Annotated in this window: 50 protein-coding genes and 1 pseudogene (2 of these 51 only partly in view); 35 read left to right on the top strand and 16 right to left on the bottom strand. The window is 68.5% G+C overall.

Features of this window, described 5'->3' with window-relative positions:
- Positions 1-518, top strand: partial view of an NAD(P)H-binding protein gene (locus NA3_RS11095; RefSeq protein WP_062963429.1) — the 3' portion only. Its footprint begins 328 nt before the window's first position; 518 of the gene's 846 nt are visible here — the last part of the coding sequence; the start codon falls outside the window, past its left edge; it ends in the stop codon at positions 516-518.
- 35 nt (positions 519-553) lie between these two features.
- On the opposite strand, the gene NA3_RS11090 is transcribed toward NA3_RS11095, so the two are convergent.
- Entirely contained in the window at positions 554-1,582 is a 1,029-nt protein-coding gene (locus NA3_RS11090) for a LysR family transcriptional regulator (RefSeq protein WP_062963428.1), read from the bottom strand.
- 77 nt (positions 1,583-1,659) lie between these two features.
- Here NA3_RS11090 and NA3_RS11085 point away from each other — a divergent pair, with 77 nt between their 5' ends.
- The gene (locus tag NA3_RS11085) at positions 1,660-2,055 is read left to right on the top strand and encodes a nuclear transport factor 2 family protein (RefSeq protein WP_167354979.1); all 396 of its coding nucleotides are present in this window, start codon (positions 1,660-1,662) and stop codon (positions 2,053-2,055) included.
- A 54-nt stretch (positions 2,056-2,109) separates the two neighbouring features.
- Here the strand turns inward: NA3_RS11085 and NA3_RS11080 are convergent, their stop codons facing one another.
- The 3 genes from NA3_RS11080 to NA3_RS11070 all read right to left on the bottom strand — a co-directional run bounded on the left by NA3_RS11080 (position 2,110) and on the right by NA3_RS11070 (position 5,342).
- The gene (locus NA3_RS11080) at positions 2,110-2,817 is read right to left on the bottom strand and encodes a cyclase family protein (RefSeq protein WP_062963426.1); all 708 of its coding nucleotides are present in this window, start codon (positions 2,815-2,817) and stop codon (positions 2,110-2,112) included.
- An 88-nt stretch (positions 2,818-2,905) separates the two neighbouring features.
- Entirely contained in the window at positions 2,906-4,123 is a 1,218-nt protein-coding gene (locus NA3_RS11075; protein WP_062963425.1) for a cytochrome P450 family protein, read from the bottom strand.
- 10 nt (positions 4,124-4,133) lie between these two features.
- Positions 4,134-5,342 carry a cytochrome P450 family protein gene (locus NA3_RS11070; protein WP_062963424.1) on the bottom strand — a complete coding sequence of 403 codons (1,209 nt, stop codon included), beginning with the start codon at positions 5,340-5,342 and terminating at the stop codon, positions 4,134-4,136.
- Between the two features lie 369 nt (positions 5,343-5,711).
- On the opposite strand from NA3_RS11070, the gene NA3_RS11065 reads away from it, so the two are divergent.
- The gene (locus NA3_RS11065) at positions 5,712-6,224 is read left to right on the top strand and encodes a mycothiol transferase (protein ID WP_062963423.1); all 513 of its coding nucleotides are present in this window, start codon (positions 5,712-5,714) and stop codon (positions 6,222-6,224) included.
- Here NA3_RS11065 and NA3_RS11060 read toward each other — a convergent pair.
- Positions 6,221-8,833, bottom strand: coding sequence for a cytochrome P450 (locus NA3_RS11060; RefSeq protein WP_062963422.1), 2,613 nt, complete (start codon positions 8,831-8,833; stop codon positions 6,221-6,223). The genes NA3_RS11065 and NA3_RS11060 overlap by 4 nt on opposite strands.
- Positions 8,834-8,898: 65 nt before the next feature.
- Here NA3_RS11060 and NA3_RS11055 point away from each other — a divergent pair, with 65 nt between their 5' ends.
- The gene (locus tag NA3_RS11055; RefSeq protein WP_062963421.1) at positions 8,899-10,176 is read left to right on the top strand and encodes a glycosyltransferase; all 1,278 of its coding nucleotides are present in this window, start codon (positions 8,899-8,901) and stop codon (positions 10,174-10,176) included.
- Positions 10,177-10,178: 2 nt separating this feature from the next.
- Positions 10,179-10,931, top strand: a complete 753-nt coding sequence (locus NA3_RS11050) for an ABC transporter permease (protein ID WP_062963420.1) — start codon at positions 10,179-10,181, stop codon at positions 10,929-10,931.
- Positions 10,932-11,005: 74 nt separating this feature from the next.
- Here the strand turns inward: NA3_RS11050 and NA3_RS11045 are convergent, their stop codons facing one another.
- A complete protein-coding gene (locus NA3_RS11045; protein WP_062963419.1) occupies positions 11,006-11,608 on the bottom strand; it encodes a TetR/AcrR family transcriptional regulator in 603 nt (200 codons plus the stop codon).
- 90 nt (positions 11,609-11,698) lie between these two features.
- On the opposite strand from NA3_RS11045, the gene NA3_RS11040 reads away from it, so the two are divergent.
- Positions 11,699-12,145 carry a DUF4345 domain-containing protein gene (locus tag NA3_RS11040; RefSeq protein ID WP_062963418.1) on the top strand — a complete coding sequence of 149 codons (447 nt, stop codon included), beginning with the start codon at positions 11,699-11,701 and terminating at the stop codon, positions 12,143-12,145.
- Positions 12,146-12,162: 17 nt separating this feature from the next.
- Here the strand turns inward: NA3_RS11040 and NA3_RS11035 are convergent, their stop codons facing one another.
- Positions 12,163-12,717, bottom strand: coding sequence for a GNAT family N-acetyltransferase (locus NA3_RS11035; RefSeq protein ID WP_062963417.1), 555 nt, complete (start codon positions 12,715-12,717; stop codon positions 12,163-12,165).
- A gap of 75 nt (positions 12,718-12,792) precedes the next feature.
- The gene (locus tag NA3_RS11030; protein WP_062963416.1) at positions 12,793-13,398 is read right to left on the bottom strand and encodes a hypothetical protein; all 606 of its coding nucleotides are present in this window, start codon (positions 13,396-13,398) and stop codon (positions 12,793-12,795) included.
- A 239-nt stretch (positions 13,399-13,637) separates the two neighbouring features.
- Between NA3_RS11030 and NA3_RS11025 the strand changes: the two genes are divergently transcribed.
- From NA3_RS11025 to NA3_RS35495, 3 genes and pseudogenes are all read left to right on the top strand, one after another.
- Positions 13,638-14,342: a response regulator transcription factor gene (locus NA3_RS11025; RefSeq protein ID WP_062963626.1), complete on the top strand. Its 705-nt coding sequence runs from the start codon at positions 13,638-13,640 to the stop codon at positions 14,340-14,342.
- Positions 14,320-15,918, top strand: coding sequence for a sensor histidine kinase (locus tag NA3_RS11020; RefSeq protein WP_062963415.1), 1,599 nt, complete (start codon positions 14,320-14,322; stop codon positions 15,916-15,918). The genes NA3_RS11025 and NA3_RS11020 overlap by 23 nt, the downstream gene beginning before the upstream one ends.
- Positions 15,915-17,361 (top strand): annotated as a pseudogene (locus NA3_RS35495) (ArnT family glycosyltransferase). The gene NA3_RS11020 and the pseudogene NA3_RS35495 overlap by 4 nt, the downstream one beginning before the upstream one ends.
- Positions 17,362-17,479: 118 nt before the next feature.
- Here NA3_RS35495 and NA3_RS11000 read toward each other — a convergent pair.
- Complete coding sequence (locus tag NA3_RS11000) at positions 17,480-18,184, bottom strand: DUF8020 domain-containing protein (protein WP_062963411.1); 705 nt, start codon at positions 18,182-18,184, stop codon at positions 17,480-17,482.
- A 131-nt stretch (positions 18,185-18,315) separates the two neighbouring features.
- A complete protein-coding gene (locus tag NA3_RS10995; protein ID WP_062963410.1) occupies positions 18,316-18,945 on the bottom strand; it encodes a TetR/AcrR family transcriptional regulator in 630 nt (209 codons plus the stop codon).
- Positions 18,946-19,101: 156 nt separating this feature from the next.
- On the opposite strand from NA3_RS10995, the gene NA3_RS10990 reads away from it, so the two are divergent.
- Genes NA3_RS10990 through NA3_RS10980 form a run of 3 tightly spaced genes read left to right on the top strand, consistent with a single transcriptional unit; the run spans position 19,102 to position 22,216 of the window.
- Positions 19,102-20,478: a flavin-containing monooxygenase gene (locus tag NA3_RS10990; RefSeq protein WP_062963625.1), complete on the top strand. Its 1,377-nt coding sequence runs from the start codon at positions 19,102-19,104 to the stop codon at positions 20,476-20,478.
- Positions 20,475-21,416, top strand: a complete 942-nt coding sequence (locus NA3_RS10985; protein ID WP_062963409.1) for an alpha/beta hydrolase — start codon at positions 20,475-20,477, stop codon at positions 21,414-21,416. The genes NA3_RS10990 and NA3_RS10985 overlap by 4 nt, the downstream gene beginning before the upstream one ends.
- Complete coding sequence (locus NA3_RS10980) at positions 21,413-22,216, top strand: SDR family NAD(P)-dependent oxidoreductase (protein WP_372464243.1); 804 nt, start codon at positions 21,413-21,415, stop codon at positions 22,214-22,216. Before NA3_RS10985 ends, NA3_RS10980 begins: the two co-directional genes overlap by 4 nt.
- Here NA3_RS10980 and NA3_RS10975 read toward each other — a convergent pair.
- The 3 genes from NA3_RS10975 to NA3_RS10965 form a co-directional block, all read right to left on the bottom strand.
- Entirely contained in the window at positions 22,213-22,638 is a 426-nt protein-coding gene (locus NA3_RS10975) for a DUF6508 domain-containing protein (protein WP_128145112.1), read from the bottom strand. The two genes, NA3_RS10980 and NA3_RS10975, sit on opposite strands and share 4 nt — an antisense overlap.
- 83 nt (positions 22,639-22,721) lie before the next feature.
- Entirely contained in the window at positions 22,722-24,227 is a 1,506-nt protein-coding gene (locus NA3_RS10970) for a bifunctional phosphatase PAP2/diacylglycerol kinase family protein (RefSeq protein ID WP_062963406.1), read from the bottom strand.
- Positions 24,228-24,276: 49 nt separating this feature from the next.
- The gene (locus NA3_RS10965; RefSeq protein WP_062963405.1) at positions 24,277-24,984 is read right to left on the bottom strand and encodes a MerR family transcriptional regulator; all 708 of its coding nucleotides are present in this window, start codon (positions 24,982-24,984) and stop codon (positions 24,277-24,279) included.
- Between the two features lie 281 nt (positions 24,985-25,265).
- On the opposite strand from NA3_RS10965, the gene NA3_RS10960 reads away from it, so the two are divergent.
- From NA3_RS10960 to NA3_RS10915, 10 genes are all read left to right on the top strand, one after another.
- Entirely contained in the window at positions 25,266-25,730 is a 465-nt protein-coding gene (locus NA3_RS10960) for a hypothetical protein (RefSeq protein ID WP_128145114.1), read from the top strand.
- Between the two features lie 45 nt (positions 25,731-25,775).
- Positions 25,776-26,666 (top strand): ROK family protein, encoded by an 891-nt coding sequence (locus NA3_RS10955; RefSeq protein WP_062963403.1) that lies wholly within the window; start codon positions 25,776-25,778, stop codon positions 26,664-26,666.
- 223 nt (positions 26,667-26,889) lie between these two features.
- A complete protein-coding gene (locus tag NA3_RS10950; protein WP_227995350.1) occupies positions 26,890-28,041 on the top strand; it encodes a GAF domain-containing protein in 1,152 nt (383 codons plus the stop codon).
- 85 nt (positions 28,042-28,126) lie between these two features.
- Positions 28,127-29,137, top strand: coding sequence for a conjugal transfer protein (locus NA3_RS10945; RefSeq protein WP_227995349.1), 1,011 nt, complete (start codon positions 28,127-28,129; stop codon positions 29,135-29,137).
- Positions 29,138-29,155: 18 nt separating this feature from the next.
- Positions 29,156-29,425 (top strand): hypothetical protein, encoded by a 270-nt coding sequence (locus NA3_RS10940; RefSeq protein WP_062963401.1) that lies wholly within the window; start codon positions 29,156-29,158, stop codon positions 29,423-29,425.
- Positions 29,415-29,942 carry a hypothetical protein gene (locus NA3_RS10935; protein WP_063917412.1) on the top strand — a complete coding sequence of 176 codons (528 nt, stop codon included), beginning with the start codon at positions 29,415-29,417 and terminating at the stop codon, positions 29,940-29,942. Before NA3_RS10940 ends, NA3_RS10935 begins: the two co-directional genes overlap by 11 nt.
- Positions 29,942-32,467, top strand: a complete 2,526-nt coding sequence (locus tag NA3_RS10930) for an ATP-binding protein (RefSeq protein ID WP_062963400.1) — start codon at positions 29,942-29,944, stop codon at positions 32,465-32,467. Before NA3_RS10935 ends, NA3_RS10930 begins: the two co-directional genes overlap by 1 nt.
- A gap of 15 nt (positions 32,468-32,482) precedes the next feature.
- The gene (locus NA3_RS10925) at positions 32,483-35,005 is read left to right on the top strand and encodes a hypothetical protein (RefSeq protein WP_062963399.1); all 2,523 of its coding nucleotides are present in this window, start codon (positions 32,483-32,485) and stop codon (positions 35,003-35,005) included.
- Between the two features lie 114 nt (positions 35,006-35,119).
- On the top strand, positions 35,120-35,956 hold the full coding sequence (locus NA3_RS10920; protein ID WP_128145117.1) for an NlpC/P60 family protein: 837 nt from the start codon (positions 35,120-35,122) through the stop codon (positions 35,954-35,956).
- 335 nt (positions 35,957-36,291) lie between these two features.
- Positions 36,292-37,443 carry a C40 family peptidase gene (locus NA3_RS10915; RefSeq protein WP_062963397.1) on the top strand — a complete coding sequence of 384 codons (1,152 nt, stop codon included), beginning with the start codon at positions 36,292-36,294 and terminating at the stop codon, positions 37,441-37,443.
- Positions 37,444-37,455: 12 nt separating this feature from the next.
- Here NA3_RS10915 and NA3_RS10910 read toward each other — a convergent pair whose 3' ends face one another.
- A complete protein-coding gene (locus NA3_RS10910; RefSeq protein ID WP_227995348.1) occupies positions 37,456-38,646 on the bottom strand; it encodes a transglycosylase SLT domain-containing protein in 1,191 nt (396 codons plus the stop codon).
- A complete protein-coding gene (locus NA3_RS10905; protein WP_128145118.1) occupies positions 38,646-40,130 on the bottom strand; it encodes a DUF4226 domain-containing protein in 1,485 nt (494 codons plus the stop codon). The genes NA3_RS10910 and NA3_RS10905 overlap by 1 nt, the downstream gene beginning before the upstream one ends.
- Positions 40,131-40,512: 382 nt before the next feature.
- On the opposite strand from NA3_RS10905, the gene NA3_RS10895 reads away from it, so the two are divergent.
- The 9 genes from NA3_RS10895 (at position 40,513) to NA3_RS10855 (ending at position 50,766) form a co-directional block, all read left to right on the top strand.
- Entirely contained in the window at positions 40,513-41,037 is a 525-nt protein-coding gene (locus tag NA3_RS10895) for a hypothetical protein (protein WP_128145119.1), read from the top strand.
- Complete coding sequence (locus tag NA3_RS10890) at positions 41,034-42,725, top strand: hypothetical protein (protein ID WP_062963393.1); 1,692 nt, start codon at positions 41,034-41,036, stop codon at positions 42,723-42,725. The genes NA3_RS10895 and NA3_RS10890 overlap by 4 nt, the downstream gene beginning before the upstream one ends.
- 23 nt (positions 42,726-42,748) lie before the next feature.
- Complete coding sequence (locus tag NA3_RS10885) at positions 42,749-44,275, top strand: PE domain-containing protein (protein WP_062963392.1); 1,527 nt, start codon at positions 42,749-42,751, stop codon at positions 44,273-44,275.
- Positions 44,272-44,619 (top strand): YbaB/EbfC family nucleoid-associated protein, encoded by a 348-nt coding sequence (locus tag NA3_RS10880; RefSeq protein ID WP_062963391.1) that lies wholly within the window; start codon positions 44,272-44,274, stop codon positions 44,617-44,619. Before NA3_RS10885 ends, NA3_RS10880 begins: the two co-directional genes overlap by 4 nt.
- Positions 44,616-45,368 (top strand): hypothetical protein, encoded by a 753-nt coding sequence (locus NA3_RS10875; protein ID WP_063917410.1) that lies wholly within the window; start codon positions 44,616-44,618, stop codon positions 45,366-45,368. The genes NA3_RS10880 and NA3_RS10875 overlap by 4 nt, the downstream gene beginning before the upstream one ends.
- 27 nt (positions 45,369-45,395) lie before the next feature.
- Complete coding sequence (locus NA3_RS10870) at positions 45,396-45,746, top strand: hypothetical protein (protein ID WP_036509607.1); 351 nt, start codon at positions 45,396-45,398, stop codon at positions 45,744-45,746.
- A 33-nt stretch (positions 45,747-45,779) separates the two neighbouring features.
- Positions 45,780-46,085: a hypothetical protein gene (locus tag NA3_RS10865; RefSeq protein ID WP_062963390.1), complete on the top strand. Its 306-nt coding sequence runs from the start codon at positions 45,780-45,782 to the stop codon at positions 46,083-46,085.
- 5 nt (positions 46,086-46,090) lie between these two features.
- Entirely contained in the window at positions 46,091-48,718 is a 2,628-nt protein-coding gene (locus NA3_RS10860; protein ID WP_062963389.1) for a hypothetical protein, read from the top strand.
- 65 nt (positions 48,719-48,783) lie between these two features.
- Positions 48,784-50,766, top strand: coding sequence for a type VII secretion target (locus tag NA3_RS10855; protein WP_062963388.1), 1,983 nt, complete (start codon positions 48,784-48,786; stop codon positions 50,764-50,766).
- Positions 50,767-50,827: 61 nt separating this feature from the next.
- Here NA3_RS10855 and NA3_RS10850 read toward each other — a convergent pair whose 3' ends face one another.
- The gene (locus NA3_RS10850; RefSeq protein ID WP_062963387.1) at positions 50,828-52,306 is read right to left on the bottom strand and encodes a hypothetical protein; all 1,479 of its coding nucleotides are present in this window, start codon (positions 52,304-52,306) and stop codon (positions 50,828-50,830) included.
- A gap of 203 nt (positions 52,307-52,509) precedes the next feature.
- Here NA3_RS10850 and NA3_RS10845 point away from each other — a divergent pair, with 203 nt between their 5' ends.
- The 4 genes from NA3_RS10845 to eccCa form a co-directional block, all read left to right on the top strand.
- Complete coding sequence (locus NA3_RS10845) at positions 52,510-53,481, top strand: C40 family peptidase (protein ID WP_062963386.1); 972 nt, start codon at positions 52,510-52,512, stop codon at positions 53,479-53,481.
- Positions 53,482-53,783: 302 nt separating this feature from the next.
- Positions 53,784-55,544, top strand: coding sequence for a type VII secretion AAA-ATPase EccA (eccA, locus tag NA3_RS10840; RefSeq protein ID WP_062963385.1), 1,761 nt, complete (start codon positions 53,784-53,786; stop codon positions 55,542-55,544).
- Between the two features lie 4 nt (positions 55,545-55,548).
- Entirely contained in the window at positions 55,549-57,114 is a 1,566-nt protein-coding gene (gene eccB, locus NA3_RS10835; RefSeq protein WP_062963384.1) for a type VII secretion protein EccB, read from the top strand.
- Positions 57,111-57,397: the 5' portion of a type VII secretion protein EccCa gene (eccCa, locus tag NA3_RS10830; protein WP_062963383.1), read on the top strand. 3,730 nt of this gene lie beyond the right edge of the window; the window shows 287 of its 4,017 coding nt (coding positions 1-287); it begins with the start codon at positions 57,111-57,113; the stop codon falls past the right edge of the window. The genes eccB and eccCa overlap by 4 nt, the downstream gene beginning before the upstream one ends.

Raw genomic sequence — 57,397 nt, 5'->3', positions numbered from 1 at the left:
GGCGCTGGCATCACGAACGAGAGCAGATCGTCGGTGGCTCGGGCATTTCCGCGACGATCCTGCGTCCCGGCGGATTCATGACCAACGCGCTGGAGTGGGCGCCGGATATCCGCGCCGGCCGGCCCGTGTTCGATCCCACCGGCCCCGGCCGCTACGCGCCGATCGACCCCGCAGATATCGCGGCGGTGGCGGCGATCGCGCTCACCGAGCCGGGGCACGACACCACCTACTGCCTCACCGGCGAGCAGACTTTCACCATCGCAGAGCAGGTCGCGGTGCTGGCCCGCGCGATCGGCCGTCCGATCCCGGTCCGAACCGCCGCCACCGCCGAGGAGGCCGTCCGCTCCCGCTACCCCGACGGTGCGCCGCCCGCTCTCGCGGCCGCGATTCTGGAGGGATTCACGCTGATGCGCGCCGACACCGCCGGCCTGCGGACCGATACCGTGCGGCGCCTGCTCGGCCGGGCGCCGCGCACCTTCGCCGACTGGTGCGAACGGCACACCGACCGGTTCCGCTGACGCACAAGGACTTCGGCGGCGAGTACGGGCACACGCTATGGCTGCGAGCTCGTTCGCGAACCCGCGGCGTTCGGGCGCAGCCGCGCCCGCATCTCGTTGGTGAGAACCGCCGCGGTATCGCGCAACGCCTCGATGAATGCCGACGTCGCCGCAGAGGGCGCTGCGCTGATTCCCACTCGAGTCGCTGCGCTGGGTTCCACTCGAGTCGCTGCGCTGGGTTCCACTCGAGTCGCTACGCTGGGTTCCACTCGAGTCGCTGCGCTCCGCACCACTCGGGTGGGGCGTACCGCCGCTGGGTGATCGATCCGGATCAACGCGATATTCGCGGGCACCACCGGCACCGCGATACCGGGTACGACGGTGATGCCCGAACCTGCCGCGACCAGGCCCAATTTCGCGACCCAATCGCGCGCGACGAAGGCGATATCGGGCTCGTACCGGGAATCGCGCCACGCGCCGAGCAGGGTGCTGCCGTGCTCGGTGCTGCCCGCGATCCAGCGTTCGCCGCGAAATTCCGCGGGCTCCGCGCTGATCCGCCCGGCCAGCCGGTGGCTCGGCGCGACCGCGACCAACAGCGGATCGTCGAGCAGCGATTCCACCTCCAGATCGTCGGCGGGAGTGCCGATTTCGGTGACGACGGCCAGGTCCAGCCGGCCGCGCGCCACCGCCGCGAGCAGACGAGGACTGGTGCCCTCTCGCAACGGCACCCGCGCCGACGTCGCCGCCACCGCTCGCGGCACCAACGCCGCCATCGCGGTCGAGAACGCGCCGACGCGCACGGTCGCGGGCGGGCCCGCGGTCAGGCGATCCAGTTGTTCGCGGGTGCTGTCGAGTTCGGCCAGTACCGCTTCCGCGTGCCGGACCACGATCTGCCCGGCTGCGGTCGGCGCGGCGCCGCGCGCATGCCGGTCGAACAGGGGATGCCCCGCCACCTGTTCCATCAGCGAAATCTGGCGGGAGACCGCGGATTGGGTGTAGCCCAGCCGGTCCGCCGCGGCCGAGAACGAGCCGCAGCGGGCCGCCTCGCGGACGACTCGCAACCCGAGGACGGTGAACTCACCCATGCGAAATACTGATACCAGAGATGCGAGATCATCGCTTGTCGCATAGGTGGGACCTGTTTAGCGTCGGCGGAGTGAGTGTGAACGAGAACAGAGCGCTGCTGCGTGACATCTTCGACCGGATGGCCGCCGGCGAGACCCGGGCGCTCAGCGATGCGATGGCCCCGGACTTTCGCTGGACCTTCCCCGGGCAGTGGTCGTGGTCGGGGAGTTGGGAACCGAAAACGTCTGCCGTGCAGGGTCTGCTGCGTCCGCTGATGGCCCAGTTCACCGACTATCGAATCAGCGCGGACGCGATTCACGCCGACGGTGACCGGGTGATCGTGCAGGCCCACAGTGCGGCCACGACGATCCGCGGCGAGGCCTACGACCAGTACTACTGCTTCGTCTTCCGGGTCGAAGCCGGGCAGTTGCTCGAGGTGACCGAATATTGCGACACCGCATTGGTGGAGCGAGTTCTCGAACCGCTGCGGTGAGTGAATCCGCCGAGCAGCCGTGCGACCCGGGACCGTGACGCCACCACCGGCGATTCAGGATTCGATCAACGCGTATATCGATGCCGGTGACCCCGAGCCGCCCTCGGTGACGAATCCGCCCACGACGACGGTGAAGTCGCGATCCGGCAGGTCCGCCAGGTGGGCGAGGATTTCGAGGCTGAGGCGGTGTTCGCGGTACACCAGCTTCGATACCCGGAAGGTGTCGTCGGCGCCGATATCGGGGCTGAAGGCGTCGGTGCCGAGGGCGCCGCGCCGGCCGAGCACGCCGTGGTCGAGCAGCCAGTGCACCGCCGCCACCGAGAAACCGGGGTGATGTATGCGGCCCTGCGCATCGACCGACGCGAAATGATCGGTGCCCCAATATCTTTCCCAGCCGGTGTGCAGGAGGACGGCGGCCTCGGCGGGGAAGGGGCCGTGCCGTTCCTGCCATTCGAGCAGATCGTCGACCGTGACCGCGTAGTCGCGATCGTGTTCCGCCCGCGCGCTGATATCGATTCGGACGCCGGGCAGGACGAAATCCTCGGGGGCGAGCCGATCGGCCGTCGCCGCACCGGCGGTGAAGTGGGCCGGTGCGCCCCAATGGGTTCCGGTGTGTTCGCCGACGGTGATCGCCTGCAGATGAAAGCCGTGGTCGTCGAGAGTGGCGATGGTGTCGATCCGCGGCGCGGGATCGCCGGGGAACACCGACACGACCTCGGCGGACAGGGGATGCGACAGGTTGAGCACGGCCGAATACGCCATCGGTTCGCCTCCCGTGTGGGCACTACCCGGACGAGTTCTCGCGATTCCGCGCCGGCGCCGACGTGCCGGCGCGGAACTCACCCCGAAACTATCGCAGGTACACCGGAACCGAGATGTGCCCGTTGGAGATGAAGCTGCCCAGCGGTTTCAGCTCGGACGGATCGACCGCGAGCCGCAGATCCGGGAAGCGCTCGAAGAGCGCCGGCAACGCGATCGAGGCCTCCATCCGTGCCAGGGGAGCGCCCAGGCAGTGGTGCGCGCCGTGGCCGAAGGCCAAATGGTCCTTGTTCGCCCGATGCACGTCGAACTCGGCGGCGGTCTCGCCGTGCACCTTCGGATCGCGGCAGGCCGCACCGTAGGAAGCGAGAATCGCCTCGCCCTTCGGAATCCGGATCTCGCCGACCTCGATGTCCTCGACGGCATACCGCAGCGGCAGATGTACGACCGGCGCCTGATAGCGCAGCGTCTCCTCCACCAGCTCCGCCCACGGCACCCGCCCCTCGACCACATCGGCGCGCTGCTCCGGATGGCTGAGCAACGCCACGATGGCCTGGTCGATCAGGTTGAGGGTGGTCTCGTGACCCGCGTTGATCACCAGCATCAGGGTGTCGACGAGTTCGGTCTCCGAGAGCTGGGCGCCGTCCTCGTTCCGGGTCGCGATCAGCACACTGGTGATGTCGTCGCCCGGGTTCTCCCGGCGGAACGCCACCAATTCGCCGATCAGGCGGCCCATTTCGATGAAGTTCGCCTGCGCCTGCTCGGGTGTGAACGAGGTGTCGAAGAAGCCGTCGACACAGGCGTGGATGGCCGAGTCCAGATGGTCGGGCACCCCCAGCAGTTCGCTGATCACCCGGATCGGCACCGGATAGGCGTAGTTCGGGCGCAGGTCCACGACCTCGCCGGGCGCGGTCGCGCTCAGCCGCTCGAGCAGATCCGCCACGATCGCCTCGATCCGCGGGCGCATCGCGGTGGTGCGGCGGTGCGTGAACGCGGGCGCGACCAGTTTGCGCAGTCGCCGATGCTCGGTTCCGTAGGCGGTGAACATGTTCTGCGCCGCCACCCATGGTTGCAGCGGCCACGATTCGTTGATGTCACCGTTGATATAGGCCGACCAGTGCTGACGCGGATCCTTCGAGACTCGCGGATCCGAGAGCAGATTCTTCAGCACGACCGCATCGGTCACCGACCAGGCCGGCACCCCGCCCGGCAACTCCACCAGCGCCACGGGACCACGTTCCCGGATGCGCTCGTTCTCGGCGTGGACGTCGGCGCCGGTCAGATCGAGCACCAGTGGTTCCTGCTTCATCGGGAGCTCCTTACACCAGATTCAACGGAGGAGATGCGGGGAAGGTGACTGGCAGCGCTGCCATCGCACGATGGAACGGGCCGGGACGCCAGGTGATCTCGCTCGGCTCGATGGCCAGGCGCATCTCCGGCAGCGCGTCGAGCAGCTGGTCGATCGCGTCCTGCACCACCAGGTAGGCCACCGAACGGGCCGGGCAGGCGTGCGGTCCGGCGCTCCAGGCCAGATGCGAGCGGTTGCCGGTGCGGTCGCCGCCGGCGATGACCGGATCGTTGTTGCACGCGGCCAGGCTGATGACGACCGGCTGATGCGCGGGCAACCAGGCGTTGTCGATCAGGATGGGCTGGCGCGGATAGCTGATCGAGAAGTTCGCCATCGGCGGATCCTTGAACAACACCTCGTCCAGCGCGTCGCGGGTGGAGAGGCTGCCGCCGAGCATGCCGCCGCCGAACCGATCGTCGGTGATCATCAGCAGCAGGGTGTTGGCGATCAGGTTCTGCTGGGGCTCGATGCCCGCACCGTAGAAGCTGATCAGGTTGTAGAGCATCTCCTCGTCGCTGAGATTGGCCGGGTGGTGGGCCAGTCGCGAGGTGACGTCGTCGCCGGGTTCGGCGCGGCGCAGGTGGATCAGCTCCATCAGCGCCTGGCTCAGATGTTCCATACCCCAGGCCGCGTTGACGGTGTCGAACAGCGCCGCCATACCGGTGGCCACTCGCTGGCCCAGCTCGGCCGAACAACCCACCATGCGATTCAGCGATTCGAAGACCAGCGGGAAGGCGTACTGCGACACCAGATCCGCCGATCCGGTCTCACAGAAGCTGTTGATCAGCGGGATCGCGATCTTCTCCACCGTGCTGTGCAGCGCGTGCAGGTCGATGCCGTCGACGGCGGCCGTGTACGCCTGCCGGTAGCGCAGGTGGACATTGCCCGCATTGCGCAGTGCGTTCGGATACCACTGCATCATCGGCCGCACCGGGCAGTCCTCGGGAATCGTGTCCTGCCACGCCCGCGGGTCGGCGGGGAAGTGCTCGGGGTCGTTGAGGATTCGCAATGCGGTGTGGTAGCCGATCACCAGCGTGGCCGGGACCCCGGGGGACAACTCGATCGGGACCAGCGAACCGTAGCGACGGCGCATCTCCCGATACGTGCCGTGCGGATCGGCGGCGAATTCCGGTGTGTCCAGCAGGATCCGAGGTCCGTCGGTGTCGACCGGGGAGCCCATGTGCTGGATCGGGCAGGTGGCGGGACCGCCCGCGCCGGGTAGTGCGGACAGTGCAGAACGTGGTGTGGTCAAAAGATGTGACTCCAGAGAATGAACTGTCGAGCGCGACGAAGAATTCCGCTGTCGGTATGGTCCTACAGCGTCACCCCACATCTGTTGTAGGACAAGAGGCTTGGTTAGCCGCCCGGCCGGACATCCGTAACCGGACTGTTGACCAGGGTAGCAGGAACGTGCCGATCTCTCTGTCGGTCTTCCACTCTCGGCACGCCGGTGCGGGACGGGCCGGTGAATCACGGTGAAACACCTTGTGAGCGGGCATATTCACACCGGTTCCGCCGAACTGTCGGTGGGGTGTGCTTGCATACCAGCATGACGAGCACCGATCTGCTGGTAGACGCCTTCGGGCGGATCAAGGAGAACGTGCACGGCGCGATCGCCGGGCTCACCCAGGAGGAATTGGCCGCGCGGCTGGATCCGGGGGCCAATTCCATCGCCTGGCTGATCTGGCATCTGACCCGCGTGCAGGACGATCACATCGCCGATGTGGCCGGCACCGAACAGGTGTGGACGACGGCCGGTTGGGCGGGCCGCTTCGATCTGCCCTTCGACGAATCCGCCACCGGGTACGGCGACGGTCCGGACGCGGTGGCGGCCCTCGACGGTGTCCCGGCCGAGTTGCTGCTGGGTTATCACGACGCCGTCCACGACCGCACCGTCGAGTACGTCCGCACTCTCACCGACGCCGACCTGCCGCGGATCGTCGACACCCGCTGGGATCCGCCGGTGACCCTCGGCGTGCGGTTGATCAGCGTGGTCGACGACGACATCCAGCATTCCGGACAGGCGGCGTTCATCCGCGGCGTGCTGCTGCGTCGTCGCTAGCGCCGGTACAGGGTCACCGGAATCGCGGAGGGCGAGAGAACGAAATCTCGGTTCGAGGCGCGCACGACGTAGGCCGGGTCCGGCTCGGGTCGCCACCGCGCCAGCAGCGCCGCCGAGGCGAGCGTGATCTCCAGCAGCGCGAAGTGATCGCCCAGGCAGCGCCGTCGGCCGACTCCGAAGGACAGATTCGCCTGCTTGTCGATCTCCGCGACGCGGCCGGGTGACCAGCGGTCGGGATCGAAGGCCTCGGGATTCGGGAAGTGGCGCGGGTCGTGCTGGACCAGATACGGGCTGAACATGATCGCGGTGCCGTCGGGAATGGTGAGTCCGCCGACGGTCACCGGCCCGGACGCGTTACCGGCGCTGATCCACGGGCCCCAGAACCGAAGAGTCTCCGAGACAACTTGTTTCAGGTAGGTGAGCTCGGCGATATGCTCCGCGTGCACCGGTCCGGCGCCCACCACCTCGTCGAGCTCGGCTCGTATCCGCTCGGCGACATCGGGGCGCCGCATCACCTCGTGCCACAGCCAGCCGGTGAGCGAGGCCATCGAGCCCACCCCACCGGCCAGCATCAGGATGGCCTCGTCGATGATGTGGTCGTCCGACAGCCGCGCGCCGGTCTCGGGATCGGTATGGCGGATCAACGCCGACACCACATCGTTGAAATCCTCGTCGCGGCGGCGGTACTCGGTGATCGCGGCGCCGATCGCGGCGCGCAGATGGCGCGCCTTGCGCTCCCAGCGTCGATTCGCGATCACCCGCAGGCGGCGGATCTGCGGCGGCAGCGCGGTGCGCAGAATGACCTGGCTCAGCAGCCACGGCACGTTGTCGCGAATCCGGCGGCGGGCCGTCTCGCTGAATTCGGCGGTGAACAGCGTCGAGGACACCGTGTCGAGGACCAGTCCGTGCGCCTCGTCCATCAGGTCGACTCGGCCACCGGCGGGCAGCGCGGCCGACCAGGTATCGGCCAATCCGGCCGCGGTGACCGTATATTCGGCGAGCCGGCTCTGTCGCAGGGCGGGCGCGATCATGCGCCGGCGCAGTTTGTGTTCGGCGCCGCGCAGCACGTTCACCGAACCGCCGGCCACATCGGCGATCGCTTCCCGCAGGTCGTCGCGATTCAATTCCGCGTCGCCGAGGCCGACCTCGCGTACCAGCTCCGGAGTGGTGAGCACGTAGCCGGTCTTGCGGCCGAACCGGATGCGCACGATCGGGCCGAGTTCGGCGAGCGAGGTCACGAACCCCGACGCGTCGCGCAGCGCGCGCAGGCTGTGGCCGATCAAGGGTAGGGCGCCGGGCGCGGTGGGGACCTCGGAGAGCCGTTGCGGCACCGGCGGTTGCGCCGCGGGCTCGGTATCGGCCCGTGCTTGGTGGTAGATCTCGACGATGGCGTCGATGCGACCGGACTGTCGCACCGAATCCCGATGCCGGGCCATCTCGGCACGCATCGCGAGCAGCTTCGTACGATCTTTCACCAGCAGGCCGATCGCTTCCGCCATGGCCGCGGGAGAGGCGTCGCCGGCGCGCAGACCGCCCCCCGCCGGGACGGATTCGCTCAGGTCCGGATCGCAGTACAGCACGGGCAGCCCGGTGGCGATCGCCTCGAGCAGCACCATGCCCTGGGTGTCGAAACCCCACGACGGAAACAGCAACGCGTCCGCGGCGGACATGGCATCGAGGCACTGTTCCTGGGAAACCCTGCCGTGCAGAGTGATTCGGTCCGCCAGGCCGTGCTCGGCGACCACCGCGGCGGCGCGTTCGAACAATTCACCCTCGCCGTACACGTCGAGGGTGCAGTCCGGGACGCGACGCACCGCGTCGATCGATTCGAGCAGTCGCTTCTCCGCGGAGAGCCGGCCGCACCAGATCAACCGCAGCGGGCCTCCGTCGTCGCGCTCGACCGGGTGCCGATTGTCGAGGAGTGTGTCGTCGACGCCGTTGGACACGACCCGGATCGGCCGGGTGAGGCCGTGGTCGAGCAGCAGGTCCGCGAAATGGCGGGTGGGGGCGATGACCCGGTCGGCGGCCTGCCCCTGGCCCACGATGGTGTGCCACGCGTGGCGAGCCGCCCGGCTCTGCGCGCCACGCGGCATCTGCACGGGATGAGTGACGAAGCGGCCGTGCAGGATTCGCAGTGCCAGCGCCGAGAGATAGGGCGCCGGCGCGGTGTGTTCGATGAAGGCGTCGTCGCGGCTCTGCGCGGTGTGCACGAGCGGGATCCGATGCCGCCGTGCGGCTTTCATCCCCGCGATCGCCACACCGTAGGTGGTGTGGGTGTGGACCAGATCGACCGGTCCGCGGGCGGCGAAGGCGGCATCGATCAGTGCGGCGTTGCGGGCGGTGGGCAGCACCATCGGAAAGCCGTTCACCACCGCGCCGGCCAGCGGAGCCAGTTCGATGACCCCGTCGTCGGCTTCCGTCGCCGGCGGGGCGGTTCCCGACAGTGGCGCCACGAACACTGTCACCCGGTGCCCGGCGCGTTCGAGGCCGCGGCGCAATGCCGCCACTGCGGTCTGCACCCCGCCCAATGTCGCCGGGTGATAGTCCATGAACATGGCGATGTGCACGCCCGGCACGTTACCCACGCGCCCGGTGGTTCGATATCCCATAGTGTCCCCATCGGGTTTCTCGGCCGGAAGTGTTGCGCTCTCGGGAAAAGGGGAGATAACTCGACATGAGAATCGCCATTCCGCTGACCGGCACGCGCGGTGATGTGCAACCGGTGCTGGCCCTGGGACTGGAATTGCGGCGCCGCGGCCACGATGTGGTGCTGGGCGCGCCACCGAATCTGGTCGACTTCGCCACCTCGGCCGGACTCGCCGCGCGCGCCTGCGGGCCCGATGTGCAGCAGCTCTACAGCTCGGAGGCGGGGCAGCGCGCCCTCGCCGCGGGCAATACGCTGCGGCTGATGCAGCTGGTCGCCCGGCAGATGGCCGACTACGCCGATCGGATGAACCGCGAGGTGGTCGAGGTGTGCGCGGGCGCCGACCTGATCGTGGCCAGCACCGTCACCGAGGACCGGGCCTGCTCGGTCGCCGAGGCGATGGATGTGCCGCTGGTGAGCCTGCACTACTACCCGGCCCGGGCGAACGGGGCCTATCCCTTTCCGGGTGCGCTGCCGGCGAGCTGGGCGCCGCCCGCACCGGTGAATCGTGCGACCTGGGCGCTGGCGGAGAATCTGCGGCGCATCGTGTTCATGCGCTATCTGAACGATCTGCGCGGCATGCTCGGACTGCCGAAATCGCGGGCGAGTATCGCGGCTGTGCTGGCGCGCCGGCGGGTCCCCGAGGTGCAGATCTACGATCCGGCACTGGTGCCCGGGCTGCCGGCGCAGTGGGACGGTCGGCGCCCGTTCACCGGATTCCTGACCCTGGATCAGGACACCCGCCACGCGGTCGGCGAACTCGGCGACGACCACACCGACATCCTGACCTGGGTGCGGGCCGGGGAGGCACCGGTGTTCTTCGGATTCGGCAGTATGCCGATCAGCGATCCCGCCGCCGTCCTGGCCATGGTCGGTGAGGTGTCGCGGCGGCTCGGGGTGCGAGCCTTGGTGAGCGCGGGCTGGAGCGGTATGGAAACCGATCGTACCCAGGATGATTCGAGGGTCAAGGTGGTCGGACCGTTCGCCCACGACCTCGTGTTCCCGCATTGCGCGGCCGCGGTGCATCACGGCGGGATAGGCACGTTGTTCGAAAGTCTGCGTGCCGGTCTGCCGACGCTGGTGTGTTCGGTGTCGTTCGAACAGCCGATGTGGGGCGGGCAGGTGGATCGGCTCGGGCTCGGCGCCCATCTGCGTTTCACCGATCTCACCACCGAACGACTCGTTCGCGGCGTGACCACGCTGCTCGAACCCGAACGGCGCACCCGCGCAAGGGAATTCGCGCCCACCCTGCGCACCGAGGGTGCCGCCGCCCATGCCGCCGATATCGCCGAGGCGGCGGCCCGGTGAGCATGATCGCCGCGGATTCGGCGGTGATGTTCCGCCGCTGCGTCCGGCACACCGTGCGCAGTCCGGACACGCTGATCATCTCGCTGCTGATGCCGATCCTGGTGATGCTGCTGTTCACCTACGTCTTCGGCGGCGCGATCGACGTCAGTGGTTCCTACCTCGACTACGTGGTGCCCGGAATCATGTTGTTGTGCACCGGATTCGGTGCGTCGATCACCGCGACCGCGGTCTCGGCGGATATGACCAGGGGCAGTATCGACCGATTTCGGACGCTGCCGATGTTCCGGCAGGCGATCCTCGCCGGACACGTCGGCGAAGGGGTGGCGCGCAATCTCGCCGCCATCGCGATCGCGGTGGCCGTGGCCGTGCTCCTCGGCTATCGCCCGCATGCGGACGTGCTCGGCTGGCTCGGTGCGGTGGCCATGATCGCGCTGTTCGTCGTGGCGATCTGCTGGATCGCGGTCGCGCTCGGGCTGGTGGCGAAGAATCCCGAGGCGGCCGGCGGAATGACCTACGCGATCATGTTCATCCCCTACATCAGCAGCGCGTTCGTGCAGACCTCCACCATGCCCGGCTGGTTGCGTGGCTTCGCCGACTACCAACCCGCCACACCCGTGGTGGACACCGTGCGCGGCTTGCTGAATGCGACCGGAACCGGTGCGAGCGCCGCACTGGCGCTGGTCTGGTGTGCGGGCCTGGCGGTGCTCGGTTTCGGCGCCGCGAGCACGGTATTCGATCGGCTCTCCCGGCGATAGGCGACGTCGGTTCGGTCGGCGCCCTGCCTCAGCGCCGCGGCGCCCAGCGTCTCAGCGCCGCGGCGCCCAGCGTCTCAGCGCCGCGGCGGGGCGGTCAGATCGAGTTGGGCACCCGCGGTGGCGTCCAGGGTCGCCATGCACATCCGCAGTACTTCGTCACGCGAAATGCGCTGATGGGCAAGCCATTCGACGGCCACCTCGCGAATGAAGGCGATCCACCCGGTCAGCGCCGCGGCCGCGACCTCCCTGGTGTGGCCCGTGGCGTCACACGCGTCGAGGACGCGCTCGCACAGGGCGTTCAGGTCCTCGACCACCGGTCCGCGCACCGCCGGATCGGTGGCCAGGGCGGTGCGGTTGGCGATGAGAACCAGTGGAACGTGGGCGCGGTAGAAATCCAGATGCGCCACCAGGCTCCGGTAGACGGCGGTGCGAACGGGCTCCTCGGGGTCGATGCGCAATTCGGCGAGCAGTCGATCGTGCGCTCGTTTCCAGATGGCCGCGAAGAACTCTCCCTTGGTGGGGAAGTAGTGGTACATCAAGGCGCGGGAGGCGCCGGCCTGGGCGGCGATGTCCTCCATCGCGACCTCGTCGTACGGGCGTTCGCCGAACAATCGCGCGCCTACGTCCATCAATTCGTCGCGGCGCTGCTCGGGGGTGAGGCGGCGTCGGCTCGGCATCTGCTCATCGTAGGCGTGTGGTGGTTGACGCGAGCCGTGGTGGCGGCCTACCGTAAAACCTTATTCAACAACCGTCTAATAGGGGGCGGCATGCGACGAGTGCTGCAGATCTGGCTACTGGTGTTCGGGCTGGTGTGTGCGGGAATCGCGGTGGTGCACCTGGTTTTCGGGACTGCCAGCATCATCGGCGGGGGATCGGTGAACGCCACCATCGATTCCGATATGCGCTTCTATGCGGTCGTGTTCGGTGCTTACGGGCTGGCCGTGGCGTGGTGTGCGCGCGATGTGGAGCGCCGAGGGGCGGCGATCAACGCGCTCGGCGCCGTCTTCTTCGCCGGCGGGCTCGCCCGGTTGCTGGCGTGGGCAGTGAGCGGGGAGCCCAACTGGTTCTATGTGCTCATGACGTCGGTGGAACTGCTGATTCCGATCCTGAACTACGTCCTGGTGCGGGCGGTGTGCGCCGATCGTGGGTCCTCAGAGGGCCACGCATCCCGTCTCGGCGCGGCGCCTTCGCTGCGGCAGGGGCGGACTGGATAACGTCCGGCGGGGGCGGCTCAGTGCGGGCCGCGATTGTCGCCCGCGAGGCGGCCCCGCCTGATCAACGCCCGTTTGGCGCCCGGCGCGATCGGCGGCAGCGGCGCTTCCGAATCCGGTTCCGGCTCAGCGGGATTGGGCCGGACGAACAGGGTTACCGAGGCAGCCGGGCTGAATCCGCTGCGGGTCATCAGGGTCGCCGAGGCGGTATTGCTCTGCTCCACGTCGGTCACGATGCGCCGCGCTCCCCGCGCGAACAACGCCTCCGAGCAGATATCCACCAGTCGCCGCGCCAGCCCGCGGCCCTGCATATCCGGCGCCACCGCGACCCACTCCAGGTATCCCCAGTCGTCCCGCAATTCGAATTCCATGGAGCCGAGCACGAAGCCCACCACCCGATCCGAATCCAATGCCACCCAGCAGGCGTCGTCCGCCGAATCCAAATGTTCGGCCACCGACGTCAACGACCACGATGTGTAGGGCTTGACGCTGGTGTCGAACACTTCGTGACCCAGATCCAGCACCTGTCGCAGATGCCCCAGCCCCATCGGCACGATCACCACATCGCCATCCATCCGCCCAGTTTGCCAGAGGTGTGCCGGACGGTCGGACGCAGTGGATTCCGGCGGTGGGGCGCGGTGCCCCGGGGATCAGTCGTTGGGTTGATTCGCAGCGCCGTCCATCGGCGGCGCCATCCCGCCGAAGCGGCTCGACCGTCCCGTGCGGCCACCCATCTGCCCGGATTCGGTGCCGGTCGTGATGGCGGTCGCGGTCGCGGTTCCGTTCGCTTCCGTGCCCTGAATGCGCACGGTGTCACCGACTTTCACCTCCGAATGCCGGGTGGCGGCGGAAATCGTGTAGGTCTGGGTGAAGTTGTCGGCGCTCCTGGCGGTGATCGAGGTGTCCGACACCGCGGTCACGGTGCCCGTCTGCGTGATCTCGGTGGTGTAGCCGCCGTTGCCGTCGGAGATCACGAACTGGCCGTGCAGACTCGAGCCGGGCATGCCCATACCTCCGGGGCCCGCGGTGTTGTGCCCGCCACCCCAGCTGGTCCCGGGCCCGCCCGGGCCGCCGTGCTCACTTCCGCCGGAATGTGTGGCCGCGTAGACGACGCCGCCTCCGGCCGCCGCGATCACCGCGGCGATGCCGACCGCGGCCAGCGACTTCTTCGCCGACCAGGTGGCGGCCGGTTGGGTCTGCGGTGCGCCCCAGGTATGTTCCGGCTCGGCCGGAGGGTGTGGGGTGGGCTCGGTCATCGCATACTCCTTGTCGTCGACTGCGATCGCGGGCCGTCGATGCCGCGATCGCGTTGCTCGGTCAACCCTGCGGTGCGAAGCTGGGTCTGCGCTGTGGACTCGTTCGGTACCCGCTGTGGTGAGCGCGCAGCGACCACCGCCCTCACAGCCGACCCCCAGGTCCGGCACAGCGGGCGCAGAGCAGCCGTTCCCAGACTGGGGTCATGACCACCACGAACACCCCGGCCGAGCGCGTCGTGATGCGCCGCGCGGACGGCAGTCCCGTGACCGTCCTCGTCGTGGACGACGAACCGGTGCTCGCGGAGATGGTGTCGATGGCGTTGCGCTACGAAGGCTGGCAGGTCGTCACCGCCGCCGACGGCCGCACCGCGGTGACCGCCGCCCGCGAGAACCGCCCCGACGTGGTGGTCCTCGACGTGATGCTGCCGGATATGACCGGGCTCGAGGTGCTCGCGAAGCTGCGCCGCGATCTGCCGTATCTGCCGGTGCTTCTGCTGACCGCGAAGGATTCGGTCGAGGATCGCATCGCCGGGCTCACCGCCGGCGGCGACGACTATGTCACCAAGCCGTTCAGCATCGAGGAGGTCGTCCTGCGCCTGCGCGCACTGCTGCGCCGCACCGGCATCACCACCGTCGACAACGACGCCCAGATCGTCGTGGGTGATCTGATGCTCGACGAGGACAGCCACGAGGTGACGCGTGCGGGCGAACCAATCACGCTGACCTCCACGGAGTTCGAACTGCTGCGCTATTTCATGCGCAATCCCCGCCGCGTGCTGAGCAAGGCGCAGATTCTGGATCGGGTCTGGAGCTACGACTTCGGCGGACGCTCCAATATCGTCGAGCTCTACGTCTCCTATCTGCGCAAGAAGATCGACAGCGGGCGCGAACCGATGATCCACACCCTGCGCGGCGCCGGATATGTCCTCAAACCCGCCGGCTGAGGTCCCGGCGACCGAGCGGCGGTCCCGCCGCTGGTGGTCGGCACGGGGCTGGTCGCTGCGCGCGCGACTGCTCGTCGGACAACTGCTGTTGCTGGTGATCGTGGTCGTAGGTATCGGTGCCGCAACGGAATTCGCGCTGCAGCAATTTCTCGTGCATCAACTCGACACCGAGTTGATCGATGTGCAGAAGCGTTCGCTCGGCGAGGCCGGGGGCGGGCCGAGTCTGGGGCCGCCACCGGGCGATCCGGACCACGGTAATCGGCCGCCGCCGAACCACGGCGGGCCGGGACCGGATTTCCTGGACCGGCGCGGTATTCAGGCCGATACCGTCGGCGCCAGTATCGTCGGCACCGAGATCATCGCCGCCAAGATCGACGCCGACGGGACCCAGACCAGCCTGTCCGCGGCCGCCCGGCAGCAGTTGGCGCGGGTGGCGTCCGACGGCACCCCGGTGACCGTCGACCTCGACGGGCAGGGCTCCTATCGGGTGGTCGCGAATTCGACCTGGTCGGGGGCCACGGTGATGACCGGTATGCCGCTGACCGGGGTCCACGCCACGTTGATGCGGGTCCTGCTGATCCTGGTGGTGGTCACCGCGGTGGTGCTCGTGATCGCGATCACCGTGGGAATCTGGGTGATCCGCCGCGCGCTGGCACCACTGGACAGGGTGGCCGCCACGGCCTCCCGGGTGGCCGATCTGCAGCTCGATCGCGGCGAAGTGGCGTTGCCGGTGCGGGTTCCGGCCGACGACGCCGACCCGCGCACCGAGGTCGGACAACTCGGGTCCGCGGTCAACCGCATGCTCGATCACATCGACAGCGCTTTGTCGGCCCGCCATGCCAGCGAAACGCGGGTGCGGCAGTTCCTCGCCGACGCCAGTCACGAACTGCGCACCCCGCTGGCCGCGATCCGCGGCTATGCCGAACTGGCGCAACGGAAACGGGCCGAGGTGCCGGGCGACGTCGCCAACGCGATGAACCGAGTGGACTCGGAATCGCGGCGGATGACGGCGCTGGTCGAGGACATGCTGCTGCTGGCCCGGCTGGATTCGGGGCGCGGCCTCGAACACGAGCCGGTGGATGTGACTCGGTTGACCGTCGACGCCGTCAGCGACGCCCATATCGCGGGCCCGGACCATCGATGGGATCTGGATCTGCCCGACGAACCGATCGTCGTCACCGGTGATGCGGCGCGGCTGCATCAGGTGCTGGCCAACCTGCTCGCCAACGCACGGGTGCATACGGGGCCGGGCACCACGGTCACCGTCTCGCTGGAGCGCGACGGTACCGGTGCCGCGGTCTGGCGGGTCGCCGACAACGGCCCCGGCATCCCCGCCGCATGGCAACCGGAGGTGTTCGAACGGTTCGCGCGCGGCGATTCCTCCCGCTCCCGGCGGGCCGGAAGCAGCGGTCTGGGGCTGGCGATCGTCGCGGCGGTGGTGAAATCGCACGGTGGCACGATCAGCCTCGACAGTGTGCCCGGCCGTACCGTTTTCACCGTCCGGCTGCCGTTCACAGCCGGCACCCAGCGAAGCCCAAGGTGTCCACCACCTCGGTCGATGACGATCGACGTATGACGACGACTGTGCTGGAAACGCCCCCGGCCGCGGTGACCGAACCGCCACCGACGCGGGCGGCGAGCCCGCGGTGGCGGCAGCGGTCGCTGGTGGCGCTGCTGGCGGCCACCGCGCTGCTGTACGTGTGGGATCTCGGTGCCGCCGGCTGGGCCAACGAGTTCTACGCCGCGGCCGTGCAGGCCGGATCGCAGAGTTGGAAGGCGATGCTGTTCGGATCCAGCGACGCCGCCAATGCGATCACCGTGGACAAGACGCCGGGCGCGCTGTGGGTCATGGACATCTCCGCGCGCATCTTCGGCTTCGACTCGTGGAGTCTGCTGGTGCCGCAGGCGCTCGAGGGTGTCGCCGCCGTCGCCGTGTTGTACGCCGGGGTGCGGCGAGTCGCCGGGCACTGGCCCGGCATCCTGGCCGGCGCGGTGCTGGCGCTCACTCCGGTCGCGGTGCTGATGTTCCGGTTCGACAATCCCGATGCGCAGCTCGTGCTGTTGCTCACCACCGCCGCCTACTGCGTGGTGCGGTCCATCGAAAAGGACAGCGCCGCTTGGTGGTTGCCCGTGGCCGGGGTGGCCATCGGATTCGGATTCCTGGCGAAGATGATGCAGGCGTTCATCGTGCTGCCGGTGTTCGCCGGCGCACACCCCGCACCGGACGCATCCGCGCGAGCCTGATCCTGTGGGGCGGCTGGCTGCTGGTCACCGGCGTGGTCTTCAGCTTCATGCAGGGCACCATTCACCCCTACTACACCGTGGCCTCGGCGCCGGCTATCGCCGCGCTGGTCGGCATCGCGGTGGTGGAACTGTGGCGGGGACGTGAATTCCGTTCGGCGCGTGCGGCCTTGGGCCTCATGCCGGCGGCCGCCGGGATGTGGACCTTCGTCCTGCTGGATCGCACGCCCGACTGGTATCCGGCGCTGCGGTGGATCGTCGCGATCGGCTCGATCGTGATCGCGGCGATCCTCATCGCCGGCGCGCACGCTCTCGGCACGATGACCGTGGTGATCGCCGCGGCCGGACTGCTGTCGGTTTCGCCGGCACCGCCGCCTACGCCCTGGAACCCGCGCCGCCCCCGCACAGCGGGTCGATTCCGACCTCCGGGCCCGACAGTGGCCACGGCATGGGCGGGTTCGGTGGCGGCGCGCTGCAGGAACTGCTGAAGAGTGCGAACAACCGCTGGGCGGCCGCCACGGTCGGCGCACAGTCGGCGGGCAGCCTCGAATTGTCCACCGGCACATCGAGCATGGCGATCGGCGGCTTCACCGGCAGCGACAACTCGCCCACCCTGGCCCAGTTCCAGCAGTACGTGAAGAACGGTGACATCCACTACTTCTTCGCGGGCGGCGGCTCCGGCAGCGCGAGCGAGATCACCAGCTGGATCGAATTCCGTTACACCGCAATAACAGTGGGCGGAACGACGGTCTACGACCTGACTCGACCCACCGACTGACCACCGAATCGGGACCCCGCATTTCGTGGCGGGGTCCCGATTCGCGTTCGGCGGACTGCGAGTTCGTGCTCAGCGGCTCCGCGCCGGGGCCGGTGGACGGTAATCGCGCCGTCCGTCCTCAGTTGCTCTCGTCGTGGGTGGGCTGTTCGTAGGGCTGGTTCATGGTGTGCTGGAACTTGATCGCGGAGGCGATGCCGACGGGGATGCCGAGGAGCGCGGCGCCGAGGATGGCGCCCATAGCGCCCAGGACGCCCGCTCCGGCCAGGCAGCCGGCGATGAGGGTGAGTCCGGCGGCGTCGAGGACGGGCGCGCCGAACACCGCGCCCGCTACGGCGCCTACTCCGCAGCCGACCGCGAGGCCGATGAGACCACCGGTCATCGTTCCGACGCTGGTGGCCAGACCGAATTCGTTGACGGCGGCCTGGATTGCCGCATCGAAGCGCGCGGTCTGCGGATCGCCGTCGATGTTCTCCAGGTGCAGTTCCGGCGTCGCCGCGCGTACCGCTGCCCGCACCTCGGGGGCGGCGTGGACGGCGGTCAGGGCCTTCGGCTCGGTCGGGAAGGCGGCGACACCGGCGACCGTGGCGCCGGAGGCGTCGCGGACCTGGAATTGCCCGCCCGCCGCGACGAGCGTGGCCGTGGCGGTCTCGATCACCACGGACTGATCCGCGGTGGAGCTGGTGTACTGCACGCCCGGCATGATCTCGGTGCTCAGGACGTGATCTGCCGCCGCGGTGGGAGCGGCGGATCCGATAGCCGAACCGGCGCCCAACGCGCCCACCACCGTCATCGCCGTGACGGTCATGCGGGTGATCTTGTTCATCTGATCTCTGTTCCGTTCTGTGTTCTGCGCAGCGCTCGAGGGAGCGGCATCAGACATTAACGGAAACGATTTCCATTTTCCATTCGGTGTACCAGCCGCGTGCCGTGAAGGGGGCGCGGCGTGATCCGTGATCAGGTGGAACGGCGGCTCCGCTCGGACGTGCCGGCGGGCGCGTGACGCAGGGCCGGCAGCAGGTAGGTGCGCAGGTGATGGGAGACCGCGGTGGGATCGTCGGGGTCGATGGTGTCGCCGGGAACGGTGCCGAGGCTGATGAGGATCCGGGCCACCCACTCGGCGACCTCGGCCAGGTCGTGGCCGGGGTGCACTTCGCCGCGTTCGGCGGCGCGGTCGACGTACGGGCGCCAGAACGCCGCGAGAGCGGGAACGAGGGCGGTGACGCCGGCGCCGGCGCAGGCCGCGAACTCCTCGGGTTCGGAGGAGCGCAGGCGCATCAGCAGCGCACCCGGATCGTCATAGGCGCCGCGGCCGATGCGCACGCCGATGGTGAGTTGTTCGGCGAAGGTGTCGATGCGGTCGAGTTCGGCGCGGGCATCGTTCCACCAGGTGTCGGTGAGTCGCACGATCGCGGCGCCGATCAGTGCGGGCTTGTCCGGGAAATGCCGGTACAGCCAGGCGCGCGAGACCCCCGCCTCCTCGGCCACCTCCATCATGGTGGTGGCGCGAATCCCCTTGGTCGCCAACAATTTCTGTGTCGCTTCCAAGAGCCGGTCGACCACCGTCGTGGTCGTCGTCTCGCTCATCCGCCGCCCCTTTCGCCGTGCACCCGCACCGATTCGTCGTCGATCGGTTTCGGGAAAACCCTAGCAATGTGTGGACAGATCTGAGAATGTGTCTACTAGTAGACACTATCGACAATGTGTCTACTCTGCTCACCGGTTGGTGTGAAAGGAGTGGTGATGTATCAACCGCGTACCGCGGTCATCGGCGCCGGGATCAGCGGTCTGACCGCCGGCAAGATGCTCGGCGACTACGGGGTGCCGTATGTGTGTTTCGAATCCTCGGATCGGGTCGGCGGCAACTGGGCCTTCGGCAATCCGAACGGGCACAGCAGCGCCTATCGCTCCCTGCACATCGACACCTCCAAACATCAGCTGTCGTTCCGCGACTTCCCGATGCCGGAGGAATTCCCGGACTTCCCGCACCACACCCAGATCAAGCAGTATCTCGACGATTACTGCGCCGCCTTCGACCTCTACCGTGCCATCGAATTCGGCAACGGTGTCGAACACGCGCGGCGTCTGCCGGGCGGCGGCTGGGAGCTGCGCACGCAGCGAAACGAGGTGCGCCACTTCGATTTCCTGGTCGTCGCCAACGGGCACCACTGGGATCCGCGCTATCCGGCATTCCCGGGCGAATTCACCGGCCGCACCATGCACGCCCACCACTACATCGACCCGCGCACCCCGATGGATTTCTCCGATCAGCGCATTCTGGTGGTCGGGCTGGGGAACAGCGCCGCCGATATCGCGGTCGAGCTGTCGTCGAAGGCGCTGGGCAACAAGCTGACGCTGTCCACGCGCTCCGGCGCCTGGATCGTGCCGAAGTACATCGCCGGTAAGCCGGCCGACAAGTACTACCGCACCAGCCCGTACATCCCGTTCTCCTGGCAGCGCAAAATCGCCCAGTGGGGGCAGCCGCTGACCGCGGGACGTCCGGAGAACTACGGTCTGCCCACACCGAACCACAAATTCTTCGAGGCGCATCCGACCCAATCGGTGGAACTACCGTTGCGACTGGGTTCCGGCGATGTGATCCCGAAACCGAATATCGACCGATTCGACGGCGCCACTGTGCATTTCGCCGACGGCACCGCCGACGATTTCGACGTCATCATCTACGCCACCGGCTACAACATCACCTTCCCGTTCTTCGACCCGGATTTCATCAGCGCTCCGGACAACAAGATCGATCTCTACAAGCGGATGTTCCTGCCCGGTATCGAGGATCTGGCCTTCGCCGGATTCGCCCAGTCCACCCCGACCCTGTTCCCCTTCGTCGAATGTCAGGCGCGCTTGATCGGGGCATACGCGGTGGGCCGCTACCGACTGCCGTCCGCGGACGAGATGCGGCGGGTGATCGTCGCCGAACAGCAGTACTACACCGGCCATATGGTGCCCAGTGCCCGGCACACCCAGCAGGTGGACTACTTCCTCTACGAACACGATATGCGGGTGCGCGAGATCCCGGCCGGCGCCGAGCGGGCGCGGCTGTCGGGGCCGCCACCGTGGGCTCGAGTGGCGGAGACGGATCGACCGGTGGGAGTGACGCAGTGACGACGTATCGGCAGGTCGACTTCACCTCGGCCGGAACGACCTGTGACGCATGGTTTTTCGAGGGTGCGCCGGACGGCCCGTTCGACGGTCCCGACGGCCGCCCGGTCGTGGTGATGGCGCACGGATTCGGCGGGACGAAGGATTCCGGACTGGAACCGTTCGCACAGCGCCTCGCCGCGGCCGGACTGGCCGTCTTCGCCTTCGACTACCGGGGTTTCGGCGCCTCCGCCGGCGAACCCCGGCAGCGGGTCTCGATGGCGGCGCAGGCCGAGGACTACCGCGCCGCGCTGTCCGCGGCCGCACGGCAACCCGGAGTGGATCCGAATCGCCTGGTGGTATGGGGTATTTCGCTGTCCGGCGGCCACGCCCTCACCGTCGCCGCGGACCGGACCGACATCTGCGCGGTCGTCGCCCTCGTGCCGCTGGTGAACGGATTGGCCGCGGGCCGAGTCGCTTTCGCGCAGGTCGGTGCCGCGGCGATCGCGAAATCCACGGTGTCGAGTGTGCGCAGCGCCCTGGCCGGGCGATTCGGCGGTAATCGGGTGATGATGCCGCTGGTCGGCAGGCCCGGCGACCATGCCGCCCTGACCGCCGACGGCTACTACGAGAGCTATACCGCACTCGCGGGACCGACCTGGCGCAACGAGGTCGACGCGGCGATCGGGCTGGAACTGGGCAACTATCGCGCCGACCGGCGGGCCGCGCGCATCACCGCGCCGGTGCTGATGCAGATCGCCGACTTCGACCGCGCCGCGCCCGCCCACGCCGCGGCCAAGGCCGCATTCGCCGCCCGTGCCGAGGTGCGTCACTATCCGTGCGACCACTTCGACATCTTCGCCGGTAACGACTGGTTCGAGCCCGCCGTCGGCCATCAGGTGCACTTCCTGACCCGTCATCTCGCCGCCGAGCACGCGGCCACCCCGGGAGCGCAGCGATGAGCGCAATCGGTGGAGCGGCGAACGCGCCCGAGGCGGCGCCGAAGCCCCGGGGCGCGATGGTGATCGGCGGTGGTTCGGGTATCGGCCGCGCCACCGGACATGCACTGGCGCGCGACGGTTTTCGCGTCGTGGTCGCCGATGTGAATCTCGAGGCCGCGCGCACGGTGGCGGCGGAGATCGGCGATGCGGCGAGCGCGGTGGCGCTCGACGTCACCGACGAGGCCTCGGTGGCGGCCGGCTTCGACGCGAGCGGCGACCTGCACGCGGTGGTGAACTGCGCGGGCCTGTCGCTACCCGGCCCGATCACCGAACTCGAACTGGCACACTGGAAAACGACCGTCGACGTCTGCCTCACCGGATCGTTCCTGGCGATCAAATACGCGGGCCGCCACCTCGCCGACGGCGGATCCGTCACCTGCATCGCCTCCCTCAACGGCCGCCAGCCCGGTACCGGAATGGCCGGTTACTGTTCGGCCAAGGCGGGTGTGCTGATGCTGGTGGAGGTCGCGGCGCTGGAGCTGGCCGAGCGCGGGATCCGGGTGAACGCGATCAGTCCGGGCCTGGTCGACACGCCGCTGGTCGCCGGTATCGCCTACGTGCCGGGGCTGACCGAGGAATACCTCGAGAACACCCCGCTCGGGCGCAGCGGTCGACCCGAGGAGATCGCCGAGATGGCGGCATTCCTGGCCTCCGACCGGGCGGCCTGGATGACGGGTGCGGCCATCGATCTCAACGGCGGCGCACATCTGAAGCGCTATCCCGACGTCCTCGCCCGGGTGCGGGCACTGGCCGAGGGTTAACGTCCCGCGTGCGGGTAGGTGTGCTGATGCAGGCGGTGCAGGAGCGCCTGCATCAGCCCCGACTCGAAGGCCGAGGCCAGTGTGCCCTCGGTGAAGCGGTCCGCGCGGACCAGCAGGGTGAGGTACTGCAGGCACTGCTGCGCGGTGCAGGTCGCCAGCGCCGCGCGGTCACGGCGCTGGATCGCCTGCTGGCCTTCTTCCCAAGCGCCCCAATTGAAATGGGTCAGCAGCAGATGCCGATCGACCAGGAAGCGCACCACCTCGTCGACGAGCGACGCCTTCCGCGACCAGGCCGCAGCGGTGCCGGAGGCCGCTTTGTCGACCCGGCACACCAGATCGGTGAGCACGCCGCGATCGTGGGCGGTCAGCCGGGCCAGAGCGGCCTCGGCCGATTCGACCGTCATGGGGTTGGCCTGCGTCACGATCCGACACCTCCATCATGTGAAAACTAGGGATTTCATACCATGAGGTGTGTACTTCTTCTCGGCGCAGTCTCCGGTGCGGGTTAGCGGCGGGGCCCCGCATCGCGGTCGGCAACCCGGAACACCGGCAGTGTCGAAGGATCGCCGATGAACTCGAAAGCCGTTCCGCGCGCGTCGACTTCGCCGTCGGTGGCCAGCGAGATCGGCGGCCCGTCCACGCGTACCCGCAACTTGTCCGCATGCCGGTGGACGTAGGTGGGCGAATCGCCGAGGGTGCCGGTGAGCGACGCCCAGATCAGGCGCAACCGCGAGAACCGCCGGTCCGCGCGCAGGTACCTGATATCCAGACCGGCGCCGTGCAGATCGGTTCGGGCAGTGGGCACCTGATCGCCGGGACGGTAGATTCCGTTGCCCACGAACAACATCCACACCGACGCGGGAACGCCGTCGATGGTGGTGCGCAGCGGCTGGGCGCGCACGAGCACGCACACCATCGCCACCGCGGCGGCCGGCCATTTGCCGATGCGATGTTCCCAGCGTTCGCGCAATCGGACGAAATCCGGATAACCGCCGAGGCTCGCGGTGTTCACCAGGGTGCGTTCGCTGCCGTCGTCCAGGCGCACCCGCGCGGTGTCGGCCAGCGCCAGCTGCCCGGAGGACAGCGCGGTGAGGGTGGCGGCGATATCCTCGATCCCCATGTCCCGGGCGAAGTGGTTCAGGGTGCCGCCCGGGAAGACGGCCAGCGGAAGCCCGTGCCGCACGGCCGCTTCCGCGACCGCGGAGACCGTGCCGTCCCCGCCCAGGACGCCGAGCGCGCGGATCGATCCGGATCGCACCAGGGGGTCGATCTCGGCATCCAAGTCGGTGTCGTCGCCGAGTTCGAGCAGCGTCGCGGCCGGCAGCTTCCGGATCAGATCGGCCAGCAGCCCGCCGCCGTCGCCGCTACCGGAGTTCGGATTGGCGACCAACAGCAGGCCGTCGCCGCCGATCAGGGGTTCGACCCGCTGTGCCGGCCCGACCGTCGCGGGTTCGTCGCGACGGACCGCCCACCACCGCCTGGTGCCGACCGCGACGGCGGCGCCGAGTGCCGCGCCGGCGAGCACGTCGGTGGGCCAGTGCACGCCCACGTGGACCCGCGAATACGCGACCGCCGCCGCCACCGGCGCCACCGCGACCGCCAGCGCCGGTGACTCCAGCGCCACTCCGGTGACGAACGCCGCCGCCGAGGCGGCGTGGCCGGAGGGAAACGACGAGGAGATGGGCGGTGAGATCAGGCGCCGCATCTGCGGCACCGCCTCGGCGGGTGGCCTGCGCCGCGGGAACAGCGGCTTGCCGACACCGTTGGCCAGCCCGCTCGCGATGCCGACGGCGACGAGTCCGCGCGCCCCGGCCCGGCGCTGAGCCGTGGTCCCGACAGCGATCGCGCCCACACCCGCCGCGATCCACAGCCGGTTGGCGTTGGCGGCGTGGCTCAGCGAACGCAGCACGGTGTCGGCGGTACTCGGCCGCAACCGCGCGCTCCGGTCGACCAGCCGCCGATCCAGCGTGTTGATTCCGCGAACCCGCCGCGGGACGAGAGGCCTGCGCATTCACCCGAGCGTACCGGCACGGTGCGCCGGACACGTCGAACAACCGGACTTATCGGGCAGGCTCGTTGGGAGCCGGCAGTTCGGCGTGCCGGGCGAAGGCCTGGTCGATGAGCTCGGAGGCGGCGCGGGTGACGATCAGGCGGGCGATGGCCACCTCGGTCTCCAGCCGCGCGCGGTCCTTGCTGTCGCGCTGCGAGCGCTCGTAGGCCTGCCCGGCCAGGCAGTAGAACAATTCGGTGGCGTAGCGATCGGCGATCTGATTGCAGTCCGCGCGCAGCCGCTCCACGAGCTGGAAGGCGGTGGTGTCGGGCACCCCGCTGTCGATGAGGCGCGCGGCGAGATCGCCGCACCGCGGATTGGCGACCCGATAGGCATCCAGGGGGTCGGAACTGCCGGCCAGCGCCTGTTTGACGTAGTCGGGCAGATCCGCGAGCGGGTCGTCGACGGCCGGTTTCTCCTGCGCGGCAACGGGTTCGCGCTCGCCCGGACTGTCACTGACCCCGAGGACGTCGGCGAGCCCGTCGCCACGATCCCATGCCTCGAGCAGTTCACGGATTCCGTTGAGCTTCATACCTCGGCTGAGCAGCCGGCTGATCGTGTGCAGCCGCTCCAGATGATCGGATCCGTAGTAGCCGATGCGCCCCCGGACCTCCGGCGACGGCAACAGCCCTCGTTCGTGGTACACGCGGACACTGCGCACGGTGGTGTCTGCTGCCCGCGCCAGCTCGTCGATCGTGTACTCCGAGTGCACAGCCATACCTCTTAGGAAATCACAACTTACCCCGTAGAAAAACGGACCGTACAAAAACGTCCCGTTAAGTGACGATACATCCGTGCAACGACTTGGTCAATGTGCCGTTAAATAGCGGCGGAAGTGGTTGCTGACAGCCAAATCGTGGGTTAACGTGCCGAGTACAGCAGTTCGCTGCTGGTTGCCGGGGACTGTTGAGCAGCCCCGATGCCCGCCCGACCATGGGCCACGTCTGCGAACCACACGGTGATTGCACACGTGTGTCCTCGGCATCCCCGGAGACGGAAATGAGCACTCTGCACTCGCGTCGGCTTCCCCTCGGATCCCCTGTGGCGACCGCGCTTTCACCTCTTCCCGCGGCCTCGGCACCGGTGCGCGCCGCGCATCGCCCGCCCTGCGCGGACGGCCCCGACGACTGGGATCTCGACGTGGGCAACCTCGAATCCTGGCGCGCCGCAGTACGAATCTGTTCCGGCTGCCCGCTGCTGGCCGAATGTTCCCAGCTCGCACAGACTCTCATCACGCGCGGTGACGGTCCCCGCGCCATGATCTGGGCCGGTGTCGCCTACGACAGCGCGGGCAAGATCGTGGAGAACCTCGACCGCCACCGCACCGCCCCTATCGACCACAAACGTCCGCTGCGGATCATTCGCACAGGTACGCGGCCGGTCTGCGCCGAACCCGCGCCGCCCACTCCACGGCGGCGTATCGTGCTCGGGCATCGGCTGCGGCCGACCGGGATCGGCGCGTGACCAACGCGCGGATGGATGGAAACGATTGTGGCGGTGGGTGACTGAATGACGGTTCTGGCTCTGCAGATCGGTGTGGACGGCTTCGCGGCATGCCGGGTGGCCGACGATGTCGAGGAAGACGACGTCCGCCGCGTTCCGATACCGGCTGCCGGCACCTGGGAAGTATGCCGCGACCTGCTCGTCGAGGCAGCCGAGGGTCAGGACGTCACCGCCGTCGGAATCGCCTCGCCCGGCCCGATCGACATGTCCGCCGGTGTGGTGGCGCCCGTCGAAATACCCGAGTGGCGGACCGGTTTCGCGCTGACCGAGGCGGTTCGCGCGTTGTTCCCGGCGGCCAATGTACAGATCGGTCTCGACGGGGTCTGTATGTCGCTGGCGGAGCGGAACTTCGGCGCCACCGGTGAAGTCATGGACGCGTTGTCGGTGCTGGTCTCCGACCGGATCACCGCGGGCGTATCGGTCGGCGGGTTCTCCGTCGTCGGGCGCACCGGCAACGCAGGGCATTTCGGTCACGTGCTCGTGCCGGGCTTCGACGACCCCTGTGAATGCGGAGGTCGCGGCTGTGTCGAAGCCGTGGCCGGCGGGCGGTCGCTGCTTCGCTGGACGCGTGCGCAGGGCTTCGGCGGCACGACCGTGGCCGAACTGAACGCCGCGGCTGCGGGCGGGGATTCCGTGGTGACCGAGGGGTTGCATCGCGCCGGCACTGCACTGGGCCGGGCGATCGCCTCGGTGGCCCCCCTGCTCGACTTCGACCTGGTGGTGCTGGGTGGCACGGTGTCCAAAGCCGGTCCGGCACTGTGGAAACCGCTGAACGCGGCGGTGGCGACGCACGCCCGCATCGGATTCCTCACCGGGCTGCGGGTGATCCCGTCGGAGATCGATGACATCGGCGTGCTGGCCGGCGCCGGAGTCCTCGGCATCATGGCCGGCGCCTGACCGAAACCGCACTCCACAGAACAGCCGATACCGGAGCACGTTGCGTCCTATGGTGGGATGACATGCTCCGGTCGGTTTGTTCTGCCTTCGAATGCCGACCCGCTACCTGCGGAAATATCGCATCCTGTTGATCGAACCGCTATCTAACGGTACATTAAACAGGTAACGAGCTGACTCGTCGGAGTCAGATCCCCCGGAGGAACGGCTGGTACGGGCGAGCGCGATGCGAAGCGACGCAGTAATCCCATGGATAACCATTGAGACGTTGATGCCGGATGTGATGACGGTGGCATCGGTGGGGGAGACGCCGCGTGAGTTCGCGAGCTGGCAGCGAGTCGTGCAGCGGGTGCTGGCGAAGATGCCGGCGGTCTACGACAGCCTCACCACCGCGCGGCTGGCCGATGCGCTGCACTCGGCGCGGGACCGGGCCGAGGAAGTGGATCTGCGGATTCCGACCCGAGCCGGACATCACGAACTGAAACTGCGGCCGGTCTTCGGCCCGGCCGGCGATGTACACGGCCTGCGGCTCTGGATCGGACCGGCAGCGGCCCCGGCCGCCGAGCCGCGGCCCGCGGTCGGCGCGATCTGGGATCTGGATTCCCAGACCGTGCAGCAGCCCAGTGGGATCACCCGATTACCCGGCGTGGACGTGCAGGAGTACGTGCCCCGGATGTCGATCGCCGAGGTGTTCCACCGCATGACGGCCTTCGATCGTCATTCCGAGGTGCTCGATCTGCTCTATGAGCCCAAGACCGGCGCCAAGATGCAGTTCGACGTCGCGGTTCCGCACAGCTCCGGCCGGCCCGGCCGATGGCGGGTCACCATCCGCGCGCGCGACGACGACCGCACCCGGGGCGCGTGGTGGCTGATCGAGGATGTGTCCTCCGACGATCAGCCGGCGACGTGGTCGACTCTCGAACGCGTCGGGTTGCGCGAGGCGCATCGGCGAGCCGGAACGCATCTGGCGGTCATCGAACTCGAGCACACCAGCATTTCGCACTGGCTCACCGATCCGGCGCCGTGGATGCGCTGGGACTATCTGTTCCGTCCGGTCGACGTCTTCCATCCCGACGACCGCGGCCGTTTGATCGAACTCAGCGGACGCCTGGCGGCCGGCGATACGGCGGGAGTCACGGTGCGAGCGCTCAATTACGGCGGAAGCTACACGCCGACCTCGATGCTGCTGTATCCGTACCCGGGATATTCCACGCGGCAGCTGGCCATCGCGCAATTGGTTCGGGTCGCCGACGATGTCCCGATGATGGAACCGCATCGCGAGGCGTTCGCGGCGCGCCACCATCGGGTGCCGATCGGTTACGACGATCAACTTCAGCACCGGCTCGCCTTTCGAATGAATCGCAGCCCGGTGTATTGACGACGGGCCGGTATCGCCGGCGGAGTTCCCATCCCGGGGAATAGTTGAAACGGGTGGCGTGGTGCAGCTCTCTACCATTTCGAGAGTGCGGACATCGGCTGGCAGACGGGCGGATTCGGGCGAGGAGTTACTTCGCCGGATGGCCGCTCGCCGCCGCCGCGACAACGCCGTATTCGCCGTGCTCGCCGTGCTGGCGGTCCTCGGTGGCGGGCATGCGGTACTGAGCTGGTTCGCCACGCCGCCGCCGGGACCGTCCGATGCCACGACCGCCACGCTCGTCGGCAATGCGCAACTCGCGGAATCGTTCGCGCAGGAATTCGTGGTGACATATCTGTCGGCGACCAACGGGCAGCAGGAGAAGCTCGCCGAATTCGTCGGCGCACAGCAGATGACGCTTCCGTCCACACCTCGGCAGGTGTCCGATCCGATCGTGGTCTTCGCCTCGCGCAGTATCGGTACCAGCGGTATGGACGTCTGGGCGGTGACGGTATCGGTGCGCGTCGCGAAAACCGGTGCGGCGGGTGGACTTCGCGAGTACTACCGCGTGCCGGTCTCGGTCGCCGCCGACGGTCGCCGCCGCGCGCTGGCACTCCCGTCGGCGGTCGGCGCACCCGGCCGCGGCAACGATCTGGTGCTGAACTACGAGATCTCCTGCGGCACCGACACTCCGCTGGCACAGGTGGCCTCCGGATTCCTGGCGGCCTACCTCACCGGATCCGGTGACGTCGCCCGCTACGTCACACCCAACTCCGGAATCGCGGCCCTGCAGCCTGCCCCGTACACGGCCGTCGAGACGACCACGGTGTCGTCGGAGGACGCGAGCTGTGGTGCGAGCGCGGGCTCGGCGAAAATACTCGCCACGATCAATCCGAAGGCCGGTGCCGGCGCCGCCCCGACGCTGGCCTATCCGCTCACGATGATCCGCAACTCGGGACAGTGGCAGGTGCAATCGATGGATGCGCTTCCGGCCCTTCGCAATCCGATGGCGGTCGTCTCCGGCGCACAGACGCAGGACTCCGGCAAGGCGTCCGCTTCCGGCACTCCGACCACCGCACCGTCGACCGCGGTCTCGGTCCCACCGGCGACACAGAACTGATCCGGAAAGGACGGCGTCATGGGAAGTCAACTCGGGTACATCCTCTACAACATCCTGCAATTCGTGCGCTGGGCAGGCATCATCATCATCGCGATCGCGGGTATGACGCTGCTCATCTCCGAGGGGGTGAAATCGAAACTGTCCCCCGGAAAGGTGCTGGGCGTCGCGGCGTCGGCCATCGTGGCGGCGATCCTGTTCTGGATCCTGCCCACCGTGGTGAACTACGCCCGGGTGGACTCCAACCGCATCGTGCCGGATCAGCCCGTCGGCGGAGTGTATGGCCACTGAGCTGATCAAGGTCTACACGCCGATCAAACGTGTCCCGATCATGATCGGCAAGGCCCAGAACGGGCAGAAGCTTCCGTTCGGGCCCTACACCCTGCCGCAGATCATCTCCGGTGTGGTGGTGATCCTGATCGCCTCTGTTCTGGCGATGACGCTGCCGATCAACCCGGCGGTGACCTTCTTGATCGGGGTGGCGCTGACGGTCGCCGTGGTGTTCGGCATCGGCTTGATTCCGTACACCGGCGTGCGGCTGACCTCCCGCGTGATGTGGGTAGGGCGGTTGATCCTGTTCCGAAAGCCGGTGTCCGCCTCGGGAATTCCGGTGACGGCCGACTCCGCGCGGCACACGATGTACGTCGAGGAGAGCATCGTGGTGATTCTGCCCGACCGACGGGCCGATGCCGTTGAACCGCAACGACCGGGGACCCGCGTACTGCCCGGCAATGTGCTCGACAGATGGAGTAGGACTTTGGCGAAGGTGAGCGACAACGACAGCGTGCCGGCCGGGGAGCGTGGCTGATGGCATTCGTTCGCGATCTGCAGCCGACCGCGGCGGTGCGCGGAAACCTCCAGTTCACGCACGCCGGCCTGGTGACCGCCACCTATTTCATCAATCCCCTCGGCTACGGACTGCGCCGATCGGGCGACAAACACAACGTGAAATCGGCGCACCACGCGCTGGTGAACAGCCTGCCCGCCGGTTCGCTGCTGCTGGGCATCCAGGCCCGGCTCAATACGCTCGACGTGCTGAGCAAGATGGTCGAGGGCGTGGATCTCGACGAATGTGAGGACTACGCGCTCGAGGTGGTCGCCTCCTACGAGCGGGTGCAGGCGATCCTGCCGCAGACGCGGATATTCCTGCTGAGCATTCCGGTGGGAAATTCCGGCGCCGGTATTTCGGGGCTGTCGCGCATGTGGCGCAGTGGTTCGACCTCGGTCGATGTCTCGTCGATTTCGCGTGAGGCGCTCGATCAATACGACGAGAAGGCCAACGAGATCCTGTCCCGGATCGGCGGTGACTTCGATCCGGTCCCGGTGCCGGCCGCGATATTCCAGTGGTTGTGGGAGCACTATCTCTCCCGTGGCGCTGCGGGTGATCCGGTCGCGCCCACCCGCGCGGGAGTCATCGACGATGCCACCGCAGCGGTCTTCCGGTCCGCCGCCCTCGACGAGGGAGCCCAGGCCGACAGCCGCCGCCTGCGCCCGTCGTTCGTGCCGGTGATCAAGGTGGTCCAGCCGGACTACGAATTCCGCCCGTCGTATCAGGCCATGCTCACCCCGCACGCATTCCCCTACGGCGGTATGCCTTTTCCCGGCGGCAGCGAATTCCTCGGTGTGCTCGAAGGAATGGACGACGTCACGGTGGATTGGGCGATGCGAGTGTCGACCAAACCGGCCGAATCCGTCCTCAAGAGCAACGAACTGAATCTGCGGCGCCTCGGTGAACAGATGGATCAGCGCGACCAGGAGATCTCCTTCGCGCAGAACACCTTGATGTCCAAGGCGGCGATGCTGGCCGAGTACAACCATCACTTCGAGGTCAACAGCGGTGAATCCGAGGTCTCGTTCACGACGGTGATCGCGGTCGGCAGCTCCTCACACGAGACCACAATGGACGCCGTCAACACTCTCAAGCGGCGCTACAAGCGTTTCCAGGTCGAGATGACGGCGCCGCTGGGAGCCCAGGTCGATCTGTGGTCGATGATGATCCCGGGCAGTCCGCACCGGCGCGCCTACGACGACTTCGCGCACATTCTGCCCTCGGACATGTGGTCGGGCTTCGTGCCGTTCACGACCAGTCAGATCGGCGACGACAGCGGCCCCGTCATCGGGGTGAACCTGCTCTCGGGCAACTACGAGCCCATTCATTTCGGGATCATGGAGGCGGCGCTGCACGACCTGTCCGCCTCGTTCGCGGTCACCGGCGAATTGGGTTCGGGCAAGTCGTATTTCCTGAAACTGATGGCTGTGCTCGTCCACGACATGGGCGGACAATTCCTCGCCATCGACCGCAGTCAGGTCGGGGAGTGGGAGTACTTCGCCACGTCCATCGACGACGCGGTCGTCATCGATCTGAGCAACCCGACCGTCTCGCTCGACCCGCTGCGGCTGTTCGCGCCCCGGGTGGCCGGCGAGCGCACGCTCGATTCGATTCTGCCGCTGCTGGATCTGTCGCCGACCTCCGGTGCCGGTGCGGCGATGAGTAGTCTGCTCACGCCGCGTGGCATCGCCGAGCACGGCATCCGCAGCATGCTGGATCTGCACCATGTGGTGTGCCGGCTGCGCGACGCCGGCCACGGTGACGAATTCGCCGATCTGGCCGCCCGTTTGGGCACGATCCTGGATCGGGTGCCGGTGCTGTTCGACCCGACGCTGCCGGTGCTGCGGCTCGATGCCGCCGCCACCGTGGTACGCAGCCACAATCTGGCGCTGCCGACGGCCGAGGAGCTGACGACCCCGCACCTCTACAACCGGCTGCCGCTGACCAAGCGGCTGGGCACCGCACTCTACGAGCTCGTGGGAGTCGCCGCGCGCGAGGCGTTTCTGTCCGACAACGGCAGGTTCGGACTCCTCGTCGGTGACGAGGCCCACCACTTCACCCAGACCCACGTCGGTTCCGCCGTCACCTCCGATTTCAGCCGCGACGGCCGAAAGCACCTGGCCGCCATCGGTTTGGCCTCACACGATCCGGCCACCGACTTCCAGGGCGCGGCACACAACCTGATCCCGAACCGCTTCGTCTTCCGGCAGCGCGACGAAACGCTGGCGCGCAACAGTTTGCAGTGGCTGGGTGTCGACCTGGACGAGACCCCGTTCCTGTTGCAGGTGCTGAGGGAGGAGACGTCACCGCCCAGCGGTCCGGGACGCACCGTGCCGGAGGAACGCCGCGGCGAGATGTTCATGCGGGACGCGCTCAACCGCATCGGCCGCGGAAAGGTCTTCGGTCCGGCCCGGCCGGATCGTGCGGAGGCGATCGGCAGTACGCCGCAGACCGCGGGTGCGGGCGCGCGCCGGCCGGTGGTGGCCCGGCAGGTGCCGGTGTGAGCGGAAGTCCGGCCGATGAGTACCCCTAGCGCAGCCCTCGACCGCCGTCGCGGTCCGCGACTGTTCGATGCCTCGCGACAGCTCGAGTTCTGGGACGCCGAGCAGTGGCAGCCGCGCGTGGTCGCCCGCCGCTGCCGGCGCCGGTTGACCGCGACCCGGCGGCGCCGGTGGATCACCTGGTCGGTGATCGTCGCGGTGGTCTTCCTGGTCGTCCCGGTGGTGGTCGGCGCGGCCGCCACGGCGGCGGTCCAGACCGAGACCGAGGGGCCCGGCGGCAACAGCGCGCTGGGCTGGACGAAAGTCCGTGACTCCTTCGGAGTTTCGCTCGCCGACTACGTCTACGCCACCAACCACGGCGGCATCCTGCATCCCGGCAATACGGGGCTGGCGATCGTGCTCGGCCTGCTGTTCGCCCTGTTCATGGTGCTGGTCACCCTGCCTGCCTGGATGGTCGGCTGGGTGCTCGACTTCGGCTGGATGAATGTGTTCAGCGTGCCCTTGAACGGGGTGGCGCACGCCCTGTCCGGGCAACTGGCGACGCCGATCATGCTCGCGACCTTCGCATCCTTGGGCGCCTTCTTCGCCGCCTACTTCTTCCAGCGCGGCTTTCACGCCAAGGCCGTGGTCCAAGTGCTGACGATGCTCGTCGTCGCGGTGATCGGGCCGGTCTATCTGTCCGATCCGCTCGGCGAGGTGCTGTCCTCGCACGGGCTGCTGGCCGAGGGACGCAATGTCGGCCTGTCGGTGTCGGCCGGATTGAACGGCAACAGCAATCCCGATCCGTCCGCCATGGTGCCGACCCTGCAGCAGGACATGGCCGACAATTTCGCCCGCCGTCCGTTGCAGGTGTGGAATTTCGGCCACGTCGTCGATGATCGGCCCGGGTGCGCCGCGGCCTGGTCGGCAGGTGTTCGGTCGGGAAGCGAAGGCAAGATCAAGGACGGAATGAAGGCGTGCGGGGACCAGGCGGCTGCCGACGCGGCGAACAATCCGAGCTTCGGGCAAATCGGGGCCGGTCTGCTGCTGTTGATCACCGCGACGATCCTGCTCGTCTTCGCGGCCTATCTGTCGCTCAAGATCATCTGGTCGGCCCTGGACTCGGTGTACTGGGGAATCATGACGATCTTCGGATTCGCCGGTGGCGGACTGGTTTACGGTCCGACCCAGACCTTCACCGTGCGCGCGGTCGTGCACGGAATGATGTCCGCGGTGCGGATGTGCGTCCAGATCATCGCGCTCGGGGTCTATCTGCTGTTCTTCGGAGATCTGTTCCGGCAGGCCAAGGGCCAGGAAATGTCGGTCTTCGTCATCGGCGCCATCGTCATGATCGTCGGCTTCCTCCAGTTCAAGCGGTTGACCGCCAGTCTGGACAGCGGAAACGAGTGGGTGGCGAACAGATTCGCACTGGCCATCCAGAATCCGGGGCGCGGCGGCGGCGGTGGCGGTGGTGGCGGCGGTGGCCATGCGCTGGGGATGGGCGAGATGGGCGCGCACCACAAGCTGGGCAGCGGCACGATGATGGCCGTCATGGCCGGAGCGAGCACCATCTCGAACTCGCCCCTGACCGAATGGTTGCTCGGCGCCCTTCCGGGCGGCTTTCACCCGCAGTCGAAGCTGAAGAAGCTGATGACCGACGCGCAGGCGGGCGTGTGGGTGGACGACCCGCGATTCGGTGGCCGATTCGGCTCGTATGCCCAGTCGATGCTGAACCGCCCGTTGTTCGCGCGGTCGGCGAAGGCCGAGATGAACGCCTACGGCGGGAAGAACTCGGTCATGGGCTTGGCCGCCGGCCTGCAGGGTGTACTCGACGTCGGTGGCACGATCCCGGACGCCATGGGCGCGCTGATCGGATCGGGCGTACGCGACGAGAAGATGCTGTATCACGTGCTGCGGTCGCGCGGAATCATCTCCAAGGCATCCGATGACGAATCGCTGGCGGACAAGGATCTGAAGCTCGTGGTGGCCGCGGTCCGGCGAGCACAGAACTCCGCTCGTCTGATGATGAGAGGAGATGCCAGCGCAGATGAGGTGGCCGCCGACTTCGCGACTCTGGGCCAGGCGTCGCGGGTACTGCGCCGGATGAAAGCGGGCGGTGTCGATCTCAGTGCCAACGAAAAGACGTACGTGGAAGCGTACATGTCGGACCTGCACGGAGATCGCAAGGAGCGGATCGACGCACTCCAGAAAGTGATCAACGGTGAATCACTCACCAAGAAGGGCGGAGGTCCCATCAGCAACGCCGCTCAGGAGTTGATCGATGCGGGTATCGGCCGCACGGGTGCCAAGCGCATGCGGCAGTGGATCGGCAACGAGCACGCGAAGCTGATCGACGCGAAAACACACGAAATGCTCGGTGATCTGACCAACGGCGACCATATTCGTGAGCTTCGAAATCTCATCGACGCCGCTGTCGATACCGATCACTGGGTGGCGGGAGTCAGCGGCACTCCGTGGAACTCGGTGACACCGAGGGGAACCAGCGGCTCGCCCGCGCAATGGGCTACCACGCTCGCGCCGGTCGCCGCGAGGTTCAAGTAGGTGCGGGCGATGGTCGACGGCGAGAGTTCAGGAGGCCGCGGGGCGCGAATTATCCGCTGCGGTCCTACCGAGGCCGGAAGGTGAGCAATGCTGGGTCGGTACATACTCCTCGCGATGATCCCGGCGTGGGTATGGCTGGGGCTGCTCGCGGTGGCGGCAGTGTTCGGATTGGCCACCGTCCTGGTGGTCGCCACCGACAGCTCCGGCTCGGCGGCCTCGGCGGATTTCCGGTACCAGTGCGACAGTGCGCTGGGACCCGATGAGCACAGCACCACCGAGACCGGTGTGAACACCGGAACGACCGAGACGATCCGGCCGTCGGACATTCCGACCACCAATCCCTTCGCCGAACTCACCATCGCCCCGGACGATTCCGAGGTGTCGGGGTGGGAGCGTGATTGTGTGACGGCGATGCGGTCCGCGCCGTACCAATTGCCGGCGCTGCGGGTGACCAATGCCGGTGCCGCGGTCGACTGCGCCCGTCAGGTCGCGCTCGCGCAGGTGGGACAGTCGATGGCGGCGGCCACGCTGGTGAAGAACGTGATCTATCAGGCATCGGCGGTGTGGACCACGGGCCGCTGTGGGCTGCTGGGCGCGGCGCCCGGTGACCCCACCGCGAGCGCGGGGCGGGCGGGAGCCGAGCCCGCGCCGGCGGCCGCGGGTTGCGGACGGGCCGCGCAGAACCCCGGGACCGATGTCTCCTCGGTCGTCGTTCTTCCGGATACCGTTGCCGCCCAAGGCCTGTGCGGGCAGCGGGTGGAAGCGGACCAGGTCTCGGCCGGGGACCTGGTCTTCTGGGACTATCGGTCGCACGCGCCGACCAGGGTGGGTATCGCGGTCGGCCCGGCCGCGGTGGTCACCGCCGACCCGATATCAGGAGGCGTGCTGGAGACCGGCATGCCCAGTGGTGACGGGGTACGAGTGAAACGGGTCCTGGGGAGCGGATCATGACCAGTGCGGAAGTGTGGCATACCGGCCTCGACCCGGTTCCGGAACCGGACCCGAACGCCGAAACAGAACAGGACGGTGATAATCCGCCGAGTCCGGGTACGCCGTGGACCAAGCCGGGGCACCGGAAGCCGGGGGGATCGGGTGCGTCGGCACCGTCTGTTCCCGGACCGGGTGGGGCGCAAGGAGATCCGAGCAAGCAGGCGGCCCCGGCGGGGCAGGGAACACCCGCCGCTCCACCTCCCGCTGCGCCGTCGGCGCCCGCACCTCCCGCTGCCCCGCCCGCCGCGCCGCCGGCGTCGTCCGGATCGATCCCCTCGGGTGTAGGGGCCTCGACCGTGGGTACCGGTGGCCCGGTACAAGCGGCCACGCCCGGTACCGGTGCTGGTGCCGTTCAGCCGCAGCGCGGGGCCGGGCGAGGCGAGGACGGGCACGACGGCGGTGGCGGACCGCTGGATCCGGACACGATGATGTCGATCCTGCCGGCCGCGATGATGGGCATGAGCATGCTGCCCATGCTCGCTTCGGCGCTGTCCGGGCTCGGTAAGGGCGGCGGCGGAAATGGTTCGGGCGCACAGCAATCCGGCTCGAACGGCACGCTCACACCCGAGGCCCAGCAGGCGCTCGACGCGCTGCACAAACTCAAGAAGACCTACGGCGACGAGGGCAAGGACCCCACCACTCCCGACAGCGGCGGCGGTGGAAGACAACTCGACACCGGTACCGGGTCCGGCAGCAGCGCCGGCAGCGGGAAGACCGCCGCGCAGATCAAGGCACATCAGCTGTTCCAGCGCAATGCGGCCACGGCGTTCAACACGCTCGACAACGACCTGGTCAACTACATGCGCCGCCTCGCCGGCAAGCACAAACTCGACAAGAACGCCGTCACACAGCTGCTGCGTGACGTCGACACCGAGTTGGCCGAACTGGGCTCGGCGGCCTACACCAAGGCCGGGCAGATGAAGGTGCACGACATCCTCACCAAGGCCCTCGAGAAGGCCACCCGCATCGTCAGCGGCGGCAGCGCGAACTCCAAGGAGGCCGCAGCCGAAATCAACCGCCTCACCACGCAATACATGTACAACCTGGCCGGCCGCCAATACACCCAGCCGGCCGGGACAACCGCATCGTCGGCGGCGCAGAGGGCCGTCCAGGTGGCTCTGCAGCAGCAGGGCGATCCCTACGTCTGGGGCGCGGAAGGGCCCAATTCGTTCGACTGCTCCGGCTTGACGCAGTACGCGGCCCGGGCCGCGGGTGTGCAGATTCCGCGGGTCGCCTCGGCGCAGTACCGCGAGCTGCCGAAGGTTGCCCCGAACGCCATCCAGCCCGGTGATCTGATCTTCCCGGATTCGGAGTTCAACAACGGCAATCCCGGTCACGTCATGATGTACATCGGCAACGGCCAGTGCATCGAGGCGCCGCATACCGGAGCCGTGGTGCGAGTGGTCAATCTGCCCAGGAGTTATCACGCGAGTCGCTGGGCGAGCTGAGGGGCGCGGTACTCAGTACCCGACGTAGCCGGTCCCTCGATGCATGCCGACGATGCCCGGTACCCGATCCACCGATCCGTAGCGATGGATCGCGTACCGCACACCGGCGATGATATTGTCGACCGGATTCCAGATATCCCGGTGTCCCGGAAGGGCATACGCGTCGAAGGTCGGGTCGATGGTCTGCATCAGACCCTTGGACGGCGTTCCGGCTGCCGCATTGCTGTCCCAATTGTTGATCGCGTGCGGATTCCCGGCGGATTCGTGCGCAATGATGGTGGCGATATCGGCCGGATCGATCCGGCTGGTGTCGTATCCGTTCTGACGCAGAATCTGCATCGCCTGATCGATCCATTGGCCGACCGCCCCCGCCGGCCGCGTGCCCGGGGGCCCGCCGCTCGCTCCGGCCGCTCGATACATCGAGGTCGGACGGCCGCCACCGGAATCCCGGATATAGCGTGCGGCCAGTGCGTTGATCTGGTCCGCGCTGACGGCCGACTGCGCCTGCCCGCCGCGCAGGACCGAACCGGCGCGCTGCAGGGCGGCATCCAGGGCAGCGACCACTTGGCGCTGCGCGGTGGCACCGGTGCCGACCTTGCCGAGCGCGGTCAGCGCGGCGTCGGTCTCGGCGATGATCGCGGCCATCGCCGCCCGACCCGCGAGGGTGTCCTCGACCGTGCCTCCGAGAATGCGGCGCAGCTCGGTATTCACCTCGCCCATCGCGCCCGACTCCGCTGAATGTGCCTGCCGCACAGTCGAATACTGTGCACCAGCACCGCTGTCCCAGGCGATGGGACCGGTCGGAGCGCCCGTATCGGTGAGGGTCGGTGGTGCCGGTGACCCGCCGGTCTCCGCGGTCGGGACGCCCTCGCCGAAGTGGCCGGCTATCGAGTTCAAGGTGCTCATCGCGGCCATCGCCAGTGGGGCGGCAGCCCCGGCCAGCATCGCGATATCCGAACCGCCGGCGAGGGACGCGGCCGGCGCGATGCTCGCGGACGGAGCGGCCGCGGAGAGCGCCGGTGAGCTCGGCGCGGTCGCGGTGGCCGCCCCGGTGCCCGGCAGCGCCGAGGGCAGACCGCCTCGGGGTCTCGCGGGTGCCGGTGCCGGAGATCGGCTCGGGCGCGACCGGGGTTCGGACGTGGCGATTCCGGTCTGGGGTCCGGCGCCCTCCGGTGGTTCGGCCGAATCTCGCGTCCCGGCCATCAGTAGCCCCGATAGGGCTGCCCGTTACGGACGGCGACCACACCCGGCACGTTGCTGACCGAGCCGTACCGAGAGATCGCGTACCGGACTCCCGCGACGATATTGTCGACCGGGTCGTAGATGTTGCGGTGGCCGGGCAACGCGTAGGAATTGAAGGTCGGGCCGATGGTCTGCATCAGGCCGATCGACGGAGTTCCGTTCGCGGCGTTGCTGTCCCAATTGTTGGTGGCAGACGGATTACCACCCGATTCGTGCTGGATGATGATCGCGATCGCCTCCGAATCTATTCGGCTCGTATCGATTCCGGCGGCGGACAGAACTCCCAGCGCCTGCTGGATCCACTGCCCCACGGTGCCGCCGACCGTCGTGCCCGATCCGCCCGACGGCGAAAGCTGCTGTCCGGCGAGGTTGTACATGTATTGCTTGGTGAGGCGGTTGATTTCGGCCGCTGCGTCCTTCGAATTCGCACTGCCACCGCCGACGATGCGAGTGGCCTGTTCGAGGGCCTTGGTGAGAATCCGGTGGACCTGCAGCTGTCCGGTCCTGGTGTAGGCCGCCGATCCGAGCTGGGCCAGCGCGGTATCGACATCGCGCAGGAGCTGGGTGACGGCCTTCTTGTCGAGGATGTGCTTTCCCGCATGGCGGCGCATGTAGTCGACGAGGTCGTTGTCGAGGGTATTGAACGCCGTCGCGGCGGTGCGCTGGAACATCTGGTGTGCGCGGATCTGCGCCGCCGTCTTCCCCGTGCCGGCGTACTTCGTGGCCGTAGCGGTGTCGAGGCGTCCGGTCCCGGAGCCGCTGTCGGGAGTGGTCGGTGTCTTGCTTTCGTCGCCGTAGGTCTCCTTGAGTTTCCGCAGCGCGTCGAGGGCCTGCTGGGCCTCCGGGGTCAGCGCGCCGGTGGTGGCGCCGGCCCCGTTGCCGGAACCGGATTGCTGTGCCCCCGAGCCCTTTCCCTTACCGAGGCCGGCGAGGGCGGAGGCGAGCACGGGCAACATGCTCATGGCGGGCATCATCGCCGCGGTGAGGGCGCTGGGATCGGACATCGGGCCGTCGTCGGCGCCGGTGTCGGCTGTCGCCGTTGTAGGCCGGTGTGTCACGAGGCCCGAGCCGGCCGCGGGCGCCGCCGGCCCGGCGGAGTTGGTCACCGCCGGCGCCGCGGCGGAATTCGCGGTCGGCGCAGCGGAATTCGCCGCCGATGCGGGAGTAATGGTCGCCGGACGGTCGGGTGTCGGCCGGGTGGCCGCCCACGGTGAGTTCGATGCCGCGGAGGCCGAGACCGGCGCCGCGGTATCGGACGTCGCCGTGGTGTGCGACGGTGCCGGGCTACCGGGAATCGGCGCGCCGGAAACCCCGCGGCCCCGCCTGGCGGGCTTGCTCCAGGGCGTCGTCCTACCGGTATCCGCTGCCTCGGCCCCGATGTCGGATGCGGGCGCTTCCTGCGTATCGGCCGGTTCGGTGGCCTGCCAGACTTCGGCGCTCGTCATCGCGGCTCACTTCGTGGCATGCGACGCCGGAAACCATTGCGGTACATCTCGATCGGCGGCGTTCCGCTGCGGAGATTCGACATTGTGCACACTCCTCCGACCCGCCCGGATCCTCCTGAATCATCCTGACTGGTGCGGTGATGAACAGGAATTCCCACTGCTGGGAATCGCTAACAATGAGTAGGTCGAGTATCGCTCCGTGCCGGAGCGTTTCGATGCTGTGTATCGATGTCGGCCCTGAGCCCGGAACTCGCGATCGGAGGTTGTCCGACAGTGAACACAGGGGACATGCCGGGGTCCGGGGGCGGACGCTTCGCCGGGGCACCGGAAATATTGTTCGTGCTGCGCATGTGTGGCGGCCCCGGATCGAATAGGTAGACACATGGGCTTTCTGGGGATGGACTGGGGCGACGTCGCGGTCGGTGCGGTGTCCATGATTCCGGGGTGGGGCCCGGTTGCCGGCGGTCTTCTGGGGGCCGGTCTGGCCCTGGCCGACGGGAAGAGCATGAAAGAGGCGCTGCAGGAAGGCTTGATCGACGGCGTGACGGCGGCGATCCCAGGCGGGAAGTTCCTCGGAAAAGGACTCGCGAAGGTGGGCGGACTGGTCGGCGACAAACTCGCCGGCAAGGCCGCCGGCAAACTCATGCTCACGGTGGCCGGAAAGATCCCTGGCAAGGCGGCCACCGCAGCTGTCGGCAGAGGTACCAAGGGCGTGGGCAGATCCTTCGGCCGGGCCGCCGGGCGTGGAATCGGCGGATTCGGGGCGAGCTGGGCTCAGGGTGCCGATTGGTCCGGTGGCAGTGACAAGCAAGCGATACCGAAAGTTCTTCCCACTCGCCCGGCCGGTAAGGAGAACCGGTACGCGGGAGCCGGGACCGGCGGTAGCGACGCGGTGATCGGTGCATGAGCAAGGAGATGCCGAACCTTCTGGTGCCCGATCAGTATCGCGAGGGCGTGTGGCCGAAGAGTCTCTCGATTTCGCCGGTGATCGAGGACTGGCTGGACGGGGACTACAAGGACACCTTCGAAAAGCATTGGAAGGCTTTCGGTTCCCGCGACACCATCGCGCCGCCGGACAAGCCGCCCATCCCGCAGGTCACGCAATCGGTGTTGGCGACTTCGGACTTGTTCGCCTCCTACGGTGAGGTCGCCATCAAACTGCGGAACGCCTACGACGGTCTGGAAACGGCCGATGAGAACGTCGCGAAGTTCGTCAAAGAGGCCGGCAAACATGGCGATGAATTCCAGGACAAACTCAAGGATCTCATCGACACCCTCGGCATTGCTGCGGCTCAGCCTCCCCAGGGCAATATGACGGAGGACGAGCACATCATGACCTACGTTACCGAGGGGCTCAACGCGGGCACGGACACGATGACCAAGGCTCACAACCAGCTGGACAAGGACGGGAGCGACGTCAACGGGCAAACCGACGAAGTCAAGAAGCTCACCGCGGAGGTCGAAGCGTTGAAGAATCAGAACAAGTCGCTCCAGCAGCAGCTTGCCAGTGGCGGCGGCGGTGGCGGTGGTGGGACCACGTACGACCCCAACCTGCTCGGCCAGCAGGGCAGCAACGGCGGCGACGGCTCCTACACCCCGCTCAATTTCGGCCTCGACGGCGCCGGAGCCGGCCAGACAGGTACCGGCGGTTCGCTCACCGACGGTTTGTCCAACGGCTCGAATTCCGCGTCGGATCCCAGCGGACTCGGCACCGGCTCGACCGGGAGCGCGAGTCCGATCTCGGCGACGCCCGCCGGTATGACCTCGCCGGATGCCGGAATGAGCCCTCTCGGTTCGGGAATGGGTTCGGGCATGGGCGGCATGGGAGGTATGGGCGACATGATGAGTCAGATGCTGCCGATGCTCGCGCAGATGCAGATGATGCGCCAGATGCAGGACCAGGGCCTCAACGGTCGCAACGGCGGCTTGCAGCCTGCGTATCCGCAACAGCCCGTGGTCTCGGCGCAACCGGCATCCACGACTCCGCAGCAGACCCAACCGGCGGCGTCGCCCGCCTCCGCGACCGCGCAGTCCGATGCGGCGCCGAAGGGAGCGTCTTCCTCGCAGACCCAGCAGGCCGGCGCGGTACCGCCGGGACGGACCCCCGGTGCCGACGGCACGGTCGAATATCCGTTCCCCGACGGGCGCACACAGAAGGTTTCGGTCATCGTGGCCCAGGCGCTGGACGCGGCGTTCGGCAATCACGGCGGTACCGACGCGCAGAAGGCCTACGAGAAGACGACCGCGAAGTGGACCGACAACAAGCAGATCGGCGATCACGTCGATCCGAGCCAGCTGATGACCGGCGACGTCGTCGTCTGGGAGAAGGCCACCGCGATACTCGTGGTGTTCGGTTCCGGCACCGACGGAAGTATCGAAGCGATCATCGACGGCAATCTGCAGAAGCTGGACTCCGACAAGATGGACACGATGTCCGGAAAGGCCGGTGAATTCGGCACATTCACCGAATTCCAGCATCCGCGCGGTATCGAGGCCACCGCCCCCGACCACCAGGCGGATTCGGCGCCCGGGATGCCGATGCCCGGAGACCACCAGGGCGGGGTGTTGTCGGCTGCGGTCGGTACGCCGACCTGAGGTCGTGGTGAGAGGAGGCAGGTGTGGCGTTACAGGTCGATCCGACCGAGCTCGCCGCGGCCGCGGCGGCACTGGCCGAGCTGGCGCGAGGCACGGGCGCGTCGATGCCTACGGGCTGGGTGCTCCCCGCGGGGACCGATCCCATTTCCGCACAGGCGGTTCCGCAACTCAATACTCATGCCGCCAACATCATGAACGGAATGGCCGGCATCCTGGACCAGGTGCATCGGACGGCACACAAGATCGGCGCGGCCGCGCAGCGCTACACCGATGCCGACGACGAGGGTGCCCGCGCCATCGGCGGGACGGGTGGGGAGGTGCTGCCCAACCCGGTCTCCGACGTCGACCCGCCGACGCCGCGGCGTCCGCCCGGTTTCGCGCTTCCGGCGTCTGGTGGTGCGGTGGACCCGCTGACATTCGCCCAGCAGCTTCGGGCGGGGCCCGGCACCGGACCGGCCTCCCGGTTCGTCTCCGACATCCGGAACTATCTGGGGACGACACATGCTGCCGCGCTCGCCGGCGTCGACACGGCCGCCATGGCCATGCAGCACTGGACGCCGGTCGGCAGCGACGCCGCGGCGAAGTTGAACGGGCACCGCAATTGGCTCGATACGCTCGGCTCCACCCTCGGCACACTCGCCGACGGAATCGACACCTACACAAAGGCTTTCGATACCGCGAAAGCCAAACATCCGACGCCGGAGGAGATCATCGCCGCGCGTAAGGAACTGGTGCGGTCGATGCGGTCGAAGAACGAGCTCGGAATTCAAGCCGCGCTGGCGAAATTCCAGGAGCAGAACGCACGGTCGGCGGAAACCATCGGCAACTACTCCTCGACCGTCGGTGTCTCGCAGGCCGCGAATGCCGGTGATTCCGAAACCGGCACGGCTGCATCGACCTCCGGGCAATCGAACGGCTCCGGTGACAGCAGCCAGATGATGAGCACCCTCGCCTCGATGTTGCCGACCGTGATGAGCGGCCTGATGGCCGCAGGCATGCCCATGATGGGGATGAACGGAAACAACGAGACCGGCGTCGGATCACTCGACGACTACGGCTACGGCGACTACGGATACGGCACCGGCGGAGGCGATTACGGGTATTCCGCCGGGGGCGGCGCGGGTGGGGATGTGACCCCGATCGGCGATCTGACCAGCGCCATCGGTTCGGCGACGTCCACACCCGTCGCGGTCGGGCCGATGCCGACGGTGGCCTCGTCCACGGGGGCGGTGAGCAGTGTGTCGTCGAATCTGCCGCGCACGCCGGTCATCGAATCGCTGCAGAATTCGGCCGGTACCGCGGCGCGTGCGGCCGGCGCCGGTTCGCCGATGATGCCGTATATGCCGATGTCGCCCGGAATGGGCGGTGGCGGTGCGAACAACGAACGCAATCGGGTGGTGGCCTGGCATCCCGATCGGCTGATGTACGTCGACGACACGCCGCATACCGACGCGGTGATCGGGGAGAAGCCCACCATCGCGCCGACCGTCACACCGGCGACACCAGGCCCGGCCAACCAGGCTCCGACGCAAACCGGAGGTTCCGCATGAGTGATATCCATCCCGAGGTGCAGGCGGCCCTGGACGCCGCGCGTGACCTCCGGCACAAGATCGCCGACCTGCGCGAGAAGATCGATGCCATCCGCGCCCGCCGGCCCTCGCCGAGCGGCGCGGTCATCCCCGAGGTCGACGCGATGGGCCGGCTCACCGATCTGTACCTGGCGCCGGGCACCGTGGACCGGTTCGAGTCGCACGAGCTGGTCGCGGAGATCATCGCCGCCATCCGGGAGAGCAGCACCGACGCAGGTCGCCAGTACGAGCTGCTGATGGCACAGGATCCCTGGGGAGACACGTCGGATTCGACCGAACCCGCTGTGCCGGAGCAGGTTTCGTGACCGATCCGGGAGGTGTGACGGTCGCCGACACCGTGCGCTGGCTGCACGGTGAGGGGCTGGTTCGCTTGGCCGGACTGGCCGAGCGCACACCCGATCTGCTGGCCGCCTACACGATCGACGTGGCGACAGGCACCGTCAACGCCTATCCGGTCACCGGGGCCGGCGCCGGATCTGCCGCGTTGACCTTCGCCGCCGACGATCTGCCCGATCCGGTGGGCACCGCCCGCCGGCTGGTCGTCGTCGGCGTCACCAGTTCGAATGCCGTGCTGGTAGTGGATCTCGCTGCGTCGCTGGCGATTTCGATCACCGCCGAACGCGCCGAGCCGGCCGCGCGCTCCTGGGTCCTGCAGTTGTTGCTGAATCCCGAGGTGACGATCACCACCAACAGCGCCGAGCTGACACCGGCCTCGGATCCACGCTGCCGCACCAGTTTCATTCCGGGTAGCAGCGCCACGATCGTCAACGTCGACGATATGCAGCCGCCGCTGACGACGATCACGCTCAACCCCGCCACCGATGGCCCGGACCACCTGGATGTCGGACCGGACGGCACCGGGGAGATGTATCTGGGTACCAGATTCTGGCAGCTGCACCAGGTCATGACCGTCGGCGACGACGCGTGGTCGGCCATTTCCGCACAGCTGGCGGGCACGGCCGACGAAGCGGTCGCCTCCGGGCAACCGCCCGGCCCCGCCGTCTCGGCGCCGCCCGGGCGAGTGTCCGCCCCGGGCGTCGTCACAGGTCCCTAGCTTCGCACCAACGACAGGAGTCCGACCATGTCCGACTACGACGACTACGACGAGGACGAACTCGCCCCGCCCGCACCGGATTGGCAGAACCGCGTCTACGAGGTGTTCAACCCCGATCACACCGTCGGGGTCGCCTGCGATCGTGACGGCGAGGTCGTCGGATTGCATCTCACCGACGACGCGCGCGAGAACGGTGATACCTGGCTGGCCGCCGAGATCCTGCGACTGGCCAGGCTCGCACATACGAAGTCGCGGGTCGGGTTGCGGTCGGAGATGGAGTACAACGGCACCCGGCCGTACACGATCGACTCCTTCGACCTGCCCACCGAATCCTCCTACCGTGCCATGGAGATCGCCGAGTTCGGCACCAATTCCTGAGTCGCGCAGTCACTTTCGAGAAAGGTGCCCGCCATGTTGGATATCGACGATCCCGACGACGTCATCGCCGCCTCGGGGCAGGTCGCGGCGGTCAAGGTTTCGTTCGCCGATCAGGTCGGCGCCACGACCGGCGGCTGGACCGTGGACGAACGCCCGGCGGCACCGCTCGACTATCGCTTGAAGGCGGTCTTCGACCAGGTCACCGGCTGGTTCGACACCGCCGCCGCGGACTTCCGCGGACGGATCGACGCCACCCACACGCGCACCCACGGCACCGTGACGGGCCTGAGGAACGCCGATATCGACGGCGGCGGATACGTACAGTCCGAATCGGTCTGATCCGGATGAACCCGGAGCGCGAAAGCCCGTACTGGACGACCATCGTCGGGGAGAACTGGCCGCAGATCTCACCGCGCGCCTGGGGTCGTCTGGAGGCGCTGGCGCGCGACGGAGCCGAGGCGCTGGATCCGGGTGAGGCCGACCGCATGCGGCGCGCCTTCGACGATCGGGTCCGTTCCAGCGCGAGCCTGGAGCCGATCAAGCGGGAGTTGCTGGCACAACAGGGCACACTGCGCGGATTCGTCGACGCGCTGGTCGCGGCGGCCGACACCTTCGGGCAGATGTCGAGTCTGGTGGATCGCACCCGCGACCGGATCCTCAATGCCGTCGACGATGCGTTGCGCCGGATTCGCGCGGCGAAAGCGGCCGCGGCGGCCGCGCGGGAGAAGGAAGAGGAAGCCGGCGGGGACGGCAGCGAGGCGGAGGCACGCCAAGAACGCGACATCCGGAGGATTCTCGCCGAGGCCCGCGCCGAGGTGGACGATATCGCGGCGGCGGCATTGCGCGAGGTCGGTCCGCAGGGCTTACCGGAATTGGCGGCGATCGCGGCAGCGCTGGGACAGCCGGGGCCGTGGCGCAGTGGGCCGGACGGTTCCGACGGCCCGGGTGGCGGGCCGCGATACCGGTCGCCGCGAGCGGGAAGCGACGGTCCGGGCGGGCCCGGGACGCACGGGGTTCGGTCTCTGCCCCGGGGATTGCCGCCGGCGGGCGGACCGTTCGTCCCGCATCTGCCGAGCTTGCAGGACCTGCGAGATCTTCTGCGGCCCAACGGGTTACCACTGCCGATGTCACGGCTGCCGGGCTGGGACGTCGTCGCGCCGGATCATGCGGAACCGAACGCCGGTCACGCGCCCGCACCGGAGGACGGGACGTCCGCCGGGCCGGCCGTACAGGTGCAGCCGGGCACCGGACCGGCGCCGCAGGCCGCGCCGGTGGGCGGCGGGCGTGCGCTCGGGCCGATGTCCGCGCCGCAGGCCGACAGCGGGCCCCAGGCGGCCGAGGTGGTGGCGCCGGAGCATCCGGCGACGGACGCACCATCGCGGCATTCGGATACGGCTGCGGCACACTCTGTTTCGCATCGCGACACCGACGGCGGCGACAGTCGCGCCGGCACCGGCGATTCTGGTGATGAGCGGCGGACCGGTGAATCGGGCGCGCCGGATGTGGCGATGGGGCCCGACCGGTCCGACCGCCGCACCGATGTCGCGACCGGATCGGACGGGCCGCCGTCGTGGGGCGTAGTGGCGGGCGCGGCGGCGCAGATGTCGATGGTCACGCCACAACAGCCGGCGTTCGCGCCGGACCGTTCACCGGCCGCGAACTCACCCGCCGCGGCGGGGCCGGCGGCGGAGCCGCGGGTGACATCCGCGCCGGACTCGCGGAATTCCGTTGCGGCGCCGCGGGTTACGTCCGCCCCCGGCGGGTCGACCGGGTCGGTTCCCGGTGTGTCCGCGTCCGGCGTCACGGCGCCGCCGGCCACCGGGCCCGCGAAGAGCCAGCCGCCGGGCCGCCATACCGGCGACGACAAGTCACCCGGTGGTGCCGAGCCGGCCTCCGGCACAGACCAGCCGGCCACCGGCAGTGGTGACCTGGTTCGAGATGCGGTGGGCGCCGCGATGGCGGCCGCGGCGGCTCCCACCTTCATGCTCGGTAAACGGGTCGACGGTGATCTGGTCCTCGCGCGCAGCCTGCTCGCGAGTCTGCTCGCCGCCGGCGCCGTGCCCGCCGTCGGTACCGCCTGGGCGGTGTCGATCATGCGCCACGACGGCGGCGTGAGCGCGTTCGTGACGTCCAACGACGGCCGCGGCTGGCTGCCGCCCGGTGTCTTCCTGCCCCGGGAACTGTCGACGCCGTGGGTGTGGTCGGTGGCCGAAGGGCCGGCGTGGGAGGGGCTGGCCGATCCGGCCCGGGTACTCGCCGAATTCGCGCTGAGCTGGGGGCGTCGCACCGGGGCCCGGCTGTCGGCACTGGTGTGCTCGGCGCCCTTCGACGAGTTGCTGGCCCGGCAATTGGGGGAGGTCGCGCTCGAGGGGGCGGTCGACCCCAGCCCGGCCATGGATTTCTCCACTCCCGCACCGGGTTTGGCCGATCGCCTGGAACTGGTGTCCGCGCCGCAGATCCTCGAACGGGTCGCCGCGATTCCGGCGGATCGGATCGGCAGCCGCGGTCTGGACTTCGCCTACGACGCGCATCAGCGGCTCGCGGCGGCGGGGCCCGATCCGTTCGCCTCCCTGGGCGCCGCCGAACTCCGGCACCGCATCATGCAGACGATCCTGCAGGGCGGGCAGGTGCAGTCGCAGTGGTGGGAGCAACTGTTCGACGCCGATCAACTGCTGGCGGCCTCGATGCTGCCACTGCAGGCGGACGTGTCCCGGGTTCCGCTGGGAGAGTTACGATCCGAGCACTCCGCGGGCCGATCCGCCACCGATTCGGCCACCCTGCGGCTGCTGGTCGCGCAACGCCGCTGCAACGAACTGGTCCTGCTGATGGCGGGGGAACCGTCCCGGCAGCGGTTGCGCGACATGGTCTACGCGCACGGGCAGGTGGCGGAATATCTGGCGTCCTTCCCGGTCGGCACCGTCACGCCCGAACCGGCGCGGCGCCCCACGATCACCGCGCCGCCCCCTCGGTAACCCCTTCCCGCGAGTGGGAAGGCTCGACAATGAGGACGTCACCGGTGGGAAGGATCTGATTCGGCATGTCGGGCAGCATGGAAGTCGACCCTGCGGTCTTACTCGATTTGGCCCTTCAGCACGATCGGGTCGCCGACGACACCCTGGAATGGGCGAAACCTCCCACCGACTGGCTGCGAGAATTCCCCAACACCTACGGCCATATCGCGGACCCGGTGCTCGGTGCCCTGCAGGACTACTATCAGGCCCGGCAGAACGCGGGTATCGCATTGGCGAGGGAACACCGGGACACCGCAGCGAAATTGCGCGCGGCCGCCGCGGCCTTCGAACGCAGCGACGAGGACGGCGCCGCGAACATCCGCCGGTACGACGACACGAACGGCTCCGGCCCCGCGCCGTACCAGCATTCGCCCACGTTGCCCGGCCCGGGTACACAGGCCCCCACCGGGCCACAGGTCGGCGCGCCGGGCTCCGGACCCGGCGATGCCGGCGCCCGCACACCTGGTGACGCCGGCGCGGACACCCCGGTGGGCGTCGCGCCGGCCGGAGCGACCCCCGGAACATCCTCGGCCACACCGGATTCGACCGGTGCCACACCGGCGACCGCTCCGGCGGGTGCGGGTACGGGACCGTCCGCCGCCGGTGGTCCGGGCGGAGCGGGTGGCGGTCCCGCGGGCCCGCCGTCCGGCCCGCTGGGCACGACGCCTCCGTCCGGTGTGGTGCCTCCGGGCGGTCCCGCCGGTCCGCCGTCCGGTTTCGGCCCCGACGAGCGCGGGCAGGGACCGAACGGCACCACCGCCGCCGGAGATCTGCCGCCGGTTCCGGTGCCGACCCCGTTCGCAGCCGCCGTCGCCAAGGCCAAGGACGCCGAGGCCGAACCGGCGTATGTCGTCGGCGACGCCGTGGACAACGACCTGCTGATCGCCCGCACCCTGCTGGGTGCCGTGCTGGCGGCGGTGGACTCCTCGGTGCTGGGCCTGCACTGGGCCGTGGCGGTACTGCGCGGCCCCGCAGGCGCCGGCGTGTTCATCACCTCCAACGAAGGCCGCGGCTGGTTCCCGGCCGGGTTGTATCTCCCGCGCGAGGTGTCCTCGCCGTGGATCTGGGACGATGTGCTCGCCGACGGTTCCGGCGATCCCGCGTCCCCGTGGGAAGGGGTTTCGGATCCGGCGCGGGTGCTGGCGGAATTCGGCCTGGCCTGGGGCCGGAAGGCGGGTGCGGAGTTGACCGCGCTGGTCTCGTCCGGCTCGATCGACAACGGGCTGCGGCAGCGGTTCCCGAGTGTGGCCATGCAGGATCTGGTCGGTCCCTCCTACGACGTCGACCTGCGCGTGTTCACTCCCGACACCGCCGACCGGCTGGCTCTGGCCGGATCCGCCGAGGCACTGGAACATGTTGCGGCCGTGCCGGATACGCAGATTCGCGCGCGTTGTGAGGAGTTGGCGAACGAGGCCCATCGGTTGGTCGCCGGGGGCGCTGCCGCCGGGCCCGACGCGGCGCAGTCGCGCGGCATCCGGGACCGGATCCTGTCCGCGCTCGGATCCGGCCGCCCGATCCCTGCCTCGTGGTGGGAAGAACTGCGCGATGCCGACGATCTGCTCACCGCGGCCATGCTGCCGCACCGCGTCGACGTCGGCCGGGTCGACGTCGGCGAATTGCGGGTCGACGACGAGGCCGCGGCGCTGCGCGCCCTCGTATTCGAACGTCGCTGCAACGAGCTGGTTCTGCTGCTGGCCGGTGAGGCCTCGCGGCAGCAATTGCGGGACGCGGTCTACGCGCACGAGCAGATCGTGAAGCATCCGCGCTTCGTCGCCGCTCCGGCCGCGGTGTCCGCCGGTGTGGACGAACGGGTTTCGCGCCCGGCGGGCGCGCCCAGCCAGGTCGCCGCGCCGCAGAACGACGGTGCCGCGCCGGCCGGCCGGGATGCCGCCCCGGTCGCACAGGTCGTGCCTCCGACGGTGTCGGCACCGCCCACGGCCGGCGGACCGCCGCACGGCGCGGTCTCGGCTCCGGACACCTCCGTGCCCGATGTGACCGGACGTTCCTGAACGAAGCGGTGCCGGTGGGCGATTCGCTCGCTCACCGGCACCGCTCGAGTAGTGCGACCGCCTATTGTGCGGTTTGGCTCGCGTTCTCCGGCTCCTGTGGCGCGGCATTCGGATCGGCCGCAGAGGTCGGTGGTTTCGTCCGATCCTTGGCCGACGCGCCGGTCGCCGGGGCCGTGACCGGCGGCGGGGTGCCGGGAGCCTGGCCGGTGGTGCCGGCCAGCTGGGTGGGCGCGGCAGCGCCAGGAGCGGCCGCACCCGGTGCGAGGGCGGTCGGAGCACCGTTGGGTGCCGCGGCAGCGGGGGCGGCGGCAGCGGGGGCAACGGCCGGTGCGGCGCCGTTCGGAACCGCCGCGTTCGGGTCCGTGGCCGGCGCGGCGCCGGTGCCGGGGGTGGCCTCGCCGTTCGAATGAAGTTCGGCCTCTTTGTCTTTCTGGTTCTTCTGCATTGCCTGGGTGACCAGCGGCGCCGCGACCATCGCTCCCATCGGGAGGATCATCGCGGCCATCGGCAGCAGTTGTCCGAGGATGTCACCGAGCCCGCCGCCGCCGCCCGACGCCGCGGTCCCGCCCGGGGCGGAACCACCGCCGGAGGAGCTTCCGCTGGAGCCGGGACCACCCGACCCCGAGCCGCTGCCGCTGCTGGTGCCCGCCCGGGTCTGGTTGTCGGCGTAGACCGCGTCGACGAGGCGGTAGACCTGTGCCACCGCCGCGCTGATCTGTTGCATGAGGGCGGCTTCCTGGGCGGTGGTCGCTTTCGGAGGCACCGCCTTCACCACGGTCTGCAGTTCGGCGACGATGTTCTTGATACTGGCGAGCGTCTCGTCCTTGCTGGCGGCAACCTGTATCGAGGTGCGCGCGATCTGCTGGTCGTACTCGAGCAGTGAGGTCTGCCGCGCGTTCACCGCGGCGATGGTGCGCCGGTAGCCGACGGTGGTTTCGCTCTTGCCCAGATTGGTGAACACCACCGGTTTCAGCAGACTGGCCACCTCCGGCGGAGGCACCGGCATACCGCGCCCCAGCAGGTCGACCGCGGTCTGGATCGCGGTACGAGCCAGTGCGACAATCGCTTTCACGGCCGGTTTGGCACCCGGCGGCGGGTCGAGTTCGACGGTCCAGTAGTGCGCCTCGGCATCAGCGGGCGGGGGAGTGGGGGGCGCCGGTTTGGCCGGGTCCGGTTTCGTGGGGTCCGGTTTGGTCGGATCGGGCTTGGTGGGATCGGGCTTGGTGGGGCCGGGCTTGGTGGGATCGGGCTTCGTGGGGCCGGGCTTGGTCGGTCCCGGTTTGGTGGGACCCGGGCCGCCCGGCTCGTGGGGACCACCCGGCGGTGGGCCGGCGGATCCGGGTGCCCCCGGTTGCCCGGCGACCGGAGTCTGCGGGCCGCCGGCCGTATTCTGCGGCCCGGCAACGACATTGGTGGTCAGCGGGCCGGAGCCGGTGACGCCGGCACTACCGGCGACGGGCAGTCCGGTCGCGGGTGTGGCGCCGTCCTGCAACAGCTTCGGCAAGCCGATCGTGTCGGTTCCAGCCGTGTTCTCCGGCATGCCGCTGCACCGCCTCCCTCGAGTTCGTCCTCATTGTCGGCCCTTCCCGCAAATGGGAAGTCATACGGTTTCCGCATCGCGGCGACGGTGTCGCATAGTCGTGGACGACTTCGGGTACGCGAAGTTCCGCGAGTTTCGCTGGTCCTGCGGCAGCCGGGCCGAATCGGGAGGCGTTCGATGCGCAGCGATGGCGAGGCGGTCGAATGTCGCCACAACTGACCGTCGGACTCGACAGCGTCCTGAATTCTCTGCTGAAGCTCTACGGTACCGGCAGTCCGACCGTGCATGCGGCGCCATCGTCGGCGGCATTGTCCAATTCCGCCGTCGATCTGCGCAAGGGAGCGTTGATGGCGGGCTATCACGAGACCGCCGGGATGCACGCCTCGGTGGCCGGGGCGCATGCCGAGCGCGACGCGGTGGTGCAGAAGGCGGTGACGGCCGCCGGCGACGGAACGATCAAGGGCCGCAGTGTGGTCAATGGTCAGATCGCCGATCTGCAGACTCGGCTGCGTGCCATCGCGAGCGTGGGCGATACCCGCTTCAGTGGCCCGGCCCTGCTCGACGCCGCGCACACGGCGGTGACGAATGCGGCCCGTCAGGTCGATACCGATCTCGCCGAGGCGCAGCGGCACGCGGCGCAGATCGTGCCGCCCGCGACGCCGAAAACCGTTCGGGGCCGGATCACCTCGAATCCGGGCCGTCGGCGTCGGCGCCGGGCGCGCCCGCGGACCACCGCGGTGGCGCGAACGTCGCGGGCGTTGCCCGCGATGCACCGGCCGGTCCCCTCGGACGGCACGGCCGGTGGTAAGGCGGTGAGCGCGGCGAGTGCGTACTTGGGTCTGCCCTACGTGTGGGGCGGCGGCGGAGCCGGCGGGCCCAGCGGCGGCGGATTCGACTGCTCCGGACTCACCCAGTACGCGATCGCGGAGGCGACCGACGGCAAGGTCGTATTGCCGCGCACCACGTACGAACAGATTTACAGCGGGGTGCGCATTCCGCCGCAGGATGTGCGGCCGGGGGACCTGGTGTTCCCGGCCGGTTCGTTCAGTGCGCGCGGCCCCGAGCATGTGCAGCTGGCCGCCGGTAACGGCATGGTCATCGAGGCGCCCTATTCGGGCTCGACGGTCAAATGGTCGCGGATGCCGAGTGAGGCCGTCGTGGTCCGGGTGATGTGATGGTGCGGAACGAGTGCCCGGTGGCCGGATCGCGGTGTGCGAGCACTCGTTCCGTGGGGCGGATCGTCAGGATGAGGACTGCCGAACCGCAGCTATAACCATACCGTCAAATAACGGTACATTCAACAGCGGTTCGTCGCGAGTGTCGCTGTCGCGCTTCGTTCGCGCAGGTCGCGCCATGGTGATCCGGGCATCCGGGACGGTGACCCCAGATATTCCCAAGGTTGGGAAATGGCGATCTTCGCCCGGGTGGGGGACTGTCTATGGTTCGGGCAGGCGAGAGCGTCGAAAGGGATGTCCAGGTGTCAGCGGCCGAGGACGCGTTCTATACGGGTGTTCAATCTCTGGGATTGGTCGCCGGGGGCGTGCGCAACGAACAACAAGCGATGGCGGCCTTTCGCGCCGCGACCGATCTGGATCCGGATATGTGCGACGCCTGGATGGGTCGCGCCATGGCCGGCGATATCACCTCCGAGGTGATCTACGGCGCCTACCGATCGGTCCACAACCTCTATCGGGACCAGCAGCGCGCCGGTCTGGTCGACCGGTCGCTGTGGTGTCAGGTCGAGATCGGCATGTACGGCCTGCGGGTGGCGATGGCCGACCGCGATCAGATCGCCATCGCGCAGGCATGTTCCTACGCCGACGGCGGCGAATGGCAGGAAGCGGCCGCCATTCTCGATCAGGTACCCAGCGACGATGTCGCCGACTTCGTCCGGATGTCGCTGTTCTTCCGGACCAAGCGCTGGTCGGACGTGCTCGATGCCCGCACCGCCAAACCGGTCATCGAAGACGGCCTGCTCGACATCGCCGCCGAGTTGATGGCCGCGCAGGCGCTGGCGCATCTGGGCCGCCTGGGTGAGGCGATGCCGCGCGCCCAGCGCATCGTGGAGGACAGCTCCTCGGGCAACCTCTCCTACATCTGGGCCGACGCCCACTTCCTGCTGGGAATGCTGTACCGGCACAACGGCGATCACGAGAACGCCGATCGAATCCTGAAGGGGCTGCAGGGATCCGGGCTGTGGTCCGAACGCGAGGAATGGCAGCGCGCGGTCCGGGACAAGACCTACCGGCTCGAGGTGACCACTCCGGATCTGCTCGCCTCGCGCACCAACCTGTGGGATCCCACCACCGGCGACGACCCCGCCGAAGCGGCGGCGGCGTCGGCGAAACAGGAACGCGAGGCATTGCTTTCGGAGGCCTCGGAACTCTTGCAGGCCCAGATCGGGATGGATTCGGTCAAGGAACAGGTCGACCGGCTCAAGTCCGGCGTGCTGATGGATCAGGTCCGGGCCAAGCGCGGCCTGGCGGTGGAATCCAAATCGCAGCACCTGATCTTCTCCGGGCCGCCCGGTACCGGCAAGACGACGATCGCCCGCGTCATCGCGAAGATCTTCGCGGGTCTGGGCGTAGTCGAGAATCCGGAGGTGATCGAGGTGTCGCGCAACGACATGGTCGGTACGCACCTCGGCCATACCGCGCCCAAGACCAACGCCCTGATCGATTCCGCGCTCGGCGGCGTGCTGTTCATCGACGAGGCCTACACGCTGATTCAGGAGGGGCTGTCCGGCGGCGACGCTTTCGGTAAGGAGGCCGTCGACACCCTGCTGGCGCGGATGGAGAACGATCGCGACAAGCTGGTGGTGGTGATCGCCGGGTACGAGGATCAGATCGACCGGTTCCTGGCCTCCAACGACGGTCTGGCCTCGCGCTTCACCAAACGCATCCGGTTCTCCAGCTACGGTGGCGACGAGTTGGTCCAGATCGCCGATCATATTGCGCGCAAGAAGGATTCGCTGCTGTCCGAGCAGGCGCGCGAGGTGCTGCGGGAACGCTGCGATCAGCTCGCGTCGCAAACGAAGAACGGTCGCCGGCTGATCGACCTGGCCGGTAACGGCCGGTTCATCCGCAACGTGGTCGAGGCCGCCGAGGCCGAACGCGACTACCGCTTCACCCGCGAGAACGTCGACATCGCCGCACTCACCAACGAGGAATTGATGACGATCGACGCCTTCGACATCGCCGCCGCGCTGTCGGGTTTGGCGCCGGCCGCGACCAGCTGACGCCATGGCGCGATTCCGGGTGGTGACCAAGCACCAGATATCGGGGTGGCGGTTTCTGCTGCGCCGGATCGAGCACGCGCTGGTGCGGCGCGAGGTCTCCATGATCGACGATCCGCAGCGCGGCCGGTCCACCGCGCTTTCGATCGGAATCGCCCTGGCCTGCGTCGTCGTCGCGGGAGCGGCGGTGATGGCCTTCTTCAAGCCGGCCAAACAGGTCGGCAACGCCGACATCGTCGCCGACAAGAACAGCGGCGCGCTCTACGTGAAGGTCGGCGGGCGACTGTATCCGGCGCTGAACCTGACCTCGGCGCGGCTGATCAGCGGTAAGGCGGCCGACCCGGTGCCGGTCTCCCAGCAGGAGCTGGACAAGTATCCGCGCGGTCCGTGGGTCGGGATTCCGGGCGCACCCGACAGTATGGTCGGCAGCACCGACCGCGATTCCTCGTGGTCGGTGTGTGACACCACCCGGACCGGCGCGGACGCACCGATCGACCGGTCTACCGGCCTGCCCACGACCGCCGGCTCCGCGGTGGTCACCACGGCCATCGGCGGTCCGCTCACCGTGGACGACGACACCACCCATGAGCTGTCCGGCGATCAGGCGCGACTGCTGCGCAACGGTTCGCTCACCTGGCTGGTCTACGACGACCGTGACAAGGGTGTGGTGCGCGCGGCGATCGATCTGCGCGACTCCGCGGTCACGCTGGCACTCGGTATCGACGCCACCATGCCGGTTCCGCAGGCCTCTCGCGGGTTGATCGAGGCGATACCCGAGATGCCTCCGCTTCGTGTGCCCGACGTACCCGGCGCGGGCGGGATCACCACCCTCTCCTCGGGTCTGTCGGTGCCCGTCGGGTCGGTGCTGAGCGTGTCGAGCCCGGACCGTCCCTCCTCCTACTATCTGGCCTCGCAGTCGGGCCTGGTGCAGATCAGTGCGGTGCTGGCGGCCGTCGTGCGCAATGCCGACTCGCACGGCACGGCCACCACCATGGCGGTGGGCCCCGATGTGGTCGCCGCGAATCTGCGCCCCGGATCCTGGCCCGGCACCGAGGATTATCCGGCGCGTGCCGTACAACTCGTCGACCCGAACCGTTACGGCGTCACCTGCTATCACTGGTCGCGCGGCGGCCGTGACCCGAATGCGAGCACCCAGCTGCTGTACGGGCGCCGGCTCCCGCTCACCGCCGAGCAGCAGAGCCGGATCGTCGGCTTGGTCACCGCCCCGGCTTCGCACGGGGCCACCGCCGACACCGCCTATCTTCCCGGCGGCACCGGCCGGTTCGTCCAGGTTACCGGCGCGAATCCGGCCTCGCCGCTGCGGGAGTCGCTGTACTGGATCTCCGACAGCGGCGTGCGCTACGGGATCGACGTGGCCCCGGACGGCAACGGCGATCAGACTCTGGCCGCACTCGGCCTGCGGGCGCCGCTGCCCGCGCCGTGGAGTGTGGTGTCGCTGTTCGCGGTCGGCCCCGCGCTGTCCCAGCGTGACGCACGCATCCAGCACGACGGGATTCCGTCCGACAAGTCCGCGGTCGGTCTGCCACAGCAGTCGGAAGGTGGGGGTCCATGACCAGCACACGCCGCTTCGTCCGCCCGGCCCGCGCCGAACGCGGGCCGAAGGCGCCGGCGGTCACGGAGCTGCGGTTGCAGCCGCCCACCGAATTGCCCAAACCCGTTCCGCCGTCCCGGATTCGGATGATCATGCCGGTCGTCATGGTCGCCGGTATGGGCGGGATGATGGTCATGATGTTCCGCAACGGTGGCGGAGCCGTCAACCCGATGATGATGTTCTTCCCGGTCATGATGCTGGTGTCGATGTTCGGCATGATCGGCGGGGGCATGGGCGGCAACGG

The organism is Nocardia africana NBRC 100379 (assembly GCF_001612635.1).
Lineage (GTDB): Bacteria > Actinomycetota > Actinomycetes > Mycobacteriales > Mycobacteriaceae > Nocardia > Nocardia africana.
The sequence above is the reverse complement of the archived record's forward strand: the minus strand, read 5'-3'. Positions and strand labels throughout refer to the sequence as shown.

Bases quoted from the DNA above. Each gene is read 5' to 3' on its own strand.
- NA3_RS10865 (WP_062963390.1), top strand. From the start codon at position 45,780: ATGTTGGATATCGACGATCCCGACGACGTCATCGCCGCCTCGGGGCAG.
- NA3_RS10905 (WP_128145118.1), bottom strand. From the start codon at position 40,130: ATGACGAGCGCCGAAGTCTGGCAGGCCACCGAACCGGCCGATACGCAG.
- NA3_RS11070 (WP_062963424.1), bottom strand. From the start codon at position 5,342: ATGGGCTCCCCGGTCGACACCGACGGACCTCGGATCCTGCTGGACACA.
- NA3_RS10980 (WP_372464243.1), top strand. From the start codon at position 21,413: ATGAGCGCAATCGGTGGAGCGGCGAACGCGCCCGAGGCGGCGCCGAAG.
- NA3_RS10920 (WP_128145117.1), top strand. From the start codon at position 35,120: ATGATCCCGGCGTGGGTATGGCTGGGGCTGCTCGCGGTGGCGGCAGTG.
- NA3_RS11050 (WP_062963420.1), top strand. From the start codon at position 10,179: ATGATCGCCGCGGATTCGGCGGTGATGTTCCGCCGCTGCGTCCGGCAC.
- NA3_RS11060 (WP_062963422.1), bottom strand. From the start codon at position 8,833: ATGGGATATCGAACCACCGGGCGCGTGGGTAACGTGCCGGGCGTGCAC.
- NA3_RS10880 (WP_062963391.1), top strand. From the start codon at position 44,272: ATGAGTGATATCCATCCCGAGGTGCAGGCGGCCCTGGACGCCGCGCGT.
- NA3_RS10940 (WP_062963401.1), top strand. From the start codon at position 29,156: ATGGGAAGTCAACTCGGGTACATCCTCTACAACATCCTGCAATTCGTG.
- NA3_RS10995 (WP_062963410.1), bottom strand. From the start codon at position 18,945: ATGAGCGAGACGACGACCACGACGGTGGTCGACCGGCTCTTGGAAGCG.
- NA3_RS10950 (WP_227995350.1), top strand. From the start codon at position 26,890: ATGCGAAGCGACGCAGTAATCCCATGGATAACCATTGAGACGTTGATG.
- NA3_RS10970 (WP_062963406.1), bottom strand. From the start codon at position 24,227: ATGCGCAGGCCTCTCGTCCCGCGGCGGGTTCGCGGAATCAACACGCTG.
- NA3_RS10845 (WP_062963386.1), top strand. From the start codon at position 52,510: ATGTCGCCACAACTGACCGTCGGACTCGACAGCGTCCTGAATTCTCTG.
- NA3_RS11040 (WP_062963418.1), top strand. From the start codon at position 11,699: ATGCGACGAGTGCTGCAGATCTGGCTACTGGTGTTCGGGCTGGTGTGT.
- NA3_RS10955 (WP_062963403.1), top strand. From the start codon at position 25,776: ATGACGGTTCTGGCTCTGCAGATCGGTGTGGACGGCTTCGCGGCATGC.
- NA3_RS11090 (WP_062963428.1), bottom strand. From the start codon at position 1,582: ATGGGTGAGTTCACCGTCCTCGGGTTGCGAGTCGTCCGCGAGGCGGCC.
- NA3_RS11030 (WP_062963416.1), bottom strand. From the start codon at position 13,398: ATGACCGAGCCCACCCCACACCCTCCGGCCGAGCCGGAACATACCTGG.
- NA3_RS11045 (WP_062963419.1), bottom strand. From the start codon at position 11,608: ATGCCGAGCCGACGCCGCCTCACCCCCGAGCAGCGCCGCGACGAATTG.
- NA3_RS11075 (WP_062963425.1), bottom strand. From the start codon at position 4,123: ATGAAGCAGGAACCACTGGTGCTCGATCTGACCGGCGCCGACGTCCAC.
- NA3_RS11080 (WP_062963426.1), bottom strand. From the start codon at position 2,817: ATGGCGTATTCGGCCGTGCTCAACCTGTCGCATCCCCTGTCCGCCGAG.
- NA3_RS10855 (WP_062963388.1), top strand. From the start codon at position 48,784: ATGTCGGGCAGCATGGAAGTCGACCCTGCGGTCTTACTCGATTTGGCC.
- NA3_RS11055 (WP_062963421.1), top strand. From the start codon at position 8,899: ATGAGAATCGCCATTCCGCTGACCGGCACGCGCGGTGATGTGCAACCG.
- NA3_RS10910 (WP_227995348.1), bottom strand. From the start codon at position 38,646: ATGGCCGGGACGCGAGATTCGGCCGAACCACCGGAGGGCGCCGGACCC.
- NA3_RS10925 (WP_062963399.1), top strand. From the start codon at position 32,483: ATGAGTACCCCTAGCGCAGCCCTCGACCGCCGTCGCGGTCCGCGACTG.
- NA3_RS10870 (WP_036509607.1), top strand. From the start codon at position 45,396: ATGTCCGACTACGACGACTACGACGAGGACGAACTCGCCCCGCCCGCA.
- NA3_RS10935 (WP_063917412.1), top strand. From the start codon at position 29,415: ATGGCCACTGAGCTGATCAAGGTCTACACGCCGATCAAACGTGTCCCG.
- NA3_RS11035 (WP_062963417.1), bottom strand. From the start codon at position 12,717: ATGGATGGCGATGTGGTGATCGTGCCGATGGGGCTGGGGCATCTGCGA.
- NA3_RS11065 (WP_062963423.1), top strand. From the start codon at position 5,712: ATGACGAGCACCGATCTGCTGGTAGACGCCTTCGGGCGGATCAAGGAG.
- NA3_RS10860 (WP_062963389.1), top strand. From the start codon at position 46,091: ATGAACCCGGAGCGCGAAAGCCCGTACTGGACGACCATCGTCGGGGAG.
- NA3_RS11025 (WP_062963626.1), top strand. From the start codon at position 13,638: ATGCGCCGCGCGGACGGCAGTCCCGTGACCGTCCTCGTCGTGGACGAC.
- NA3_RS10930 (WP_062963400.1), top strand. From the start codon at position 29,942: ATGGCATTCGTTCGCGATCTGCAGCCGACCGCGGCGGTGCGCGGAAAC.
- NA3_RS11000 (WP_062963411.1), bottom strand. From the start codon at position 18,184: ATGAACAAGATCACCCGCATGACCGTCACGGCGATGACGGTGGTGGGC.
- NA3_RS10890 (WP_062963393.1), top strand. From the start codon at position 41,034: ATGAGCAAGGAGATGCCGAACCTTCTGGTGCCCGATCAGTATCGCGAG.
- NA3_RS10895 (WP_128145119.1), top strand. From the start codon at position 40,513: ATGGGCTTTCTGGGGATGGACTGGGGCGACGTCGCGGTCGGTGCGGTG.
- NA3_RS10965 (WP_062963405.1), bottom strand. From the start codon at position 24,984: ATGGCTGTGCACTCGGAGTACACGATCGACGAGCTGGCGCGGGCAGCA.
- NA3_RS10960 (WP_128145114.1), top strand. From the start codon at position 25,266: ATGAGCACTCTGCACTCGCGTCGGCTTCCCCTCGGATCCCCTGTGGCG.
- eccB (WP_062963384.1), top strand. From the start codon at position 55,549: ATGGCGCGATTCCGGGTGGTGACCAAGCACCAGATATCGGGGTGGCGG.
- NA3_RS10850 (WP_062963387.1), bottom strand. From the start codon at position 52,306: ATGCCGGAGAACACGGCTGGAACCGACACGATCGGCTTGCCGAAGCTG.
- NA3_RS11020 (WP_062963415.1), top strand. From the start codon at position 14,320: ATGTCCTCAAACCCGCCGGCTGAGGTCCCGGCGACCGAGCGGCGGTCC.
- NA3_RS10990 (WP_062963625.1), top strand. From the start codon at position 19,102: ATGTATCAACCGCGTACCGCGGTCATCGGCGCCGGGATCAGCGGTCTG.